The organism is Terrabacter tumescens, assembly GCF_014646815.1.
Taxonomy (GTDB): domain Bacteria; phylum Actinomycetota; class Actinomycetes; order Actinomycetales; family Dermatophilaceae; genus Terrabacter; species Terrabacter tumescens.
In genome coordinates, this window is the sequence record NZ_BMNZ01000003.1 from 112,579 (window position 1) to 170,249 (window position 57,671).

Consider the following 57,671-nt stretch of genomic DNA (forward strand, 5'->3'; position numbering starts at 1 on the left):
CGTGCTGCGGTGGGTGCTGGCTCGTCGGCGCTGACGTGTCTCACAGGGTGCAACACCGGGCGTCGTCGGCACATGCCCACGATGCACGGCTCCGGGCGTGTGCTGGCGCACACCTCTGCCAGTCTGGCAGGGACGGTCGTCATCCGGCGTTCCTGCGCAGGACCACGAGCTCCGACGTCGAGCCGACCGGGTGGTAGCCCGCCTCGACCCTGGCCCGCAGCGGGTCCGCAGCCGCTCCCCCGGCAGGTTCGGGGCCCCACCACCGGGTCGGGTGGACCACGCAGTCGGGGGTCACGCCCCGGGTGTCGAGCCACCGCACGACGTGCGAGGTGCTGGGGCCGAAGTCCCCGAGCCAGGTCACCGGGCTCGCGACGTGCACGTCACCGAGGAGGTATGCCGCGGGGTAGCCGATCGCGAGCACGCTCGACCCGGGTCGCGCGCAGGTCCGGAGGGCGGCCTGGGCGCTCGCGACCTCGTCAGCCCTTCGCTGGCTGGTCAGCAGGCCGGCGTACGCGCCCGCCGGCGCCGCCACGTCGAGGCGCGCCAGAGGTGCGTCCCGGAAGCTCGTGGCCGTGTGGGCGGCGACGAGGGAGCCGAGCACGAGCACCCCGACCGCACCTGCCATGGCCGCCGCGAACGGTCGTCGCGGCGTGGGCGCAGGCTCGGGAGAGTCTGGATGCCGGTTCAGGGATTGCAGCCGGACCAGGCCGAGGAGCGCGCAGGCCGTCACGGCGAGGACGGCCGGTGCGAGACACGCCCCGACCGCGCCCCACCGCGGTGACGAGGCGGTGAAGGCCGCGACGGTCGGCGCCCCGACGAGCGCGGGTGCCAGGCCGATCACGAGCAGCCGCGCGGGCATCCCCCGCAGGCGGAGTGCCGTGACGACGGCGGCGGGCAGCAGGACGAGGCACAGCACGAGGGCGAGGACCGGACTCAGCCACGACCCGATGGAGTAGGTCGCCGTGACCGCGTCACGGGTCAGGCCCTGCACGGCCGTGAGGACCACCGCCGCGAGCAGGAGGGGCGCGGCGAACCGACTGCGGCGGGCGAGCGCCACGGCCGCGACGACCGCGAGGACGAGGGCGAACGCGACGGCGGGCTGGGCCAGCTCTCCCCCGAGGTAGGCCAGCCACGCCCGCAGACGGCCGAGCCGGTCGACGCCGCCGCCCTGGTAGTCGCTGGTGAAGGCGAGGGTCTCCCGCACGTGGTCGATGCCCCAGACCGCAACCGCGAGACCGACGACGACCGCGGCGGCCCCGGCGGCCCCGGCGACGAGCCCGATGCGTACGCGTCCCCTGGCGCAGGCGAGGCCGACGAGCAGCACTGCGGCCGCGGCCGGTGTCGTCACCGGGTGGCTCACGGCCCCGAGGGCGGCGGCGGACCCGCCGAGCACCGCCCAGCCGAGCGAGCCACGGGCGATGGCACCCGCCGCGCTGCTCGCGCCGACGAGGTAGAGCAGCGCCGGCGTCGTGTTGTAGCCGACGAGCTGCAGGTTGTACGCCGTCGGCACGACGGCCGTGACGGCCGAGAACCCCGCGACCACCCGGCCGGTGAAGCCCCGGACGGCCCACCAGGTCAGGGCCGCGACCCCGATCGACAGCGCGACGAAGTAGATCCGGGACGCGAGGACGATGCCGTCGAGACCCACGAGGTGCGACCAGACCCAGACGAACGGCACCGCGGGCCAGGCCCCGAGCACCTGCAGGTTCATCTCGTCGCGGAACGGCAGGTCACCCCGGGCCAGCCGCAGGGCCAGCTCGACGGCGTGCGTGCCGTCGCCGAGGTCGAGCCCCAGACGGGCTCGCGCACCGAGGGCCAGGCCCACGGCCAGCATGAGAAGGGGCGTCGCGACACGACGAACGGGGAGGGCCGCAAGGGCACCTCCCCGTCGTCGGGTGAGACCGGTCATTCCGGCTGTGGCGTGGTCTCAGAGGTTCTTCTGGATGTCCGCCCACTGGCGCTCGACGTCGTCGAGGCCACCACACATGAAGAAGGCCTGCTCGGCGACGTGGTCGTACTCGCCGTCGGCGATCTTCGTGAACGCCTCGATCGTGTCGGACAGCGGCACGGTCGAGCCCTCGATGCCGGTGAACTGCTTGGCGACGTAGGTGTTCTGCGACAGGAAGCGCTGGATGCGACGGGCCCGGTTGACGAGGATCTTGTCCTCCTCCGAGAGCTCGTCGATACCGAGGATCGCGATGATGTCCTGCAGCTCCTTGTTGCGCTGGAGGATCGACCTGATGCGCACGGCCGTGCTGTAGTGGTCGGCTGCCACGTAGCGCGGGTCGAGGATGCGCGAGGTCGAGGACAGCGGGTCGACGGCCGGGTAGATACCCATCGACGCGATGTCACGCGAGAGCTCGGTCGTCGCGTCGAGGTGCGCGAACGTCGTGGCCGGAGCCGGGTCGGTGTAGTCGTCGGCCGGCACGTAGATCGCCTGCATCGAGGTGATGGAGTGACCGCGCGTGGACGTGATGCGCTCCTGGAGGGTGCCCATCTCGTCGGCCAGGGTGGGCTGGTAGCCCACGGCGGACGGCATACGGCCGAGGAGGGTCGAGACCTCCGAGCCGGCCTGCGTGAAGCGGAAGATGTTGTCGATGAAGAGGAGAACGTCCTGCTTCTGGACGTCGCGGAAGTACTCCGCCATCGTCAGGGCCGACAGGGCGACGCGAAGACGCGTGCCCGGCGGCTCATCCATCTGGCCGAACACGAGCGCGGTCTGGCCGAGGACGCCGGCCTCCTCCATCTCGACCATGAGGTCGTTGCCCTCACGGGTGCGCTCGCCGACGCCGGCGAACACCGACACACCGCCGTGGTCACGGGCGACACGCGCGATCATCTCCTGGATGAGCACGGTCTTGCCGACGCCGGCACCACCGAAGAGGCCGATCTTGCCGCCCTGGACGTACGGGGTCATCAGGTCGATGACCTTGATGCCCGTCTCGAACATCGTGGTCTTCGACTCGAGCTGGTCGAAGGCGGGGGCCTTGCGGTGGATCCCCCAGCGCTCCTTGACCTCGAGCCGCTCGCCCTCGGCGAGGTTCATGCACTCGCCGGTGGTGTTGAACACGTGGCCGAGCGTCACGTCGCCGACGGGGACCGTGATGGGACCGCCGGTGTCCTGGACCGCCGAGCCGCGCACGAGGCCGTCGGTCGGCTGGAGCGAGATCGCACGGACCATGTTGTCGCCGATGTGCTGGGCGACCTCGAGGTTGATGTTCTTGGTCTCACCGGCGAGGGTGACCTCGGTCGTGAGCAGGTTGTACTGCTCCGGCATCGCGTGGACGGGGAACTCCACGTCGACGACCGGGCCGATGATGCGGGAGATGCGTCCGACGCCGCCCGCGGGCGGGGCCGTCCACGTGGTGTCGCTGACAGTTGCAGTCATGGTGGTCTGCTTCCTTACCTGTGGGCGTTACTTCTGGGCGTCGGCGAGGGCGTTGGCGCCGCCCACGATTTCGCTGATCTCTTGGGTGATGCCGGCCTGACGGGCCTGGTTGGCGAGGCGCTGGTAGGTCTTGATCAGCTCCGTCGCGTTGTCGGTGGCCGACTTCATCGCCCGCTGGCGCGCGGCGAGCTCGGAGGCTGCCGAGCTGAGCAGCGCGGTGAAGATGCGGTTGCGGACGTACTTCGGCAGGAGCAGGTCGAGCACCTCGGAGGCGTTCGGCTCGAAGGAGTACTCCGGCGCGATCTGACCCTCCTCGTAGTGGTGCACGCTGAGGTCCAGGCTCTCGTCGTCGCGGGCCTCGTCGGCCTCGACGACCTCTAGGGGCAGCAGGCGCAGCACGTGCGGGTCCTGGCGGACCATCGAGCGGAAGCGGGTGAAGACGATGTGGATCTCGTCGTGGCCGCCCTCCTCGGTGTCCTTGAGGAAGTCGGCCGTGATGCGGTCGGCGATCTCCTTGGCGTTCTCGAACGTCGGCGCGTCCGAGAAGCCGGTCCACTCGGCGGCGTACTCGCGCTTGCGGAACTTGTAGTAGCTCACGGCCTTGCGACCCACGAGGTAGGGCACGACCTCCTTGCCCTCGGCGGTCAGCCGGGAGATGAGCTCCGCGCTCTCCTTGATCGCCGCGACGGAGTAGGCACCGGCAAGTCCGCGGTCCGCCGTGATGATGACGACACCGGCCCGCTTGGCGGTCTCCTTCGCCGTCGTCAACGGGTGGTCCTCGTTCGTGTTGGTCGCCACCGCCGACACGGCGCGCGTCAGCGCGGTCGTGTACGGCATCGCCTCGGTCGCCCGCTGGCGAGCCTTGACGACGCGTGCGGCCGCGATCAGCTCCATCGCGTTGGTGATCTTCTTGATGGAGTTGACGGACTTGATGCGCTGGCGGTAGATCCGCATCTGCGCTCCCATGTGCTCCGCCTCTCTTGGTCTCTAAAAGTCTGTGGTTGCCGGCAGGGTGGGCTCACGCCCGCTCCCGTGTGCCGCCCGGCTGGGCCGGGCGGCACACGGGACTGGTCACTTCTGCTTGACGATCTGCGCCTGGGTGATCTGGTCGTCGGCGATCTCGTCGAACTGCTCGTTGCCGGCCTCGAGGCCGTCCTTGCCGGTGCCCCGGAAGGTGAACTTGACCTCGTCCACGACCTTGGACAGAGCCGTCTCGGTGTCCTCGTCGAGCTTGAGCGTCTCGCGGATCGTCTGGAGGATCTTGCCGTCGCGGCGCAGCGCCTCGAGCAGCTCGGACTCGAAGTTCCGCACGTCCTCGACGGCGATGTCGTCGAGCTTGCCGGTCGTGCCGGTCCAGATCGAGACGACCTGCTCCTCGACGGGGTACGGCGAGCTCTGCGGCTGCTTGAGCAGCTCGACGAGTCGCGCACCACGGGCGAGCTGGGCTCGCGAGGCGGGGTCGAGGTCGGAGGCGAACATCGCGAAGGCCTCCATGGCACGGAACTGCGCGAGGTCGAGCTTGAGTCGACCGGCGACGGACTTCATCGCCTTGATCTGCGCGGCACCACCGACTCGCGAGACCGAGACACCCACGTCGATGGCCGGACGCACGTTGGCGTTGAAGAGGTCGGCCTGCAGGTAGATCTGGCCGTCGGTGATCGAGATGACGTTGGTCGGGATGTACGCCGAGACGTCACCGGCCTTGGTCTCGATGATCGGCAGGCCCGTCATGGAGCCGTGGCCGAGCTCGTCGGACAGCTTCGCGCAACGCTCGAGGAGCCGCGAGTGCAGGTAGAAGACGTCACCCGGGTAGGCCTCGCGGCCCGGCGGACGGCGCAGCAGCAGCGACACGGCGCGGTAGGCCTCGGCCTGCTTGCTCAGGTCGTCGAAGACGATGAGGACGTGCTTGCCCTGGTACATCCAGTGCTGGCCGATGGCCGAGCCGGTGTAGGGCGCGAGGTACTTGAAGCCCGCCGAGTCCGACGCGGGGGCCGCCACGATCGTGGTGTACTCGAGCGCGCCGGCCTCCTCGAGGGTGCCGCGGACCGACGCGATGGTCGAGCCCTTCTGGCCGATGGCGACGTAGATGCAGCGGACCTGGGCGTCGGGGTCACCGGACTCCCAGTTGCGCTTCTGGTTGATGATCGTGTCGATCGCGACCGTGGTCTTGCCGGTCTGGCGGTCGCCGATGATCAGCTGGCGCTGGCCGCGGCCGATCGGCGTCATGGCATCGATCGACTTGATGCCGGTCTGGAGGGGCTCGTGCACCGACTTGCGCTGCACGACGTTGGGGGCCTGCAGCTCGAGGGCGCGACGCTCCTCGGACTTGATGTCGCCGAGACCGTCGATCGGGTTGCCGAGCGGGTCGACGACACGGCCGAGGAAGTCGTCACCGACCGGGACCGAGAGGACCTCGCCCGTGCGCTTGACGGTCTGGCCCTCCTCGATGCCGGCGAAGTCACCGAGGACGACGACACCGATCTCGTGGACGTCGAGGTTCAGGGCGAGGCCGAGCGTGCCGTCCTCGAACTGGAGCAGCTCGTTGGTCATGGCCGAGGGAAGACCCTCGACGTGAGCGATGCCGTCACCGGCGTCGGTGACGCGGCCGACCTCTTCGCGGGAGGCCGCGCCGGGCTCGTAGGACTGGACGAACGAGTCCAGAGCGTCCCGGATCTCCTCCGGACGGATCGAAAGCTCCGTCATGTCAGATCTTCTCCTCGGTCTCGACCCGCAGGACGGGCCAATGGTTGTTCACAGCTGGTGGTGGGCGCCTCAGGCGCCCATGGCCCGGCGGGCCGCGTCGAGCTTGCGGATGACGGTGCCGTCGATGAGCTCGTCACCGATCTCGACCCTGATCCCGCCCATGACCCGAGGGTCGACGACGGTGTTGACGTGGACCGCGCCGCCGTAGATGGCGGCCAGGCCCGCGGCGAGGCGGGCCCGGTCCTCGTCGGTGAGCGGGACGGCCGAGGTGACGGTGGCCGTCTGCTGCTCGCGGCGGCTCGAGGCCGTCTCGAGGTAGTGCTCGACGACCCGGTCGAACCGACGGCCGCGCGGGGCGACGACGGCCTGGCGGGCCAGCACGAGGGTCTCCGGCGTGACCTTGTCCCGCAGGAGCGACGACACGAGGTCTGCGCGCTTGTCGGCGGGGGCCTGCGTGTCGGTCAGCGCCGCACGCAGTGCCGGGTCGGCGGCGACGATCCGCTCGAACCGGAACAGCTCGTCCTCGACCCGGTCGGCACGACCCTCGGTCTCGGCCTGCGCGATGACCGACTCGATGGCATACGCCTCGATGGCGTCGGTGAGGTCACGCTCGGAGCTCCAGCGCTGCCCGAAGGCACCCTTGAGCACGACGAGCGCCTCGGCGCTGACCTTGCCCGCGAAGAGGCGCTCGGCGAGCTGGGCCTTCTCCGCACCCTCGCGGGAGGGGTCGGCCACGGCACGGCGCAGGGTCGCGCTGCCGTCGATGACACCGACGACCGCGAAGAGCTCCTCGGCCAACCGCGAGCGGTCGGCGCCGGCAGCAAGGACGCCGGTGAACGCCTCGCGGCTCGCCGCCGCTGCTGCGCGTGAGGGTCCCTGCATCAGGCTTCTCCGCCCTGGCTGCCGGCGGCGCCGCCGACCTTCTCGCGCACGACGTCGCCGGACTCGAGCTCGGCGAGGAAACGCTCGACGATGCCCTTCTGGCGGGTCTCCTCGTGGAGGGACTCGCCGACGATGCGGCTCGCGAGGTCGGTCGAGATGCGGCCGACGTCCCCACGGAGCGAGACGACCGCCTGCTGGCGCTCGGCCTCGATCTGCTTGTGCGCCGTCTCGGTGATCCGGGACGCCTCGGACGCGGCGTGCTCGCGCATCTCGGCGATGATCTGCGCACCCTGGGCCTTCGCGTCCTCGCGGATGCGGGCGGCCTCGGAGCGAGCCTCGACGAGCTGCGCCTGGTACTGCTCGAGCGCGGCCTGGGCCTGGGCCTGGGCCTCCTCCGCCTTGTTCATGCCGCCCTCGATGGCAGCCGTGCGCTCGGCGTAGATCTGCTCGAGGCGCGGCACGACCTTCTTGGACACCACGACGTAGAGGATCGCGAAGCACACCAGGCCGAAGAAGAACTCCAGCGGGTGCGGGATGATCGGTGCCGCGGTGGCCCAGAAGCCCTCGCCGCCTTCGGCGGTCACGGTCACTGCTTGCATGAGCTTCTCCTAGAGAGAAAGACGGTCGGTGCTTCGAGCTGCCCCTGGAGGGGGCGTCAGCCCTTGAAGACGAACGCGAGCGCGATACCGAAGATGGCGAGCGCCTCGGTGATGGCCATGCCGAGGAAGGCGATCGGCTGGAGCATGCCGCGGGCCTCGGGCTGACGGGCGACGCCGTTGATGTAGGCGGCGAAGATCAGACCGACACCGATACCGGGGCCGATGGCGGAGAGGCCGTAACCGAGGATGGCGATGTTGCCAGTCATGTTTGTTCCATTCCTTCTTGTCTTGTCCGGCTGGCGGTTACCAGACGGGCTGGGGCGAAGCTGGTTCGTGGTGCTCGTGCGGTGGTGCAGTCTGAGGTGCGCGTCGGACGCGCGGGGTGGAGCGCGGTGGTGAGGCCTGGTGGGACGCTCAGTGCTCGTCGGCCACGGCGCCCGCGATGTAGAGCGCGGCGAGCAGCGTGAAGACGTAGGCCTGCAGGAACTCGACCAGCAGCTCGAAGAGCGTCATGACGAAGGCGAAGATCCACGTCACACCGCCGGCGACGACGAGGATGCCGCCGGAGGTGAGCATGTACCAGCCACCGGTGATGAACAGCACCATGAGGATGTGGCCGGCGAACATGTTGCCGAAGAGTCGCAGGGCGAGCGTGACCGGGCGGGTGAAGAGGTCGGTGATGAGCTCGAGGATGAAGATCGGGACGATCATGCCCTTGGGCAGGCCCGAGGGCACGAGCGACTTCCAGTAGCCGATGAAGCCGTGCTTCTTCATGCCGACGACGTGGAAGACGACCCACACGATGAGGGCCAGCGCGATCGGGAAGCCGATGCGGCTCATCGTCGGGTAGCTCATCGGGGGGATGACGCCGAAGAGGTTGTTGACGAGGATCAGCACGAACATCGAGAAGAGCAGCGGCACGAACTTCATGAACTCGTGGCTGCCGATGAGGTCCTTGGCGACCCCGTTGCGGACCAGGCCGTAGACGGCCTCGGTGCCCATCTGGCCCTTGCTCGGGACGAGGGCCTTCTTGCGCGTGGTGGCGAGCAGCCACCACGTGATCAGGATGATCGAGAAGGCCATCAGGAACATCGGGCGCGTGATCGCCCATGCGCCGTCTCCGATGAGGGGCTGCCAGAACTCCTCGACACCGGGGGCGGTGTAGTCCGTCGGGGCGGCGGCCACGATGCTCACGGGTTACTCCTTCGTAGGTTCTGGGCGCTTCGGCTGACGGAGGGCGTCAGCGGTGCAGGGGCGGTGCTCGGGTGCGAACTCCCGGCTGGGCCCCGGGTCTGCGGGCCGGCAGGCGACTCGCTGGCGGGCGGCACGGTGGCCGTCGGGCTCGTCTGCGGGCTCACTGGGTACCGTATCGGAACCAGATGAGGTAGAGCGACAGGGCCATTCCACCCACGATCCCGGCTCCGACGAGCCACGACGTGCCCAGCCAGTGGTCCGCCAGGGCACCGAGCCCGCCGTAGATCAGGGGTCCGGTCAGCAGGTAGGCGACAGCCCTCCAGGCGGAGTCCTGCTCGCGGATGTTGAACGACCGCAGCTCCTCGGCCTTGTCCTCCGCCGACGGCTCGTCGGGTGAGGTCGGCTCGGGCTGTGAGGGCGTGGACATGTGCACCTCCGTGGTCACTGCTCATCACGCGGCTCCCGGTCGCTCGGAACCTCGAGGGAGGCCGCGCCGTCCGGGTCGTAGGCGAAGATGCGCAGCCGCTTGTAGGCGCGCATCTCGAAGAAGAGCCAGACGACCGCGCAGATCGTGACGGTCAGCCCGATCGCGTAGCCGGAGGCCCAGGTGACGTCGCGCAGCGCGAACATGACGACGCCGAGCACCAGCACCTTGAAGGTGTAGGTGGCCATGACGATCATCATCGTCGTGGTCGGCGGCAGGTCGGCCGTGCGCTTCATGACGAGCAGCGTCAGGCTGAAGAAGAAGATGACGATGGCGGCGCCGAGCGCGGCCGACCAGGCGGCCTTGGGGCTCGAGAAGAGGCCGACGACGACGCACACGAGACCCGCGACGGCGGTCGGCAGCAGGGAGCCCCGGAGGAGCTGCGCGAAAGCATCGGACTGTGATGCGTCGCGGGCCGGTGTGGCGCTCAAGAAAACCTGCCTGGTGCGTCGAGAGGCGTAGTGCGGGCGGGGCTCGGGCTGATCCGGATCGTGCTCGGATCGGTCGTGCGGAGAAGCGGATCGGGCTCCTACGGCGGCCTTCTCAGACTGCCCTCAGGTGCTTGTGAATGCTATCACAAGCGTTCCGACGGCCTCCACCGCGGAAGCCAGACAGTGAGGACGACACCCATCGCGGCGGCGGCCCCCACGACCGCCAGCGGACGGGGCCCGTCCCAGATGACGAAGGACACCGAACCCAGGGCCACGATGGCGGCCCAGAGGTAGAGGATCAGCACGGCACGGCGGTGGCCGTGGCCGATGCGCAGCATGCGGTGGTGCAGGTGCATCGCGTCCGGCTGCCACGGGCGCTGGCCCGCTCGAGTGCGCCGGACGACGGCGAGGACCATGTCGAGGAACGGCAGCAGCAGGACGGCCAACGGCACGAGGATCGGCAGGAACGCCGCCGACACCTCGTTGGCGCTGACCTGCCCGGGGTCGACGTTGCCTGTCAGGGTGATGGTCGCCGCCGACAGCAGCAGCCCCAGCGTGAGCGCGCCCGAGTCGCCCATGAAGAGCCGAGCCGGGTGGAAGTTGTGGGGCAGGAAGCCGGCACAGCACCCGACGAGGGCCGCGCTGATGAAGGTGGCGGTCGAGAACACGTTGGCCGGGGCGAACGAGCGCGAGACGAGGTAGCTGTAGATGAAGAAGGCGAAGGCCGCGATGCCGACGACGCCGGCCGCGAGCCCGTCGAGGCCGTCGATGAAGTTGACGGCGTTCGTCGACGCGATGACGACGAGCACCGTGAAGAGCACGAGCACCGGCGTGGGCAGGATCGTCGTGCCGAAGATCGGGAGCGAGAGCAGCTGCACTCCCGTGTAGGCCATCAGCCCGGCGGCGAGCATCTGCCCGGCCAGCTTGGTCAGCCAGTCGAGCTCACGGATGTCGTCGAACGCCCCGAGCAGGCACACGATGCCGCCGGCGGCGATGACGCCGAGGATCCGACGGTCGGAGAAGAGCGTGCCGAGGTAGGGCAGCGCCCGCGCCACGAGGGCGGCCGCGACGAACCCGATGTAGATCCCCACTCCCCCGAGCCGTGGGATCGGCGTCTTGTGGACGTCCCGCTCACGGACCGCCGTGAAGGCGCCCGTCGCGACGGCGAGGCTCCGGACGAAGGGTGTGGCGAGGTACGTGACCGCAGCGGCCACGATGAGGACGAGGACGTACTCGTGCACCTACCGACCTTCGCTCGGACGCCGACGCTGGCGAGTGGGCTGACTCAGCGAGGGTATGCCGGGAAGCGCGTCACGAGGTCGGTGACCTCGGCACGCACCTGCTTGCTGACCGCGTGGTCGGGGTCGGCGTCGCCCTGCGTCACGGCCTGGTGGATGAGCGAGGCGATCTGCTTCATCTCCTCCAGGCCCATGCCCTGCGTCGTCACCGACGGCGTGCCCACGCGGATGCCCGAGGCGATGTTGGGCTTCTGCGGGTCGAACGGGATGGCGTTCTTGTTGAGCACGATGCCGGCGGCGTCGGCGCGCTCCTCGGCCTCCTTGCCCGTGACGCCGACACCCTGCAGGTCGAGGAGCGACAGGTGGGTGTCGGTGCCGCCGGTCGTCGGGCGGATGCCGAGCTCGAGCAGGCTCGCGGCGAGCTGCTGGCTGTTGGCGATGACGTCCGTGGCGTACTTGGCGTACTCCGGGGTGGCGGCCTCCTTGAAGTTGACCGCCTTGGCCGCGATGGTGTGCATCTGCGGGCCGCCCTGCATCATCGGAAAGATCGCCTTGTCCATGGCGGCCGCGTGCTCGGCCTTGCAGACGAGGGCGCCGGAGCGCGGGCCGCGCAGCACCTTGTGCGTCGTGAAGGTGACGACGTCGGCGTACGGGACGGGCGACGGGATCGCCTTGCCGGCGACGAGGCCGATGAAGTGGGCGGCGTCGACCCAGAGGATCGCGCCGACCTCGTCGGCGATCGCGCGGAAGCGGGCGAAGTCGATGAGGCGCGGGATCGCGGAGCCGCCGGCGCAGATGACCTTGGGGCGGTGCTCCTTGGCGAGCGCCTCGACCTGGTCGTAGTCGATGTCCTCGGTGGTGGCGTCGACGCCGTAGTGCACGGCGTTGAACCACTTGCCGGAGAAGGACACCTTGGTGCCGTGCGTCAGGTGGCCGCCCATCGGCAGCGCCATGGCGAGGATGGTGTCACCGGGAGACATGAAGGCGCCGTAGACCGCCTGGTTGGCGCTCGCACCGGAGTGGGCCTGGACGTTGGCGTGGTCGGCGCCGAAGAGCGCCTTGGCCCGCTCGATGGCGATGGTCTCGGCCTTGTCGACCTCGGAGCAGCCGCCGTAGTAGCGCCGGCCCGGGTAGCCCTCGGCGTACTTGTTCGACAGCGTCGACCCGAGGGCGGTCAGCACCGCGGGCGAGCTGATGTTCTCGCTCGCGATGAGCTGCAGGCCACTGCGGATGCGGTCGAGCTCGGACAGCAGCACCCCCGCGATGTCGGGGTCGAAGGACTGCAGGGCGCCGAAGTCGGAGCCGTAGAACGTGTCGTCAGCCATGGGAGTTCTCCGGGTGGGTCGGGAGTGGGGCGCGAGCGCGAGCCAACTCTATTGCGTCGCGCCGGAGCCGTCGGACGGGCCGTCGGCCGTGGACACGTCGGACGCCTCGTCGGACGCCTCGTCGGACGCCTCGTCGGACGCCTCGTCGGACGCCGCGTCGGAAGACTCGTCGGAAGACACGTCGTGCCACTCCCCCAGGGTGTCCGAGGTGCCCGCCGACGGGTCGGGCTCGGGCGCCTCGAGCTCGGGCTCCGGCTCGAGGGCCGCGTCGATGTCGACCTGCGAGAGCGCGCCGACGCGCAGGGTCACGGGGGTCTCACCGGTGCAGTCGACGATCGTCGAGGGCTGTCCCCCTCCGGCCGGTCCCCCGTCGAGGTAGACGCCGACCGACTCGCCGAGCATGCCGACCGCCTCGTCGACGGTGCGCGCCGCGGGGTCGCCGGTGGTGTTGGCGCTCGTGACGGCCATCGGCCCGATGTCGCCGAGCAGCTCGAGGGTGATCTCGTGGTCGGGTACGCGCAGGGCGACGGTGCCGTTGGTCTCGCCGAGGTCCCAGTGCAGCGAGGTCTGGGCCTTGAGCACGAGCGTCAGCGGCCCGGGCCAGAACTTCTCCATGAGGCGCTGCGCGTAGTCGGGCACCTGCGTGGCCAGGCCCTGGGCCGTGCGCGCCGTCGGGATGAGGACCGGGGGCGGCATGTCGCGCCCGCGGCCCTTGGCCGCGAGGACGGAGGCGACGGCGGTCGCGTCGAAGGCGTCGCAGCCGATGCCGTAGACCGTGTCGGTCGGCAGGACGACGATCTCGCCGCGTCGGACGGCCGATGCCGCGGCCGGGATGCCCTCGGCACGCCCCTCGGGGTCGGTGCAGTCGTAGCGCTCGCTCACCCGGCAGAGCCTACTGGGGAGCGCTGGACGGTCCCGGCCCAGGTCGGAGCGGCCGGATCGAGCCGTCCCACGTCGCTGCTGGAGCCGTTCGCCCGTTGGTTCCGGCCGCTCGGCCCGGATGGCGGGGACGGGCGGCGGGCGGGAGCACGGGTGAGGGGTGGCTCAGCGCGAGCGGCGCGCAGCCGTCACGCGGGGACGACCGGAGAGGTCACGGTGGTCCGCCACCTCGAGCCACTCCCCCGTGGCCGCGAGCCGGCGCGGCAGGCTCGCGCCCTGCGAGTCCGCGTGCTCGATGAGCACGAGGCCTCCGGGACGGAGCAGGCCGGCCGCCACCCGGGCCACCGCGAGCGGGATCGCCAGCCCGTCCTCGCTGCCGCCGTAGAGCGCGATGTCGGGGTCGTGGTCGCGTACCTCGGGGTCGACGGGCACGGCGCCGACGGGGATGTAGGGCGGGTTGATGGTCACGAGGTCGACGCCGCTGGCCCAGTCCTCGAAGCACGCCGCGGTCGCGTCGCCCTGCACGAGGTCCACCTCGAGACCCAGCCGGTCCCGGTTGGCGACGGCCCAGGCGTACGCGTCGGGTGACAGCTCGAGCGCCCGCACCTCGGCCTCGGGCCGCTCGTCCTTGACCGACAGCGCGATCGCGCCGGACCCGGAGCACAGGTCGACGACGCGCACCGGCTCGGGCCGGCCGAGCGAGTGCACCCGGTCGACCTCGGCGAGGGCCAGGTCGACGAGCACCTCGGTCTCGGGTCGGGGCACGAAGACCCCGGGCCCGACCGCGACGGTCAACCGTCGGAAGTGGGCTCGTCCGGTCAGGTGCTGGAGCGGGACCCGCGCGGCGCGCTCGTCGACGAGGACGGCATACGTGCTCGGGAGCGTGCGCCCACCGAGCACCATGAGGCGACGCACCTCGGAGGAGTCCACGCCGAGGACGTGGGCCGCGAGCTCGATGGCGTCGACGTCGGCCGAGACCACGCCGGCCTCACGCAGGCGCGCGGTCGCGGCTCGGACGCCGTCGCGCAGGTCCGTCACGCGTCGGACCCGTCAGCCCCAGCGGCGGCGAGGGCCGCGAGCTTGGCCGCCTCGTCGGCGTCGAGGGCCGACTGGACGACCGGGTCGAGGTCGCCGTCGAGGACCGCGTCGAGGTTGTAGGACTTGTAGCCCGTGCGGTGGTCGGAGATGCGGTTCTCCGGGAAGTTGTAGGTGCGGATGCGCTCGGAGCGGTCGACGGTGCGCACCTGCGACCGGCGGGCGGCGCTCGCCTCGGCGTCGGCCTCGTCCTTTGCCTGCTGGTGCAACCGGGCCCGGAGGACGCGCATCGCGGCCTCCTTGTTCTGCAGCTGCGACTTCTCGTTCTGGCACGAGACGACGAGACCGGTCGGCAGGTGCGTGATGCGCACGGCGGAGTCGGTCGTGTTGACGCTCTGTCCGCCGGGGCCGCTGCTGCGGTAGACGTCGATGCGCAGGTCGTTGGGGTCGATCGTCACCTCGACCTCCTCGGCCTCGGGCATGACGAGGACGCCGGCGGCCGAGGTGTGGATGCGACCCTGGCTCTCGGTGACGGGCACGCGCTGCACGCGGTGCACGCCGCCCTCGTACTTCAGGCGCGCCCACGGCCCCTCGCCGAGACCGGGAGTCCCCTTGGCGCGCACCGAGACCCGCACGTCCTTGTAGCCGCCGAGGTCGCTCTCGGTGGCGTCCTCGATGGCGGTGCGCCAGCCGCGCTGCTCGGCGTAGCGGAGGTACATCCGCAGCAGGTCGCCGGCGAAGAGCGCCGACTCGTCGCCGCCCTCGCCCGCCTTGACCTCGAGGATGACGTCGCGGTCGTCGTCGGGGTCGCGCGGCACGAGCATCCGGCGCAAATGCTCCTCGGCCTCGGCGAGGCGAGCCTCGAGCGAGGGCACCTCGGCGGCGAAGGACTCGTCGTCGGCCGCGAGCTCGCGGGCGGTGGTGAGGTCGTCACCGGCCGCCGTCCACTCCCGCGCGGCGGCGACGGTCGGGGCCAGGGCGGCATACCGCTTGTTCAGCGTGCGCACGAGGTCCTGGTCGCCGTGGACGGCCGGGTCGGCGAGCTGCTGCTCGAGCTCGGCGTACTCGTCGAGGATCGACTGGACGGATTCGAGCACGGTAGGCCCTTCGGCTCAGGAACTTGCAGGGACACGTACGTGGAGACGTCCGTGGGGACGGGCGGATACGACGAACGCCGGCCCCCGACGACCGAAGTCGTGGGAGCCGGCGTGCGGGAGACCTACTTGGCGGCCTTCTTGCCGTAACGGGCCTCGAACCGGGCCACGCGGCCACCGGTGTCGAGGATCTTCTGCTTGCCCGTGTAGAACGGGTGGCACTGCGAGCACACGTCGGCAGCGATCTTGCCGGAGGTCTCGGTGCTGCGGGTGGTGAACGTGTTGCCACAGGTGCAGGTGACCGTGGTCTCCACGTAGTCGGGGTGAAGGTCCTTCTTCAAGATTGTCTCCTCGAGGTAGTCGGCCGGGTCGGTGTCGTCGCTCGCCACCGTGGTGGGTCGCTCGGCCGTGAACCGGTCCAAAGGAAGAGTGTGCCAGAAAGGCGCACCTCCTCCCAAACGCGCGACGGCCCCGGCGCATTCCCCGCGTCAGGCGGGCACGACGGCGGGCTGGGCGACCGGCAGCACGACCTGCATCGTCGTCCCCTCCCCCTCGACCGAGGCGATGACGAGCTCCCCGCCGTGGCCCTCGACGATGGCGCGCACGATGGCGAGACCCAGCCCCGTGCCCGGGATCGCCGCGGCCGTCGCGTTGCCGGCCCGGAAGAAGCGTTCGGACAGGCGTGCCAGGTCGGCGGCCGGGATGCCGATGCCGGTGTCGTGCACCGAGATGATCGTCGAGTCACCCGACCGCTCCGCCGACAGCAGCACCTGCCCGCCCTTCCGGGTGAACTTCACGGCGTTGGACCCGAGGTTGATCAGGGCCCGCTCCACCTGGCCGCGGTCGACCCGGACGACGAGGTCGTCGGGCACGTCGGTGCAGACGAGCTCGACCCCGCCGTTGGCGGCGACGGGCTCCATCGTCTCGGTGACGGTGCGCAGCAGGTCGCGGACGGCGACCTCCTCGGAGACCGCCTGCAGGCCGCTGATCTCGATCTTGTTGAGGACGAGGAGGTCCTCGATGAGCCCGCGCAGCCGGGTCGCGTTGCGACCGATGATGTCGAGGGCGACGTGCTGGCCGTCGGACACCTCCCCGAAGTCGCCGTCGACGAGCAGCTCGAGGTAGCCGCTGATCGACGTCAGCGGCGTGCGCAGCTCGTGGCTGACCGTCGCCATGAAGTCGGTCTTCTGCCGGTCGAGCTCGGTGAGCCGTCGCACCTGCTCGTCCTGCATCTGCGAGAGCCGGAGGGCCACGATCGACTGGGCCGCGATGGCCGCGCACTGCTGCGCCGCCTGGATCTCGTGGCGGTGCCAGCGCCGCGGCGCGCCGACCATCATCACCGACAGGATGCCGAGGCCGCGCCCACCCGTGCCGACCGGGAGCATGAGCAGCGAGCGCGCGCCCGTGGCCCGGTGGAAGGCACGCGCCCGCTCGTCGTCGTAGGCCTGGTGGGCGAGCAGGTCGCCGAGGTCGAAGAAGCCGACGTCGCGGCGCAGCTCGTCGTTGACGGCGCCGACCTGCTGGGCGAGCGAGCGCGGCAGCGGCGGCAGGTCCGGCAGGTCGTCGGTGTGCCACTGGAGCCGGTCCTCGATGGTCTGCCCGTCGTCGCCCAGGGTGTAGAGCAGCAGCCGGTCGGCGCCGAGACCGGCACCGAGCTTGGTCGTGACGCGTTGGAGGGCCTCGTGCACGTCGACGGCGGAACGGACCGTGCGGCCCACGTCGAGGACGAGCTCCTGCATCTCGAGCACGGCGGCCTGCTGGTCGACGAGGCGGGCGTTGGCCCGGGTGAGGTCGTTGAAGTCGCGGGCGAGCATGCGCACCTCGAGAGCGCCCTCCTCCTGGTTCGCCATGGCGATGACGTCCTCCTCGGCCTGCCGGCGCACCACCTCGCGCAGCCGGGCGAGGGGGCGACCGACGGCACGGTGCATGCCGAAGCCCGCCGCGACGAGGACGAGCACCACGGCCGCGGCCACGGCGATGATGACGGCGGACGTGATGGCGGTGGCCTCGCGCGAGTCGATGCGCGCTGCGTCGCGCCGCGCCTGGATGCTCGCGCCGAGCGTCTCGTTGGCCGAACGGAAGCGGGCGTATGCCGTCTCTGCCGTGGCGCGGTCGGCCGGGGTCGCGCTGCGGCCGGGTGCCAGCCCCTGCAGCGAGGTGCCAGCCGCGGTGAACCAGGCCTCGACGGCCTCGCGCTCCTGACGCACCTGCCCGGCGAAACGCGCCCGGTCAGTCTGCGTCAGCTCGTCGCTCGCCGTCGCCGTCGCGACCCGGGCGAGCTCGGCCGCGACGGCCGGGCGCAGGCTCAGCGGGTCGACCGGCGTCGCGAGGCCACCGGCCTGCTGGCGCCAGGCCGCCTCGGCCCGGGTCATGTCGAGCAGCACCGCGCTGTTGGCCTCGCGGGCCGGCCCCAGGGCCAGGGTGAGGGCCCGGACCGCCGCGCCCTGGGAGTGGATCGTGGCGACCGAGATGATCGCGCCGAGGGGCACGAGGACGACAAGGATGGTGATGAGGACGCGGATCTGGCTGCCGACCGGACGCCGGGACACCACGGGGAGACCACTCGTCACGCGGGGTCCTCGTCGAAGCCGGTGCGGGTCATGACTCCCCAGACGTGCTTCTTCCCGCGCAGGCTCGACCACCACCCCTCGAGGCGCCACCACACGGTGGCCTGGCGGTAGCCGATGTTCTCGAGGACCGAGGCGGCGATGGTCTGCCAGATGGCGCGCCACCGGTCGTGCTTGTGGAAGGCCCACTCGTCGACGACCATCGCCGAGAGGGTCACGAGCACGGCATACCCGTAGGCGAGCACGAGGAAGAGGATCGCGAAGGGCACGTTGACGACGCCGAGGAGCAGGGCGAGCGGCACGATGAGGATGCCGAAGAACTCGAGGAGCGGCGCGATGAGCTCGAAGAGCCAGTAGTACGGCAGCGCCAGGAAGCCGATGCGGCCGTACTTCGGCCGGAAGAGCATGCTGCGGTAGGCCCACAACGTCTCCCACAGGCCGCGGTGCCAGCGCCGGCGCTGGTTGCGCAGGACCGTGGCGGTCACGGGGACCTCGGTCCAGGACACCGGCTCGGGCACGAACTCGACCTTGTAGTCGCGCCCCTCGTCGCGCATGCGCTTGTGGATGCGCATGACGAGCTCGAAGTCCTCGCCGATGCTGTCGGGGTCGAGACCGCCGACCTCGACCACGACGTCACGCCGGAAGAGCCCGAACGCGCCGCTGATGAGGATGAGCCCACCGACGCGCGACCAGCCGGTGCGGCCGAGCAGGAAGGCGCGGAGGTACTCGACGAGCTGGATCCGCGGGATCCACGTCTGGGGCATCTCGACGCGCACGATGCGGCCCGAGACGACGCGGCTGCCGTTGACGGGACGGATGGCGCCACCGGTCGCGACCATGCGGGTCGGGTCGTCGGCGAAGGGCCGCGTCACGTGGAGCAGTCCGTCGGGCTCGAGGATGGAGTCGCCGTCGATCATCGCGACGAGCGGCTCGCTGGCGGCGTTGATGGCGACGTTGATCGCCTCGGAGCGACCGGAGTTCTCCTTGCGCACCACGACGAGGCGGGTGCGCCCGTCGCGAGGCACCCAGATCCCGAGGACCCGGGCCCGGACGGGCACCTCGTGCGGGAGCTCGCGCGGCACCTGAACGAGGTCGAAGGCCTCCTCGAGGCGGGCGAAGGTCTGGTCGCTGCTGCCGTCGTCGACGACGACGACCTCGTGCCGGGGGTAGCGCAGGGTGAGGAAGGACTTGACGGCGGTGACGATGCCGGCCTCCTCGTTGTAGGCCGGCACGAGCAGCGACACGCCGGGCGCGAGGCCGGCGCCCTGCCACGTCAGGGCCGTGGCGCGACGTCGCTGCTGGGCCCGGAACTCCAGGTAGGCCAGACCGATGAGCACGAGCAGTGAGGTGTTGATGAGCAGGAAGTAGATGATGATCGGCACGCTCGAGACGTCCATGACCCACACGACGAAGGAGCGCAGCCCCTCGATCAGGCCGTCCCAGCTCATGCGCTCGCCCGCTGCAGGCTCGCCATGAGTCGCGCCGAGCGCACCGCAGCGTCGTCCTCGTGGCCGAGGAGCGCACTGCTGCCGTCGGGCCCCATCGTCAGCAGCGCCGAGGCGGCCAGCTCGGCCAGGCGCGGGTCGGCGTCGGCCAGCAGCGTGGCCAGGGCCGGGACCGCAGCCGGGTCGCCGAGCTCGCCCAGCGCGATGACGCAGGCACGCCGGAGCGCGAGCGGCTCCGAGTCGACGGTGTGGCGCACGAGGATGGCGACGTCCTCGCCGCGGCCGAGCCGGCCGATGGCCGTCGCACTCGTCTCGCGGACCGTGACGTCCGGGTCGTCGTCGAGCAGGCGACGCAGCTCCGGCAGGCCTCGGGTGAAGCTGCGCTCTCCGCTGAGGTGCGCGGCCACCATCCGCGTTCGGGCGTTGGGGTCCCCCATGCCATCGCGCAGCACCTCCGAGATGCCGACTCCCATCGACTGGAGGGCCTCGGCCGCGGTGGCGGCCGGCAGCCCGCGCTCGGGCGCGCCGATGGCTGCGAGCACCGGTCCTGCGGCCACGGGATCGCCGATGAGGCCGAGGGCGTACGCGGCGCTGTTGCGGACCTCCATCGCCTCGTCCCCGAGGGCGGTGACGAGCAGCGGGACGGTGTGCTCGGCCTTGGCGAGGCCCAACAGCTGGGCGGCCCGCGCCCGGCGGACCGTGGAGCGGCTCGTCAGGTCGGCCACTGCGGCGTCGACGGCACCGTGCACCTCGAGCACCCGGACCAGCTGGTCGGCGGGAACGCCGCGGATCTTGGTCAGCATCTCGACGATGTTGCGGTCGAGCACGGTCCGCGACACACCGGTCGCCCAGGTCAGCTCCTCCGTCGCGGCACCGTCGTCGTCCTCCCCCGACGCCACCGTGATGAGGGGCGGGCGCAGCGGGGACAGCAGCATCTCGTCGCGCTGGTTGCGGCTGTGCCGCCTCGCCCGGACGGCGACGACGAGGATGACGAGGAGCAGGCAGGCGCCCAGGATGACCACGGTGGCGCCGACGAGGAGCGCCGCCCCGACCATCACGAGACCCTGGCTCTCATCGCGCCCTGGCGAGCATGCCGTTGACGCGGTGCAGCAGCTCCCGCGGGCTGAACGGCTTGATGACGTAGTCGTCGGCGCCGACGGCGAAGCCGGTGTCGACGTCGGAGTCGCGCGACTTGGCACTGAGCAGGAGCACCGGGACCGAGGGGTGCCCGCTCTCGCGGATCTTGCGCAGCACGTCGATGCCGGAGAGCCCCGGCATCATGACGTCGAGCACCGCGAGCTGGGGCGGGTTGGCCTCGAAGGCCTCCCAGGCACTGACGCCGTCGGGAACGGCCTCGACGGCATATCCGGCCTGGGTCAGCTTGAACTCGACGAGGTCTCGGATGTCTGCGTCGTCGTCGGCCACGAGGACTCGGACGGGGCTGGCATCGGGGTCGCCGGCAGGCGCAGACATGTCACTCCATGGTGAGGATCGGGTGGTCTCCCCATTTTATGGACAATTCACACCAATGCCCCGTGAAACGCCGAAAGGGGACGACGCCAGCTGGCGCCGTCCCCTACCGGACGAGTGGGTCCCGCTCAGGAGCGAGTCGGTCAGGACTCGTCGTCGAGCCGTGAGCTGCTCGTCGCCTGCACCTGCGTGAGGAACTCGTAGTTGGTCCGCGTCTTCTTGAGCCGGTCGATGAGCAGCTCGATGGCCTGCTGCGCGTCGAGGCCGCCGAGGACCCGACGCAGCTTCCACATGATCTTCAGCTCCTCGCTCGCGAGCAGGATCTCCTCGCGGCGCGTGCCGGAGCTGTTGATGTCGACCGCGGGGAAGATGCGACGGTTGGCCAGGTCGCGGCTGAGGCGCAGCTCCATGTTGCCGGTGCCCTTGAACTCCTCGAAGATCACCTCGTCCATCTTCGAGCCGGTCTCGACGAGGGCGGTCGCGAGGATGGTGAGCGAGCCACCGTTCTCGATGTTGCGCGCCGCGCCGAAGAACTTCTTCGGCGGGTAGAGCGCGGCCGAGTCGACACCGCCCGAGAGGATGCGCCCGCTCGCCGGGGCAGCGAGGTTGTAGGCGCGACCGAGCTTGGTGATCGAGTCGAGCAGCACGACGACGTCGTGACCCAGCTCGACGAGACGCTTGGCCCGCTCGATGGCGAGCTCGGCGACCGTCGTGTGGTCCTCGGCCGGCCGGTCGAAGGTCGAGGAGATGACCTCGCCCTTGACGGCGCGCTGCATGTCGGTGACCTCCTCGGGGCGCTCGTCGACGAGGACGACCATGAGGTGGCACTCGGGGTTGTTCGTCGTGATCGCGTTGGCGAGGGTCTGCATGATCATCGTCTTGCCGGCCTTGGCCGGGGCGACGATGAGGCCGCGCTGGCCCTTGCCGATCGGGGCGACGAGGTCGATGATCCGCGTCGTCAGCACGTTGGGCTCGGTCTCGAGCCGCAGGCGCTGCTGCGGGTAGAGCGGCGTCAGCTTGCCGAACTCGACGCGCTTGGCAGCCTCCTCGGGCGTCTGCCCGTTGACCGTGTCGAGCCGGACGAGCGCGTTGAACTTCTGGCGCCCCACGCTGCCCGAGGGCTGCTCGCCGTCGCGCAGCGCCTTGACGGCACCGGTCACGGCGTCGCCCTTGCGCAGGCCGTTCTTCTTGACGATGCCGAGCGGAACGTAGACGTCGTTCGGGCCCGCGAGGTAGCCGGACGTGCGGACGAACGCGTAGTTGTCGAGCACGTCGAGGATGCCGCCGACGGGCACGAGCACGTCGTCGTCACCGACCTGGAGGTCCTGGTCGTTCCAGTCCTGACCGCCCTCGCGGCCACGGCCGCGCTTGCGGTCCCGGCTGCGCTGGCGGTTGCGGCTGCGACGGCTGCCGCCGTCGTCGTCGTAGCCCGACTGCTGGCCGCGGTTCTGGTCGTTGCCGTCACCCTGCTGGCGATCCTGCTGGCGATCCTGCTGGCGATCCTGCTGGCGGTCCTGCTGTCGCGGCTGCTGGCGGTCGTTCTGCTGGCGGTCGCCGCGGCCGCCCTGCTGGTCGCGGTCCGCGTGGCGCTCGGGCTGCTGGCTGCGGTCGTTGGCGCGGTCGGCCTGACGGTCGTTGGCGCGGTCGGCCTGACGGTCGTTCTGCTGGCGGTCGCCGCGGTTGCCCGGCTGACGCTCACCCTGCTGACGATCACCCTGCTGGCGACCGCCCTGCTGGGCACGATCGCGCTGCCGGCCCGAGCGGTCGCCCGCGTCGCCCGAGTCACCCGCGCCACCCGTCGACTCGTCGCCGCCCTCGACGCGCTGGCGCGAGGTGTCCTGCTCGTCGGCGCGGGCCGCACGCGAACCGCGCGTCGCGCGCTCGGAACGGGGAGCCCGCCCCTGCGCCGTCTCGTCGGCACGCTCGGCGGCCGGGGCGCTCTCGGCGCTCTCGGCGCTCGTGGTGGCCTGAGCCTCGGCGGGCGCCTCGGTCTGGGCCTCGGTCTGGGCCTCGGTCTGGGCCCCGGTCGTCGTCGCCGAACCGGCGGGACGGCTGACCCTGCGCGAGGCGCGAGCCGGGGCGGCCTGCGCAGGGGCGGCGGCGTCGGCCGCACCGGACGCAGGGGTCGAAGCGCTCGAGGCCGCCGGGGTCGCCGGGGCCGACGAACCGCCGGACTGTCGAGCCTTGATCGCCTCGACGAGGTCGCTCTTGCGCATCTTCGTCGTCCCGGTGATGCCCATCGACGACGCAATGCCCTTGAGCTCGTCCAGCTTCATGGCCGACAGGCCGGAGAGCGGACGGGTGGTTGTTTCTGACACGAAGGATCCTTCCCCCTCGTTTGCGGCCCGGGAGATTCCAGCGGGCCGGACTTGGACCAGGTGACCTGGCCGTCTGAGATCCACTTCGGCGCAGAACGCGCCCAGAGGCACAAGAATTCGCCTCAGTGTGGGGGTGATGCACCGGCCTGCGATGTCGCGGCGTGTGGTGCGGCGTCAGGATACCACCCAGCGACCTCCGACCGGGCTGTGACGACCGCAGGTGTCGTGGTTCAGCGGGCGTGCACGGTCGCGCCGTGCAGCGGGACCGACGGGCTGAGCCGCTCCCAGTGCGATGCGAGGTGGCCGGCCTGCACCGCGGCCGCCGCCTCGCGGGTCGTGAGCACGAGCACGCTCGGTCCCGCCCCCGAGACGACCGCCGCTCGCCCCTGCGAGCGGAGCAGGTCCACGAGCTCCATCGTGGCGGGGTAGGACGGTCGGCGGGCCTCCTGGTGGAGCCAGTCGCGGGTGGCCGCGTGCAGGTGCGAGGGGTCCGCGGTCAGGGCGTGGACGAGGAGCGCCGCACGTCCGGCGCCGGCCGCGGCCGCCGCGAGCGGCACCGTCTCGGGCAGCACGGCGCGGGCCGTCCGGGTCGCGAGCTGCGTCTCTGGGACGAAGACGACGACGTCGACGTCCGGGTGCAGGTCGATGTGTGCCGTGACCGTGCGGTCACCGCGGTCGAGACCCGAGCCGTCGGGCATCCAGCTGACGGTGAGGCCCCCCAGCACGCTGGCGGAGGCGTTGTCGGGATGACCCTCGAGCCGGCTCGACACATCGGTCGCCAGCCCCAGGTCGACGGGCACGGCCTCCCCGGCGGCCGGCCAGACGGCATACGACCCCTCGGCCACACCCAGCGAAAGGGCTTGTGCGGCAACGACACCCGCGACGATGGCGGTCGCCGAGGACCCGAGACCACGGCCGTGCGGGACGCCGTTGGCAGCCACGAGGCGCAGGCCCGGCGGCGGCTCGACACCCAGGATCCGCCACGTGTGCTGCATCGTCGCGTGCACGAGGTGCCGCTCGTCGGTGGGCACGTCGACGGCGCCCTCTCCGGTGACCTCGATGAGCAGCCCGGGAGTGTCCGACGTCGTCACGACGTAGTGGTCCCAGAGGCCCAGGGCCAGGCCGATCGAGTCGAAACCGGGGCCGAGGTTGGCGCTGCTCGCGGGCACCCGCACCTCGACGGAGCGGCCCGCAGGCACCCGGCTCACGCGCTCAGCCCTCGAGACCGAGCGCCTGCGCCGCGGAGAACGCATCGACCGACACGCGGGTCGGCACGACCTCTCCCCCGTCGGCCGTGCGCAGCGCCCACTGGGGGTCCTTGAGGCCGTGGCCGGTGACGGTGCAGACGATGCGCGCCCCGGAGGGCACGAGACCGGCCGCGTGGCTCGCGAGGAGTCCCGCGACGGAGGCCGCCGAGCCGGGCTCGACGAAGACGCCCTCCTTGGCCGCGAGATAGCGGTGCGCCTCGAGGATCTGCTCGTCGGTGACGGCGTCGATGCGCCCCCCCGACTCGTCGCGGGCCGCGATGGCCTGCTCCCAGGACGCGGGGTTGCCGATGCGGATGGCCGTCGCGATCGTCTCGGGGTGGTCGACGGGGTGCCCGAGGACGATCGGCGCCGCGCCGGCCGCCTGGAAGCCCCACATCTGCGGCAGGTGCGTCGCCGGGCCGGCCGGGGCGTCGGTCACCGGCTCGGCGAGGTACTCGCGGTAGCCGCGCCAGTACGCCGTGATGTTGCCGGCGTTGCCGACCGGCAGGCAGTGGATGTCGGGGGCGTCGCCGAGCGCGTCGACGACCTCGAAGCTCGCGGTCTTCTGACCCTCGATGCGGGCCGGGTTGACCGAGTTGACGAGCTCGACCGGGTAAGCCTCGGCGAGCTTGCGGGCGAGCGTGAGGCAGTCGTCGAAGTTGCCGTCGACCTGCAGCAGCGTCGCACCGTGCGCGATCGCCTGGCTCAGCTTGCCCATGGCGATCTTGCCGTCGGGGACGAGGACACCGCACGTCATTCCGCCCTTGGTGGCATAGGCCGCGGCCGACGCGCTCGTGTTGCCCGTGCTCGCGCAGATGACGGCCTTGGCACCCTTGCGCGCGGCCACGCTGATGGCCGTCGTCATGCCGCGGTCCTTGAAGGAGCCCGTCGGGTTGAGCCCCTCGAACTTGAGGTGCACCTCGGCGCCGACGAGGGCGGAGAGCTTCTCGGCGTGGATGAGCGGCGTGCCGCCCTCGTGGAGGGTGACGACGGGCGCGCCCTCGAGCATCGGGAGGCGGTCGGCGTACTCGCGGATCACTCCGCGCCACTGGTGGGCCATCACGAACCTTCCACGCGCATCACGGAGTTGACTCCACGGACGACGTCGAGCGTGCGCAGGCGCTCGACCGTGGACGACAGGGCGGCATCGCTCGCGGAGTGCGTGACGATGATGAGGTTGGCGCGGGCGCTCTCGCCGTTGCCGGCAGGGACGAGCTGCTGACGCACCGTCTCGATCGACACGTCGTGGTCGGCGAAGGCCGCCGCGACCTGGGCGAGCACGCCGGAGCGGTCCTCGACGTCGAGGCTGATGTGGTACCTCGTCTGGGCGTCGCCCATCGTCAGCACGGGCAGGTCGGCGTAGCTCGACTCCCCCGGCCCGAGACCGCCACCGACGCGGTGACGGGCGACGGCGACGAGGTCGCCCAGGACCGCCGAGGCCGTCGGGTCGCCGCCGGCGCCCTTGCCGTAGAACATCAGCTCGCCCGCGGCGTCGGCCTCGACGAAGACGGCGTTGAAGGCCTCGCGCACTCCCGCCAGCGGGTGCGAGCGCGGGATCATCGCCGGGTGCACGCGGACGCTCACGCCCTTGTCGCTGCGCTCGCAGATCGCCAGGAGCTTGACGACCGCGTCCATCTCACGGGCGGCCGCGACGTCGGTGGCCGTCACCTCCGTGATCCCCTCGCGGTAGACGTCGGCACCCGAGACGCGCGTGTGGAAGGCGAGAGAGGCGAGGATGGCGGCCTTGGCGGCGGCATCGAACCCCTCGACGTCGGCGGTCGGGTCGGCCTCGGCGTAGCCCAGTGCCTGGGCCTGCTCGACGGCGTCGTCGAAGCCCGCCCCGGTGGTGTCCATCTTGTCGAGGACGTAGTTGGTCGTGCCGTTGACGATGCCGAGGACCTTGCGCACCTCGTCGCCGGCGAGCGACTCGCGCAGCGGCCGCAGCAGCGGGATGGCCCCGGCGACGGCGGCCTCGTAGTAGAGGTCGACGCCGTAGGCGGCGGCCGCGTCGTAGAGGGCCGGACCGTCCTCCGCGAGCAGGGCCTTGTTGGCCGTGACGACGGACGCCCCGTGCTCCATGGCCCGAAGGATGAGGGACCGGGCCGGCTCGATGCCCCCGATGACCTCGACGACGACGTCGGCGCGGGTCACGAGCTCCTCGGCGTCGGTGGTGAACAGAGCAGGGTCGACGCCCAGCGCGGCGCGGTCGCGTCCGCCGCGGCGGACCGCGATGCCGACGATCTCGAGGGGTGCGCCGACGCGCGCGGCCATGTCGTCCGCGTGCTCCGTGAGCAGGCGTGCCACGGCTCCGCCCACCACGCCGGCCCCGAGCAGGGCGACGCGCAACGGCTTGGGGTCACTCACGGCGCTGTCCACGGCGGCAATCCTGCCGCCTGTCCGCCTGCTGGACGGTCATTGTTTCGCGATCCGGACATGCGCGGCGAAGGATCTGCACCGACATCGCCCGCCATCAGACGTCGAGGGCGAGCAGGTCGTCGATGGTCTCGCGCCGCACGATGACGCGGGCGACCCCGTCGCGCACCGCGACGACCGGCGGCCGTGGCGTGTGGTTGTACTGGCTCGACAGCGACCGGCAGTAGGCGCCCGTGCCGGGGACGGCGAGGAGGTCTCCGGCACCGATGTCGCCGGGGAGGAACTCGTCCTTGACGACGATGTCGCCGCTCTCGCAGTGCCGCCCCACGACGCGCCCGAGGACCGGCGGGGCGTCGGAGGCACGGCTCGCCAGCGTGCACGAGTAGTTCGCGTCGTAGAGGGCGGTGCGCACGTTGTCGCTCATGCCGCCGTCGACCGAGACGTAGACGCGCTGGGCGCCGCCGTCGAGGTCGACGGGCTTGACGGTGCCGACCTCGTAGAGGGTGAAGGTCGAGGGCCCGGCGATGGCGCGGCCCGGCTCGATGGAGATGCGGGGCACGGCGATCCCGTCGGCGCCGCACTCGCGCTCGATGATCTCGGCCATGCCGGACGCGAGACTCTTCGGCGGCAGCGGGTCGTGCTCGGTCGTGTAGGCGATGCCGAACCCGCCGCCGAGGTCGAGCTCGGGCAGCTCGGCGCCGAGCTCGCGCGCGATCTGCGTGTGCAGGCCGACGATGCGCCGGGCCGACACCTCGAAGCCTGCCGTGTCGAAGATCTGCGAGCCGATGTGGCTGTGCAGGCCGAGCAGGCGCAGCGACTCGGGCTTGCCGAGGATCCGCCGCGCTGCTTCGAAGGCATGCCCACCAGCCAGGGAGAGGCCGAACTTCTGGTCCTCGTGGGCCGTGGCGATGAACTCGTGGGTGTGGGCCTCGACGCCGACGGTGACGCGGACGAGGACCGGTGCGACGACGCCGAGCTCGGTCGCCACCGCGGCGACGCGCTCGATCTCGTCGAAGGAGTCGATGACGATCCGGCTCACGCCGTAGTCGAGCGCGTCACGGATCTCGGCGACGCTCTTGTTGTTGCCGTGCAGACCGATGCGCTCGCCGGGCACGCCGGCCCGCTTCGCCACCGCGAGCTCACCGCCGGTGCACACGTCGAGGTGCAGTCCCTCGTCGTGCACCCACCGGGCCACTTCGGTGCAGAGGAAGGCCTTGCCGGCGTAGAAGACGTCCGCGCCGCCCGACACGCTGTCGAACACCTCGGCGTACGTCTGCTTGAAATCCCTTGCGCGCGAACGGAAGTCGTCCTCGTCGATGATGTATGCCGGTGTGCCGAACTCGCGCGCCAGCTCGGTCACGCTCACCCCACCGACCGTGAGGACGCCGTCGCTCCCCCGGCCCACGGACGTCGCCCAGAGGGACGGGACGAGGGCGTTGACGTCGGCCGGGGTCTGGAGCCACGCGGGGCCGCGATAGCCCTCCGCGTGCAGCGCTCCAGCTTCGTGTGCGCGCATGCCTACATCCTCTCCGGGGCCGCCGCGCCGAGGCGGCTCAGTCCATTGCGCAAGACGATCCGCGCGGCGTCGGCGAGCAGCAGCCGGGCGCCGTGGATCGAGGCCGGGTGGACCCCCACCGTCATGGGCCGGACGGGGTGGTCCCACGCGTCGGCCAGTGCCGCGAGGTCGGTCACGGCGCGCCGCTGCTGGTCCTCGTCGCCGACGTGCCGGTCGAGTCGCTGCGGCAGGTCGGCGAGCGCCACCAGCAGGTGCCGCTCGGCGACGTGGGTCAGCTCGCCGAGCCGGGCCGACGGCCGTCGCTCCACCCCAGCGGCCTCGGCATTGCGGATGATCCGGCACAGGCGGGCATGCGCGAGCTGGGCGGGGCGCAGGAAGTCGTCAGGGCCCCGACTGCCGGGGGCCTCGACGACATCGTCGCGCGGTCGGTCGGGGACGAGGGCGTAGTGGTCCTGCTCGTCGATGACGCGCGGGACGATCGCGGAGCGCGCCGAGTCCTCCAAGGTCAGGGCGATGAGCCCGCTCGGTGCGACCTCGACGGCCGCGACGGGCTTCTGGCGCGTCAGCCCCAGGGCGAGGACGCGGGCCAGGTCACGGGGGGCGAGGTCGAGGACCGGCGCCCAGCGCTGCGAGACGGGTGTCACCCAGTCGGCGACGACGCCGGCGGCTCGGGTGTCGGCAGGCCGGAAGACCGGGCCGGCCGGAGGGCCACCCTCCGCCTCGTCGGGCAGGTCGCCGGTGCGGGCCGCCTGCGCGGCGACCTCCTCGAGGAGGGCGCGCAGCTGCTCCGGCGTCATGCGGCGAGTCTACGAGGGTGGGCCGCCCAGCCTGGTTCGTGGAGCTCTCCCGGCGCCTGGTGCCGGACGGGCTCCACGAGGGCGGGGGCGCATTCAGCGTTCGCCGCCCGGTGCTGCTAATCTCACCGGGCGCACGAAAGTGCGAGCCGCCCCCGTAGCTCAGGGGATAGAGCACCGCCCTCCGGAGGCGGGAGCGCAGGTTCGAATCCTGCCGGGGGCACAGACGAACGAAGGCCGACCTGATGGCGCGAAGCGCCCTTCAGGTCGGCCTTCGTTCGTCTGTGCCCGCGAGGGGTTCGGGGAGGTTCCTTCCGAGGAACGAGGAAGGAACCGGAGTCCTGCCTGGGGCATCGGGACCGCCACCTCGGGCATGAAGAGCGGTTTCCCACCCAGCACCTCCCCGGTGGCCAAGCCTTCTGCCACAGTGGACGGCGTGCTCATCTCGAAGCCTGTCGCCGAGGCCATCCGGGCCGGCACCGTCACCCAGGCCTTCCGCCGATGGGACGCGCCGCGGGTCAAGGTCGGCGGCCTCCAGCTGACTCCCGCCGGCCTCGTGCGCTTCGACGCCGTCAGCAGGGTGCGTGACCCCGAACGCCTCACCGAGCGCGACGCGAGAAAGGCAGGCGTCAAGGACCTGGCGACGCTCCAGAGGTTCCTGGCACCGCGGGAGCGCAAGCCGTCGCCGCGCGGTGGCCGCGGCGGCGACACCGTCTATCGCATCACGCTCAGCTGGGCCGGCGAGGACCCACGGATCGCCTTGCGCGACAGCCTTCCCGACGACGAGGCACTGCGTGACATCGCGGCCCGGCTCGCGCGTCTGGACGCCCGCCCGACGGGGCCGTGGACGCGCGAGATCCTCGAGTGGATCCGCGACAACCCGCGGGTCGTGTCCAAGGAGCTCGCCGCTGTGCGCGGAGTGGAGCTGCTGCCGATGAAGGTCGACATCCGCAAGCTCAAGACGCTCGGCCTGACGATCAGCCACGACGTCGGCTACGAGCTGTCACCCCGCGGCGCGGCGTACCTCGGCTGGGTCCAACGCGACGGCTGACCCCGACCACACGGCATATCCCAGACAACGGGACGGATGACGGACCTTCGCGGCTGTCTCGCCGCTCCGCGTGCTCGGCCCGAGGCCCTGCTCGGACGAAGGTCCGTCAACGCTCCCCCAGGCATCCCGCCTCAGCGCTGGGTGGTGTCGGTGACCTCGCCGACGAGCTCCTCGAGGACGTCCTCGAGGAAGACGACGCCGGTCACGGCCGCGTCGGCGTCGATGACGCGCGCGAGGTGGGCGCCGGTCAGCTGCATGGTGGCCAGCACGTCCTCGATGTCGTCGTCCTCGCGCACCGTGGCGAGACGGCGGACCCGCTTGGGCGGGATGGGCTGCTCGTGCCGTTCGTCGTCGGCGTAGAGGATGTCCTTGAGGTGCAGGTAGCCGGCGATCTCACCGGCGGCGTCGCGCACCGGGTAGCGCGAGAAGCCCTGTTTGGCGACGAGACGCTCGATGTCGGCCGGCGTCGCGCCGAGCTCGACGGTCGTCAGCGAGCTCACGTCGACGGCTACCTCGCGGGCCCGCTTGTCGGAGAACTCGAGCGTCTTGGCGACGAGGCCGTGGCGCTCCTCCTCGATGAGGCCCTCGCGCCGGGACTCGCCGACGATGTGGGCCACCTCCTCGACCGTGAACGCCGAGGTGATCTCGTCCTTGGGCTCGACCTTGAAGAGCCGGACGAGCGCCTTCGCGACGGTTTCCATCGCATGGATGATCGGCCGCAGGGCGCTCGCGATGAAGAAGAGCGGCGGCACGAGCACGAGAGCAGCCCGGTCTGGACCGGCGATGGCGAGGTTCTTGGGGATCATCTCGCCGACGACGACGTGCAGGTAGGAGACGATGAGCAGCGCGAGCGCCAGCGCCACCCCGCTCGCCCACGCGTCGGACAGCCCCCAGGCGTGGAAGACCGGCTCGAGCAGGTGGTGCAGGGCCGCCTCGGCGAGCGCACCCAGCCCGACCGAGCACACGGTGATGCCGAGCTGCGCGGTCGCGAGCATCGACCCGAGCCGCTCGAGGGCGAGCAGGCACGACTGCGCGCGCTTGCTCCCGGCGTCGGCGAGCGGCTCGAGCGTCGAGCGGCGCACCGCCATCGCCGCGAACTCGGCGCCGACGAAGAAGGCGTTGCCGAGCAGGAGGAAGACCGAGACGACGTAGACCCAGGGACCGCTCACGACGCGTCCCCCGATCGACCGGCTGACGGCATACGTCCGTCGTGCCCGTCGCCTGCCGGCTCGTCCGCTGCGTGGTCCGCGTCCTGCGGGAGCGACTCCGGGTCGGGCACGAAGCGCAGCCGGTCGACCCGGCGGCCCTCCATGCCGACGACGTTGATGCGCCAGCCCGGCAGGCGCACGACGTCGCCGACGACCGGCACCCGCCCGAGGCTCGTCATGACGAAGCCGCCCATCGTCTCGTAGGTCGAGCCGTCGGGGACGTCGGCGTCGAAGGCGTCGCGCACCTCGTCGGGGCGCCACAGCCCGGGCACCGTCCACGAGCCGTCGATGAGCTCGCGACCACCCTGGCGGCTGCGGTCGTGCTCGTCGGACACCTCGCCGACGATCTCCTCCACGACGTCCTCGAGCGTGACGATGCCCGACGTGCCGCCGTACTCGTCGACGACGACGGCCATCTGGAAGCCGCCCTCGCGCAGCTCGCGCAGCAGCGGGTCGAGCCGGATCGTCTCGGGCACGACGAGGCGGTCGGACATGAGCGCCGAGACCGGCACGTCCTTGCGCCGATCGTGCGGGACCGCCATCGCCTTCTTGACGTGGACGACGCCGTCGATGTCGTCCCAGTCCTCGCCGAGGACGGGGAAGCGCGAGTGCCCGGTGCGTCGCGACAGGCGCAGCACGTCGTCGGCGGACTCGTCGCGGTGGATGCCGGTGCAGCGCACGCGCGGGGTCATGACGTCGTCGGCGGTGCGCTCGCCGAAGCCGAGCGAGCGGGTCAGCATGCGCGCCGTCGTCACGTCGAGCGTGCCGGCCTCGGCCGAGCGCTGGACGAGGCTCGCGAGCTCCTGGGGCGTGCGCGCGCCCGACAGCTCCTCCTGCGGCTCGATGCCGAGCGCCCGCAGGAAGGCGTTGGCCGAGCCGTTGAGCACGACGATGAGCGGCTTGGCGACCACGGCGAAGACGCGGACCGGGAGCGCCACGACCTTGGCCGTCGCGAGCGGTGCAGAGATGCCGAGGAACTGCGGGAGCAGCTCGCCGAAGACCATCGAGAAGACCGTCGCGATCAGCAGGGCGAGCGCGCTCGAGACTGCCTCGACGGCGCCGGCCCCCAGCCCGAGGGAGGTGAGCGGCCCCGCCACGAGGACACCGATGGACGGTTGGGCGAGGTAGCCGACGACGAGGGTCGTGATCGTGATCCCGACCTGGGCCGCGGACAGCTGCGTCGAGAGCTGCTTGAGCGACTGCAGCACGACGCGCGCCCGCGAGTCCCCCTCGTCGATGGCGCGCTGGACCGTCGGCCGGTCGATGGCCACGAGGGAGAACTCGGCGGCGACGAAGAGCGCGGTGCCCGCGGTGAGCAGGACGGCGCCGAGGACGAGGAGCCACTCGGTCACTCGGGGACCGCCCGTCGGGCCGGGACCGGGTCGCAAGGCTTGGTCATGGTGCGCCCACTATATGGAGGAGAGGGTGCGCAGGGACGCGCGGACCGCTCGGCCCACCTCCGCGTGGAGGGCGTATGCCGTGTGGTTGAGTTGGGCGCATCACGGCGGGCCCGCGACTCGCGCGCAGGGCGACGGAGGGAGCACGGGTGGTGCACGGACGACCGGAGTTCACCGGGCACATCGAGGTGCGGGGGCTGACGAAGCGCTTCGGCTCGTTCACGGCCGTCGACCACCTCGACTTCGACGTCGAACCGGGCCGGGTCACCGGCTTCCTCGGGCCCAACGGCAGCGGCAAGACGACGACCCTGCGCATGCTCCTCGGCCTCGTTCGCGCCACCGACGGCACCGCGACGATCGACGGCCACCGCTACGCCGACATCGGCAACCCGCTCACCGTCGTCGGGTCAGCGCTCGAGGCGACGAACTTCCACCCCGGTCGCACCGGTCGCAACCACCTCCGGGTGCAGGCCGCCGTGGCCGGCGTGCCGGACACGCGCGTCGACGAGCTGCTCGAGCTCGTCGGCATCCCCGCCGCCGCCCGCAAGCGCGCCGGTGGCTACTCGATGGGCATGCGCCAGCGGCTCGGCCTCGCCGCCGCCCTGCTCGGCGACCCCCGCGTCATCATCCTCGACGAGCCCGCCAACGGCCTCGACCCCGAGGGCATCCGCTGGCTGCGCGGCTTCCTGCGCCAGCTCGCCGACGAGGGCCGCACGCTCCTCATCTCCAGCCACATGCTCTCCGAGGTCGAGCAGACCGTCGACGACGTCGTCATCATCGCCAACGGCCAACGGGTCGCCCAGGGCACCGTCGCCGAGCTGCGCGGCGAGCCCACGGCATACGTCCGCACGTCCGACCCCGACCGCCTCAGCCAGGCGCTGCGCGACCGTGGTCTCGCCGTCGCCCCGAGCGGGCGGGGGCTGCGGGTCACGACCGAGGACCTCGCGGTCGTCGGCGACGTGGCCCACGCCAGCGACGTCGCGATCCACGAGCTGCGCAGCGAGCAGACCCACCTCGAGGAGCTGTTCTTCAACCTCACCGAGAGCGAGGAGCACCGCAACCGCAACCTCGCCCGGCCGCCGGGCGGTGCCCCCGTCGACCTCCCACCGCCGAGCGGGCCACCCATCGACCCCGCCCTGCTCGCCGAGCCCGCGCAGGCCGCCCAGCGCGCCCAGTCCGCCCAGCCCTCGGGCGCACCCGACCACGACGGAGACCTCCGATGACCGCTGCGGTGCGGGCCGAGCTCCGCAAGCTCTTCACGACCCGCCTCTGGTGGGGCATGGCGATCGCCGTGCTGCTGAGCGGCGCCGCGTTCGCCGTGCTGTTCGCCTTCGTCTTCACGAGCGACGCGGTCCGGGGCCCGCAGGCCGCTGCGGCGCCGCGCACCGACGCGGCCCTCGCCAAGGCCGTCTTCACCGGCGGCCTGCAGGTCGGCTACCTGCTCACCCTGTCGATCGGGGTGCTGACGATCGGCTCGGAGTACCGCCACCAGACCATCACCGCGACCTTCCTCGCGATCCCCCGGCGCGGCCGCGTCATGGCGGCCAAGGTCGTCTCGCTGCTCGCCGTGGGAGCCCTCTACGGCCTGCTCTCCCTCGCCGGCGCCGTCGGCGCGGGCACGCTCGTGCTGACCTCCAAGGGCGTCGCGCCGTTCGCCGACACCTCGATCTGGCGCACGCTCGCGCTGTCCCTGCTCGTCCTGGGCCTGTGGGCGCTCATCGGGCTCGGGACCGGCATCCTCATCCCCAACCAGGTCGCGGCCCTGCTCATCTCCGTGGCCGTCGCCTGGATCGTGGAGCCGCTCCTCGGCCTCGTCCTCGCCCTGACCGACTGGGGCAAGAGCATCTCCCCCTACCTGCCGAGCCGCGCCACGAGCGCGATGCTCGAGTCCACGAGCGGGGGTTTCGACGGCCGCCCCATCACCCAGCTCTCCTGGTGGGCCGGCGCGCTCGTGCTCATCGGGTACGCCGCCGTGATGGCCGGTCTCGGCACGTGGCGCACGCTCCGCGCCGACATCAGCTGACCGACCGGGGCAGCGAGCCGTCCCGACGTGACCAACGCCTCGCCGACGGTCCGTCTCGACCACCGTGCCCGGACCGGGTATCCGGGGCATCGGGTCTAGGCTTGACCCCTGTATAGGCAAAGACGCACCCAAGCCAAATGAAAGAGGCGCATTCGTCGTGTCCGATCAGTCCACGTCCGGTGACCCGATTGCAGCGTTCGGGCCGAACGAATGGCTCGTCGACGAGCTCTACCAGCAGTTCCTGACCGACCGGACGTCGGTGGACAAGGCCTGGTGGGGGTTCTTCGAGGACTACCGACCGGGCGAGGGCGACGCGAGCGCCGCCCCGGCCCGCACGACGACCGCGACCAGGCAGGACACGGCTCCGCCGGCGACAGCGCCGGCCAACGGGTCGGCGAACGGAGCCAGCAACGGGTCCGCCACGACGCGGCCCGCGCCGGCAAGTGCTCCCGCTCCAGCAGCCCCGGCCCCGCAGGCCGCCGCCCCCGCCGCGAAGGCAGCGGCCGCCAAGGCGCCCGAGGCCAAGGCCGAGCCGAAGAGCGAGCCGAAGAGCGAGCCGAAGAGCGAGCCGAAGGCCGAGCCCAAGCCCGAGCCCACGGCCGAGGCCCCGAAGCCGCGCGACATGCCCGCCGTCAAGGGCACCGGCCCGGTCAACGAGGACGTCGTGACCCCGCTGCGCGGAGCTCCCTCGCGCGTCGTGGCCAACATGGAGGTCTCGCTCACCGTCCCGACCGCGACGAGCGTGCGTGCCGTCCCGGCCAAGCTGCTCATCGACAACCGCGTCGTCATCAACAACCACCTCGCCCGCTCGCGCGGCGGCAAGGTCAGCTTCACCCACCTCATCGGCTACGCCATGGTCAAGGCCCTGGCCCTCATGCCGGAGATGAACAACGGCTTCACCGAGGTCGGCGGCAAGCCGGCCCTCGTGCGGCCCGCCCACGTCAACTTCGGCCTCGCCATCGACCTGCAGAAGGACGACGGCACCCGCACCCTCGTGGTCCCCTCGATCAAGTCGGCCGAGGAGATGGACTTCGTCCACTTCTGGACCGCGTACGAGGACATCGTCCGCAAGGCCCGCGCCAACAAGCTGACGGTCGAGGACTTCCAGGGCACGACGATCTCGCTGACCAACCCCGGCGGCATCGGCACCGTGCACTCGGTCCCGCGCCTCATGAAGGGCCAGGGCGCCATCATCGGCGTCGGCGCCCTCGACTACCCCGCCGAGTGGCAGGGCGCGAGCAACGAGACGCTCAACAAGAACGCCGTGAGCAAGATCCTCACGCTCACCTCGACCTACGACCACCGGATCATCCAGGGCGCCCAGAGCGGCGACTACCTGCGGATCATCCACCAGCTGCTCCTCGGCGACAACCGCTTCTACGACGAGATCTTCGAGTCGCTGCGCATCCCCTACGAGCCGGTCCGCTGGATCCAGGACATCGACTCCTCGCACGACGACGACATCAACAAGGTCGCCCGCGTCCAGGAGCTCATCCACGCCTACCGCGTGCGCGGCCACCTCATGGCCGACACCGACCCGCTGGAGTACAAGCAGCGCCGCCACCACGACCTCGACGTCACGACGCACGGCTTGACGCTGTGGGACCTCGACCGCACCTTCGCCACCGGCGGGTTCGGCGGCTACCCCTTCCTCAAGCTGCGCAAGATCCTCGGCATCCTGCGTGACTCGTACTGCCGCACCGTCGGCATCGAGTACATGCACATCCAGGACCCCGAGCAGCGCAAGTGGATCCAGAACAAGGTCGAGCGTCCCTACGAGAAGGCCAACCGCGACGAGCAGATGCGCATCATGCGCCGGCTCAACGCCGCCGAGGCCTTCGAGACCTTCCTCCAGACGAAGTTCGTCGGCCAGAAGCGCTTCTCCCTCGAGGGTGGCGAGTCGGTCATCGCGCTGCTCGACCGCATCCTGTGCCGCGCCGCGAGCGAGAAGCTCGACGAGGTCTGCATCGGCATGCCGCACCGCGGCCGGCTCAACGTGCTGGCCAACATCGCCGGCAAGTCCTACGGCCAGATCTTCCGCGAGTTCGAGGGCACCCAGGACCCAAAGTCGGTCCAGGGCTCCGGCGACGTGAAGTACCACCTCGGCACCGAGGGCGAGTTCGTCTCCGAGGACGGCAGCAAGACCAAGGTCTACCTCGCCGCCAACCCCAGCCACCTCGAGGCCGTCAACCCCGTGCTCGAGGGCATCGTCCGCGCCAAGCAGGACCGCCTCAACCTCGCGGGCGAGTCGTTCACCGTGCTGCCGGTGCTCATGCACGGCGACGCGGCCTTCGCCGGCCAGGGCGTCGTGGCCGAGACGCTCAACCTCTCGCAGCTGCGGGGCTACCGCACCGGCGGCACGATCCACGTCGTCATCAACAACCAGGTCGGCTTCACGACCTCGCCGAGCAGCTCGCGCTCCTCGGTGTACTCCACCGACGTCGCGCGGATGATCCAGGCGCCGATCTTCCACGTCAACGGCGACGACCCCGAGGCCTGCGTCCGCGTGGCCGAGCTGGCCTACGAGTTTCGCCAGGAGTTCAACAAGGACGTCGTCATCGACATGGTGTGCTACCGCCGCCGCGGTCACAACGAGGGCGACGACCCGTCGATGACGCAGCCGCTCATGTACAACCTCATCGAGGCCAAGCGCTCGGTCCGCAAGCTCTACACCGAGTCGCTCATCGGTCGCGGTGACATCAGCGTCGAGGACGCCGAGGCCGCGCTGCGCGACTACCAGCAGCAGCTGGAGCGGGTCTTCGTCGAGACGCGCGAGGCCAAGAAGGCCCAAGCGGCCGGCGCCTCGGCCCCGACCGGCGACCGCGACTCCGACGCTCCCGACAACGCCGGTCTCGAGCGGCCGACGGCGCAGGTGCAGGACGACGTCGCACCGGTGCGCTCGGCCACCGAGACGGGCGTCCCGGCGAGCGAGATCGTCCACATCGGCGAGACGTTCGCGAGCCCGCCCGAGGGCTTCACGATCCACCCGAAGCTCAAGCAGCTCATGGACAAGCGCGCCCAGATGGTCCACGAGGGCGGCATCGACTGGCCGATGGCCGAGCTGCTCGCCTTCGGCACTCTGCTCAAGGAGGGCACGCCGATCCGGCTCGCCGGGCAGGACAGCCGGCGCGGCACGTTCGTCCAGCGCCACGCGGTGCTCATCGACAAGAACAACGCGGAGGAGTGGACGCCGCTGCTCTACCTCGGTGAGGGCCAGGCCCGCTTCTGGGTCTACGACTCGCTGCTGTCCGAGTACGCCGCCATGGGCTTCGAGTACGGCTACTCCGTCGAGCGTCCCGACGCCCTCGTGCTCTGGGAGGCCCAGTTCGGCGACTTCGGCAACGGCGCCCAGACCATCGTCGACGAGTTCATCAGCAGCTCGGAGCAGAAGTGGGGCCAGCGCAGCTCGGTCGTCCTGCTGCTGCCGCACGGCTACGAGGGCCAGGGGCCGGACCACAGCTCGGCGCGCATCGAGCGCTACCTGCAGCTGTGCGCCGAGAACAACGTGACCGTCGCCTACCCCTCGACCGCGGCGAGCTACTTCCACCTGCTGCGCCGTCAGGCCTACGCCCGTCCGCGCACGCCGCTCGTCGTCTTCACCCCGAAGTCGATGCTGCGCAGCAAGGCGGCGGCGAGCTCCGTCGAGGCCTTCACCTCGGGCGGCTTCCAGCCCGTCCTGGCCGACCACGAGGGCGTCACCCAGGACGTCACCCGCGTGCTCTTCGCGAGCGGCAAGATCGTCCACGAGCTCGACGCCGAGCGCGAGAAGCGCGGCGACACCTCGACCGCGATCATCCGCGTCGAGCAGCTCTACCCGATCCCCGAGCAGGAGATCGTCGACGCCGCAGCGAGGTACCCCGGTGCCGAGCTGGTGTGGGTCCAGGACGAGCCGCGCAACCAGGGTGCGTGGCCGCTCATGGCCCAATGGCTGCACGAGGACCTCTGCGAGCTCGGCGAGACCCGCCCGTGGCGCGTCGTGTCCCGCAAGGCCGCTGCGTCCCCGGCGACCGGATCGTCCAAGAAGCACGCGGTCGAGCAGGCCGAGCTGATGGACCGCGCCTTCGGCCGCTGATCCACCTGACATCCAGCGAGGGACCCCGCCACGACGGCGGGGTCCCTCGCTGCATCTCCGGGCGACACGGCATACGCCATCGGGCCCTTTGCCGGGCTACGGAGAGGCCCGGAGACCGAGATCGGGCCGCCCTCCTCGGCCCGCCTCCGCAAGGCCCACCCCGGCACGCGATAACCTCCCTTCGTGTACTTCACCGACAGGGGCATCGAGGAGCTGGCGGCCCGGCGCGGCGAGGAGGAGGTCACCTTCGAGTGGCTCGCCGAGCAGCTGCGCACATTCGTCGACCTCAACCCCGAGTTCGAGGTGCCGGTCGAGCGACTCGCGACGTGGCTCGCCCGACTCGACGACGACGAGGACTGAGCACGTGAGCGACCGCAGCGACCGAGCCGAGCACCACGACGCCCCGAGGGAGCCCTACGGCGTGGGCCCGGCCTACCCCTCGTCCCACACCCGCTTCACCACCGACGCCCCGAGCCGGTATGCCGCTGCGTCCGCTCCCGAGGCCGCCGCCACCGACGGTGCCGCCCCCGCTGCCTCACCGGCCCCGCCGGCCGCGACGGCCCCGTCGGAGGACCCGTACTACGCGCCCAGCGCCGAGTTCACCGTCGCCGAGGGCCTGCGGGACGTCGGCATGGTCTTCGTCGGCGCCTCCATGACGGCCGGCTACGGCGACCCGAAGGGCCTGGGCTGGGTGGGCCGCGTGGTCGCACGCACGCAGCACCCCGACCTCGACCTCACGGCCTACAACCTCGGCGTGCGCGGCAACACCTCCGCCGACGTCGTGGCCCGCTGGGGCGCCGAGTGCCACCCGCGCTGGAAGGGCCGCTCGGAGCGGCGCCTCGTGCTGTCGGTAGGCACCGGAGACGTCCTGTCCGGCATGACGATGGCCCGCTCGCGGCTCAACCTCGCCAACATCCTCGACGAGGCGACCAACGCCGGCATCGGGGTCTTCGTCGTGGGCCTGGCCCCCACTCTCGACGACGAGATGAACCGCAAGATCGAGGCCCTCGCCGAGGCGCAGGCCGACGTCTGCTCGCGGCGCGGCATCACCTACGTCGACTGCTTCCGGCCGCTCGCCACCCACGACCAGTGGATGGCCGACCTCGCCGCGAGCCCCGACCGGGCGCACCCGGGTCAGGCGGGCTACGGCCTCATCGCGTGGCTCGTGCTGCACAACGGCTGGAACGACTGGCTCTCGCTCAGCTGACGTCGCCCCGGCCGTCGCTCGCCCCGTCGCTCGCGTCGGGCTCGCGGCGCCCGGGCGCCGACACCGCGGCCGCGATGCTCGCGACCGCCACGACGCCCACGGCGAGCGCGACAGGGGTGCGTCCGGACTCGTGCAGCGACCACGCGACGGGCAGCAGGAGCGCGTTCCAGAGCACCGTGGGGGTGCGCGGCCAGTCCGCGGCACGCGACCAGCCCCGGGCCAGGGCCAGCAGACCCAGGCCGAACACGAGGATGAGCGCCCCGGAGGTCGCCGCCCGCGTCAGATCCTCTGTGGCGCCCGTCACCATCTCGTAGACGTAGAAGCCGGCGAAGCCGAGGACCGCGACGGCCTCGAGGAGCGTGAGCAGCCCTGCGGCACGGTGGGATCCGCGCACCTCGCGCGTCGGGGACGGTGATTCGGTCACGCCGCCAGCCTATCGATCCCGTCGCGCCGGCCGGCCGGGCACCGTCCCGGAGGGCCTTCGGGCCCGGCTCGTGGCCCAGAGGTATGGAACTGGGAGCCGACTGCCGATAGACTCAATCCTTGGTGTGATCGGCCCCCTAGGCGTTGAACACGGACATGGTTGCTGGTCACACTGGATCATGGCCCTCGACGCGTACGGAACAACTTCGTGCGCGTTTCCGTTGGTCAGGGGGTCATCCCCCGTGGCACGACGACACCATGACTTGGCTCCGACAACGACGCTGGCGCCCCGAGCACATGCACCGCGACCGACACCCGGCGTCGGTGCCGAACCGACATACATGAAGGAGCACGATCCACATGGATTGGCGCGACCGCGCTGCCTGCCTGGAGGCCGATCCGGAGCTGTTCTTCCCCATCGGGAACACCGGCCCGGCCATCCTGCAGATCGAGGAGGCGAAGGCTGTGTGCCGGACCTGTCCGGTCATCGACACATGCCTCAAGTGGGCCCTCGAGACCGGCCAGGACGCCGGCGTGTGGGGCGGCCTCTCCGAGGACGAGCGCCGCGCCCTGAAGCGTCGCAACGCCCGGGCCCGTCGAGCAGGCTGAACCCTCAGACCACCCTCTGCAACCGTCCGCGAGCCCGGTGACCGTCAGGTCGCCGGGCTTTTGGCTGCCCGCGCCGCCCTCCGGTCATATGCCGTATGCCGTGTGCCTCGGCCTCGCCGTCCGCCCGGTCGTGCGCCCGGCCGGCGGTACGGCGCCATCGTGCGGTCGTGCGGTCGGTCAGGTGATCGGGCGCAGGCGCGCGGTGAAGCGGGCGCGGGTGCCGTGCGGCACGATCGGCTCCCACGTGATGCGGCCCTGGAGGTCGCTGACGAGGGACTGGACGATCTGCGTGCCGAGACCCGAGCCCGGCCGTCGGGCCGGGTCGATGCCCTTGCCGTCGTCCTCGATGGAGACGACGACCGTCGACTGGCCGCGCTCGTCGTCCTGCCTCTCGATGCCGATGCGCACCTCTCCCCCGGCGTCGCCGAGACCGTGCTCGATGGCGTTCTGGACGAGCTCGCTCATGATCATCGCGAGGGAGGTCGCGTCCTCGGCCCGCAGGCGCCCGAAGGAGCCCTCGGTGACCGTGTGGACCGGGACGCCGTTGGCCGAGACCTCGACCACCGCGTTCAGGCCCCGCTGTGCGATGGAGTCGAAGTCGACCGTCTCGTCGAAGCCCTGGCTCAGCTGGTCGTGGACCATGGCGATCGTGCCGACGCGCCGCTCGGCCTCGGCGAGCGCGATCTTGGCCTCGCCGTCGGGCAGGCGTCGGGACTGGAGCCGCAGCAGGGCGGCGACGGACTGGAGGTTGTTCTTGACTCGGTGGTGGATCTCGCGGATCGTCGCGTCCTTGGTCATCAGCTCGCGCTCCCGGCGCCGCAGCTCGCCGACGTCGCGCATCAGCACGATGGCGCCGAAGCGCTGTCCGGCCTCGGTGAGCGGGATCGCCCGCATCGACACCGTCGTGCCGCCCGCGACCACCTCGGTGCGCCAGGGCTGGCGTCCGGTGACGACGAGCGGCAGCCCCTCGTCGACGGGGTAGGACTCGCGCACGTTGTCGGTGACGATCTGGGCCAGGCTTGCGCCCACGACCTCCCCGAGGTGCCCCAGACGGTGAAGCGCCGAGACGGCATTCGGGCTCGCGTAGGTGACGACGCCGTCGACGTCGAGGCGGATGACGCCGTCGCCGACGCGCGGCGCGCCGCGGCGCAGCCCGGTGGGTGCCCCGCTGTGCGGGAACTCTCCCCCGGTGACCATGCGGCAGAGCGCGTCGGCCGTGGCGAGGTAGGTCAGCTCGAGACGGCTGGGGGTGCGGGTCGTCCAGAGGTTGGTGTGACGGGTCATCACCGCCACGACGTGACCGCCGCGGACGACGGGGATGTACTCCTCGCGGACCGACTGGTCCGGCCCCTGCTCGTGCGGCACGACGACGTGGCGCACGCGCAGGATGCGCTGCTCCGAGGCGGCCTCGTCGAGCAGGTCGCGGGTGCGGCCGGGGTCGGCGACCCTGCCGACCTGGTCGTCGACGAAGACGAGCTGGCCGGTCGTCGGTCGCACGTGCGCCACCGCCTCCCAGCGCTCGCTCGTCGACCGGACCCAGAGCACGAGGTCGGCGAACGACAGGTCGGCGACGAGCTGCCAGTCGCCGACGAGCAGCTGCAGCCACTCGACGTCGTGGTCGGGCAGGTTCGTCCGGCCGCGCAGGAGCTCGCTCAGGGTTGCCACACCCCGAGCCTAGTGAGCCTCAGGGAGAGCCCTGGCCCGGCTCCCCTCGGGTGGCTCCGCAGCCCCACCTGACCGGATCCGGTACGCGTGGGGCTGCGTGGCCACTCGAGCGGGCTGCTAGGCCGTGGCCGCCTTCTTGCCGGCAGCCTTCTTGCTCGCTGCCTTCTTGCTCACTGCCTTCTTGCTCGGTGTCGCCTTCTCGGCTGCGGTCGGAGCCGTGGCCTTCTTGGCCATCGCCTTCTTGGCCGTCGCCTTCTTCGCGGTCGCCGTCGTGGCGGTCGCCTGCTTCGCGGTCACCTGCTTCGCAGGGGCCTTCTTCGCCGGCGCCGACGAGGCGGACTCGACGGCGACGGGGGTCGGCTGCCCGGAGGCGGCCGGCTTCATCACCGTGCGCAGGGTGCGCAGGGCGACCGACAGGGCCGCGATCCCCGCGTGGCTCATCCGCTCGATGCCGCCGAGCGCCGCCCGCGCCCGGCCCAGGGCGTCGGCGTTGAGCTCGGACCACTCGGCGAGCCGGGTGGCGGCCTCGTGCCGCGGATCGCTGACGTCGAGCACCGAGCGCGTCAGGCTCTCGAGCACGGCGTAGAGGTCGTCGCGCAGGGCGCCTCGGGCCATGGCGTCCCAGCGGTCGTCGCGCGGCAGCATCGTGACCCGCGTCAGCATGGCGTCGATCGAGAACGTCTCGGAGGTCAGGAAGTAGACCCCGACGACGTCGTCGAGCTTCTCGCCCGTGTCCTCGGCGACCTCGATGCAGTCGAGCAGCGAGTAGAGGTCGAGCAGCGAGGCTGCGCCGAGGGCGAGGTCCTCGGGGACACCCTTGCCCTCGAGCTCACGGGCCCGTCGCTGCAGTCGGGTGCGCTCGCTGCCCTGGAGCAGCTCACCGATGCGGCCGGAGAACGCCTCGATGCCGGGGCGGAAACGCGCCACCTCCGCCGCGATGTCGAGCGAGGCCGGACGCGAGGTGAGGAACCACCGCACGGACCGGTCGATGAGCCGGCGGAACTCGAGGTAGAGCGCCGTCTGCGCGCCGGTGCTGACGACGTTGTCCGTGGCCTCGACCTGCCGCACGAAGCCCGCGAGGTCGAAGATCTCACGGCAGACGACGTAGGCACGGGCGACCTGCTCGGGGCTCGCGCCGGTCTCCTCGCCCGCACGGTAGGCGAAGGTGATGCCGCCCCGGTTGACCATCGAGTTGGCCACGGAGTTGGTGATGATCTCGCGACGCAGCGGGTGGGCGGCGATCTGCTCGGCGTACTTGCCGCGCAACGGCTTCGGGAAGTACTCGGCCAGGGTCGACTCGAACCACGGGTCGTCGGGCAGCGAGGTGGTGATGAGCTGGTTCTTCAGGTAGAGCTTGGCGTACGCGACGAGCACCGAGAACTCCGGCGACGTCAGGCCGAGACCGTCCTTCTGGCGGCGCGCGATGGCCGCGTCGCTCGGGAGGAACTCGAGCGAGCGGTCGAGGTCGCCGTCGGCCTCGAGGAACTGGATGAGGCGCTCGTGCACGCCGAGCATCGCGTGCTGCTGCGCCCGGGCGTTGCCGAGCAGGACGTTCTGCTCGTAGTTGTCGCGCAGCACCTGCTCCGCGACCTCGTCCGTCATCGAGGCGAGCAGGGTGTTGCGTCGCTTCGTCGTCAGCTCGCCCGAGCGGGTCAGCTCGGTGAGCAGGATCTTGATGTTGACCTCGTGGTCGGAGGTGTCGACGCCCGCACTGTTGTCGATGGCGTCGGTGTTGACGCGCACGCCCGCGAGCGCCGCCTCGATGCGGCCGAGCTGACTCGCCCCGAGGTTGCCGCCCTCGCCGACGACCTTGCAGCGCAGGTCGGCGCCGTTGACACGGATGGCGTCGTTGGCGCGGTCACCGATCTCACCGTTGCTCTCGGAGGTGGCCTTGACGTAGGTGCCGATGCCGCCGTTCCACAGCAGGTCGACCGGTGCGAGGAGGATCGCCTTCATCAGCTCGGCGGGCGTCATGCTCTTGGTGCCCGCACGCAGGCCGAGCGCCGCCACCATCTGCGGGCTGACCGGCACCGACTTGGCCGACCGCGGGAAGATGCCGCCGCCCTTGCTGATGAGCTTCTCGTCGTAGTCCGCCCACGACGATCCCGGCAGGTCGAACATCCGCCGGCGCTCGGCGTAGGAGCTCGCCGCGTCGGGGTCGGGGTCGACGAAGATGTGCCGGTGGTCGAAGGCGGCCAGCAGGCGGATGTGCTCCGAGAGGAGCATGCCGTTGCCGAAGACGTCGCCGCTCATGTCGCCGACGCCGACGACGGTGAACTCCTGCGTCTGGGTGTCGACGCCGAGCTCGCGGAAGTGGCGCTTGACCGACTCCCACGCGCCGCGCGCGGTGATGCCCATGCCCTTGTGGTCGTAGCCCGCCGACCCGCCGGAGGCGAAGGCGTCGTCGAGCCAGAAGCCGTAGTCGGCCGAGAGCCCGTTGGCGATGTCGGAGAACTTGGCCGTGCCCTTGTCGGCGGCGACGACGAGGTAGGTGTCGTCCTCGTCGTGGCGCACGACGCGGTGCGGCGGCACGGCCTGACCCGACACGAGGTTGTCGGTGAGGTCGAGCAGCCCGGAGATGAAGAGCTTGTAGGACGAGATGCCCTCGTCCATCCAGGCGGCGCGGTCGACCGCCGGGTCGGGCAGCTGCTTGGCGTAGAAGCCACCCTTGCTGCCGGTCGGCACGATGACGGCGTTCTTGACCATCTGGGCCTTGACGAGGCCGAGCACCTCGGTGCGGAAGTCCTCGCGCCGGTCGGACCAGCGGAGGCCTCCACGGGCGACCTTGCCGAAGCGCAGGTGCACGCCCTCGACGCGGGGGCTGTAGACCCAGATCTCGAACATCGGCCGAGGCGCCGGCAGGTCGGGGACCTTCTTGGGGTTGAGCTTGAGCGAGACGTAGGACTTGTCGCGGCCGGTCTCGTCGGGCTGGTAGAAGTTGGTGCGCAGGCTCGCCTGGATGACCCCGAGCAAGGCGCGGACGATGCGGTCGTGGTCGAGGCTCGCGACGTCGTCGAGCGCCTCCTTGACGCCCGCCACGACGTGCTTCTGGCGCGAGGCGCGCTTGTCGCGGCCGGCCTCGTTGTCCGGGAAGGCGTCGGGGTCGAACCGCGCCTCGAAGAGCTCGACGAGGCTGCGCGCGATGCCGGTGTTGGCGGCGAGGGCCGACTCGACGTAGTCCTGCGAGAACGTCGAGCCGGTCTGGCGGAGGTACTTCGCGACGGTGCGCAGGATGACGACCTGGCGCCACGTCAGCCCGGCGGCCAGCACGAGCGCGTTGAAGCCGTCGGACTCGGCCCGGCCGTCCCACACCGCCCGGAAGGCCTCCTCGAAGCGCTCGCGGACGTCGCTCGCGAGGGCGGCGTCGCCCGAGCCCCACGTGCGGGCGTCGGCGCACAGGCCGAAGTCGAAGATGTGGAGCGTGCGGCCGTCGGGTCCCGGCACCTCGTAGGGCCGCTCGTCGGTGACCTCGACACCGAGGTGCGTGAAGAGCGGCAGCACCTGGGTCAGAGAGAGGTCGGCGCGCCGGTAGAGCTTGAAGCGCCGCTCGCGCGGGTCGTCGGACGCGGGGTCGTCGTAGAGGTGCAGCCCGGTCGTGCGGTCGCCGTCGCCGAGCGCGTCGATGCGGTCGAGGTCGTCGACGGCCGTGGCGACGTCGAAGTCCTCCTTGTACGCCTCGGGCAGCGCCTTGGCGTACGCCGCCATCGTGCGCGCCGCACCCTCGAGCCCGCGGGCCTCGCCGAGTGCCTCGGCGAGGTCCTCGTCCCAGGTGCGGGTCGCGTCGATGACGCGCTGCTCGAGGGCCGCCTCGTCGACGTCGGGGATGTCGGTGCCCGACGGCATGCGCACGACGAAGTGCAGGCGCGCGAGGGTGGACTCGCTGACGCGCGTCGTGTTGTCGATGTTCGCGCCGCCGAAGGCCTCGAGCAGGATCGACTCGATGCGCAGGCGCACCGTCGTGTTGTAGCGGTCGCGCGGCAGGTAGACGAGGCAGGAGACGAAGCGCCCGAACTCGTCGCGGCGCAGGAAGAGCTTGGTTTTGCGTCGCTCCTGCAGGTGCAGCACGCTCGTCGCGATCTCGGCCAGCTGCGACGGGCTCGTCTGGAAGAGCTCGTCCCGCGGGTAGGTCTCGAGGATCTGCAGGATGTCCTTGCCGGAGTGGCTGTCGGCGCTGAGGCCGGTCAGGCGCAGCACCTCCTGCGCCCGCACGTCGAGCAGCGGGATGTCGTGGATCGTGTCGTTGTAGGCGGCCGACGCGTAGAGGCCGAGGAAGCGCTGCTCGCCGACGCACTCGCCGCGGGCGTCGAAGCGCTTGATCGAGATGTAGTCCAGGTAGACGTCGCGGTGGACCGTCGCGCGGGAGTTGGCCTTGGTGATGATGAGGATGCTCGAGTCGCGGGCGGCCCGGCTTGCGGCCGGCGTCAGCACGAGTCCCTCTCCGGCAGAGGGCCGGTCGTAGCGCAGCAGGCCCAGACCCGTGCCCGGGACCTGGCGCGAGACGTCCTTGCCGTTCTCGTGCGCGAGGGAGTACTCGCGGTAGCCGAGGAAGGTGAAGTTGTTGTGCGCGAGCCACTCGAGGAAGCGGCCGGCCTCGCGCGCGTGGTGCGGGTCGGTGCCGGGCGGCGTCGCCGAGCGGAGCTCGCTCGCGATGGTGAGCGCGTGGGCGCGCATCTTCGGCCAGTCCTCGACGGAGTCGCGGACGTTCTCGAGGACGTGGCGCAGCCGGGCCTCGACGTCGGGCAGCGCGTCGGCCGGCAGCCGGTCGATCTCGAGGTGCATCCACGACTCGCGGACGAGGCCCTCCGAGGTCGAGCGGACCGTCGTGGACCCGTCGGTGACGACCGACTTGAGCTCGCCGGTGATGTCGCGCGACACCGTCATCTGCGGGTGGACGATCAGGTGAACGCCGCGGTCGAAGCCACCGAGCGCCGACACGACGGAGTCGACGAGGAAGGGCATGTCGTCGACGACCACCTGCACGACGGAGTGGCTCGTCGACCACCCCTCGTCCTCGGACGACGGGTTGAAGGCCCGCACGTTGAAGGTGCCGACCGCGCGCTGCTGGGCGAAGGCGCGGTGCTCGGTGGCGATGGTCGCCAGCTCACGCGCCGGGCGGGCGAGCAGGTCCTCGGTCGCCACGAGGCGGTAGTAGGCGCGGAGGAACTCCTCGAGGTCGCCCGGAGCGGCCCCACCGGAGCGGCCTCGCCCCCGGCGAGGGACGGGCGCCACGGCCGCGGCAGCGGCCTTGATGACGTCGATTCGAGACTGTTCGAGTGACGCTGACATGCGGTTGTCGGATTCCTCACCGTGCGGCCGTTGCGGCGGCACGTCGTTGTGCCGCGCATCTCACCATGTGAGCCTATCCCCGTCCGGGCGCGCGCCCGAACCGGCCCGCCGGACGCACGTCGAGACATCGGCCGACCATCCCGCGGCGCCGGTGGAGAACTCCGGGGCGGCTCGCTCGGCAGTCCCTAGAGTGGTGCCATGACCGACGGGAGCCCGGGGGCGGGTGCTGCGGACCCAGCCGTCCTCCGAGCCCTCACGACGGGCCGCTCCGCGACGCGGGCGATGTCCGACGAGCTGCTGACGCACCTGCCCGACCTCGGCGACCTGCCGACGCAACGCGCCCTCGACGGGTGGGTCGAGCAGGCCGCCGACACCCTGCGTGCCCTGTCGGAGGCGTTGGAGGAGCGGCTGCTCGACCTCGGCTCGGCGCGGGTCGGCACCGAGGTGCCGGACGGCGGATCGCTCTCGCGCACCACGGGATCCGCACCGTGGGACGGTGGCCGTCGATGAGCCTCTCCACCGGTGACCCCGGCTCCACCTCGGCCCTGGGCGGCGCCCTGCGGACGCAGGCCGGGCGGTTGGCCGATCTCGTCGTCGACCTCGATGCGGGCGCGCGACGGTCCGGGCGCACCGGCTCACCCGACGTGACCGGTCGGGAGCGCGACCTCGTCACCCGGACCGCGACCGAGCTCGACCGGGTCGGCGGACTGCTCCAGTCGTGGACCACGACCGCCGTCGAGTCGGCCGCGCGGGTGCGCGTCCTCGAGCCGGCGCTGACGCGCTGCGACCTCGTCATCGACGGGCACCTCGTCGTCGAACGCTCGGGCCCCAGCAGGGTCGAGCCCGCCGAGCGGCTGGCCGAGCGCGAGCGCCTGCAGGAGCTGCTCAACCGCGTGACGGCGGTGCGCTCGCGCGAGCAGGCCCGCCTGCGCCGCGACCTCGAGACCTCGGTCACGACGCTCGCCGCGCTGTCCGACCGGGCCCGCTCGGGCTCGTGACCGTCGGCGACGCGGTGGACGTGGCGGGCCGCGGACGGCACCGGCGACGCGGAGCCGGGCCCACGGCATACGTCCTCGGGGCGCAGGGCGCCGTGCAATAGCGTGTCGGCCATGAAGATCTCCGAGACGATCACGTATGCCGCGCCGCCCGAGACCGTCTACGCCATGGTCACCGACCCGGCCTTCCAGGAGCGCAAGTGCGTCGAGGCCCACGCCCAGCGGCACGAGGCCGCGGTGAGCCCGGCCGGGGACGGCGCCCGCGTCGTCACCAAGCGCGACCTGCCGGCCGACGACCTCCCCGACTTCGCGAAGTCCATCGTCGGGCCGACCCTGTCGGTGACGGAGACCTACGAGTGGGGCGCCGCAGCGGCCGACGGCTCGCGCTCGGGCACCCTGACCGTCGAGGTCGCCGGCGCGCCGGTCGCCATGCGCTCGAACGTGCGGCTCGTCCCGTCGGGCGGCGGCACGAAGATCACCATCGAGGGCGACCTCAAGGCCTCGATCCCGCTCTTCGGCGGCAAGGTCGAGAAGGCCGCGGCGCCGGCCGTCATCGACGCCATCCACAGCGAGCAGCGGACCGGCACGGCCTGGCTCGCCGAGCGCGCCTGACCGGCCCGCTCACGTACGCCGCACCACACGCCGCTGGGCCCGCCTCCTGAGGAGACGGGCCCAGCGGCCTACGCGCTCAGGTGGTCAGCCGCAGCTCACCCCATGTGCGGGTAGGCGTGGTTCGTCGGCGGGACGAACGTCTCCTTGATCGAGCGGACGCTCGTCCAGCGCAGCAGGTTCTGCGCGGCGCCCGCCTTGTCGTTGGTGCCCGAGGCTCGGCCGCCGCCGAACGGCTGCTGGCCGACGACGGCGCCGGTCGGCTTGTCGTTGACGTAGAAGTTGCCCGCGGCGAAGCGCAGGCGCTTCGTGGCGTCGGCGATGACGCGGCGGTCCTGGGCGATGATCGAGCCGGTCAGGCCGTAGGGCGCGAAGCGCTCCATCTGGTCGAGGACCGTGTCGTACTGCGCGTCGGGGAAGACGTGCACCGACAGGATCGGGCCGAAGTACTCGGTGCGGAAGGACTCGTCGGCCGAGTCCTTGATCTCGAGGACTGTCGGGCGCACGAAGTAGCCGACCGAGTCGTCGTACGTGCCGCCCGCGACGACGTCGATGCCCTTGGTGGCGTAAGCGCGGTCGATGGCGTCCTTGTGCTTGGCGAAGGCCCGGTCGTCGATGACGGCGCCCATGAAGTTGGACAGGTCGGTGACGTCGCCCTGGGTCAGGCCGTTGGTGATGTCGACGAGGTCGCCCTTGATCTGCTTCCAGACCGAGGCCGGGACGTAGGCGCGCGAGGCGGCCGAGCACTTCTGGCCCTGGAACTCGAAGGCACCGCGGATCATCGCGGTGCGCAGCACGGCCGGGTCGGCGCTCGGGTGGGCGAGGATGAAGTCCTTGCCGCCGGTCTCCCCGACGAGCCGGGGGTAGGTGCGGTAGCGGTCGAGGTTGGTGCCGACCTCGTGCCACAGGTGCTTGAACGTCGGCGTCGAGCCGGTGAAGTGGATGCCGGCGAGGTCCTCGTCCGCGAGGGCGGCCTTGCTGACGTTGATGCCGTCGCCGGTCACCATGTTGATGACGCCGGGCGGCATGCCGGCCTCCTCGAGCAGCTCCATCGTCAGCTGGGCCGCGAGCTGCTGCGTCGGGCTCGGCTTCCATACGACGGTGTTGCCCATGAGCGCCGGCGCGGTCGGCAGGTTGCCGGCGATGGCCGTGAAGTTGAACGGCGTGATCGCGTAGACGAAGCCCTCGAGGGAGCGGTAGTCCGAGCGGTTCCAGATGCCCTTGGCGTTGAGCGGCGGCTGCTGCTCGAGGATCTGCCGGGCGAAGTGGACGTTGATGCGCCAGAAGTCGATGAGCTCGCACGCCGCGTCGATCTCGGCCTGGTAGGCCGTCTTGCTCTGGCCGAGCATCGTCGCGGCGTTGAGCCGCGCACGCCACGGGCCGGAGAGCAGCTCGGCGGCCTTGAGCAGGATGGCCGCCCGGTCGTCGAAGGACAGCTCGCGCCACATCGGGGCGGCGGCCTTGGCGGCGTCGACGGCTGCCTGGCCCTCCTTGACGGTGGCGTTGCGCAGGGTGCCGAGCACCTTGCGGTGCGCGTGCGGCTGGCGCACGGCGATCTTGCGGCCCGTGCCGACCACGCGCTCACCGTTGATCGTGTGGGGCAGCTCGGTCTGGGTCGACCCCAGCTCGGCGAGGGCCACCTCGAGCGCGGCTCGCTCGGGCGAGCCCGGTGCGTAGTCGAGCACCGGCTCGTTGGCCGGTGCGGGCACGTGGGTCACGGCGTCCATCAAGTTCTCCTGCGGGTCGGCACGGGGTCTCGCCGGTCAGGGCGAGCGGGGTGGCCCGCCTCGTGGGCGGGCCACCCCATCGTTCCATGCCTGCCGCAGCGGCCGTCAGTGCAGGACGGGGATGCTCCACGGGTAGCGGAAGGACTCACCGCGGTTGGCGGCCATCGCGGCGCGCACGTGGTACCAGATGCCGGCGAGGACGGCGACGATCCAGACGATGATCGCGACCGGGATGAGGATCACGGTGAAGAACATGACCCAGCCGGCGATGATCGCGACCCACACGGCGAGGTTGAAGTTGAAGGACCCGGCCGCCGCCTGGCGCACGAAGGCGCTGCGGTCCTTGTAGATGGCCCAGATGACGAGGGGTCCGACGAAGCTGAGCCAGCCCACGGAGATGACGGCGGCGACGAGTGCGGCGAGGTGGCCGAGGACGGCCCACGTGCGCTCCTCGCTCGTCGGCGTGAGCGACTGGCCGGACGACGGGTTCGGGATCGGATGTGTCATGACCCCATCGTCGCGCGAGCAGGGCCGGTTCCGCTGCTGGGGAGAGCCCTGAGCCGACCCTGAGCGGTCCCCGACCCCGCCCTGTGCCGATCGGGGTGCCGATCGGGGTGCCGATCGGGGTGTCGGTCGGGGTGCGGGTCGGGGTGCCGGTGGGGGTGCCGGTCGGGGTGTCGCCGGGCTGTTGGCCGCTGCGCCTTCGGTCTCGTATGCCGTGTGGTCAGGCCGAGGCGCCCACCGTGTCCTCGACGTCGAGCGAGCAGACGGTGCTGGCCGGGTCCGAGATGCCGATGGTCGACAGGAGCGTGAGCGTCAGCTCGTGGTGCCCGCGCGCACCGGGGTGGAACGTGTCGTCGAGCCATCCCTCCGGGGCGACGTCGTCGCCGGCGTCGGCCGCAGCGGCCGCCCAGGCACCGGCGTGGTCGACGACGAGCACCCCGAGGTCGCGCGCCACCTCGCGCACCGCTTCGGAGTAGAGGGCGATGAGGCCGGGCCCCCGGCCGCCGTCCTCGAGCACGGGAGGGGGCGTCTGCAGCACGACGGTGGCGCCGACGTCGCGGGAGCGCTGGACGATCTGGTCGAGGCGGTAGCGGAACCCGCGCACGCCGTCCTCGCCCGCGAGGATGTCGTTGGTCCCGAACATGACGAAGACGACGTCGGGCGCGAACCGCCCTGCCCGCCAGTGGAACTCGGGCAGCAGGTCCTCGGTCGTGGCGCCGGACACTCCGGAGTTGATGACCGCGTCACCGCGCCGACCGAGCTCGCCGCGGACCCGCTCGGCGAAGTGCTCGACGTAGCCACGCCGCCCGTGCGTGTGCGTGACGCCCTGGGTGATGCTGTCGCCGAGGAACACCCAGGTCACGGGTGGCCCGGAGAGGATCTCGCGCAGTCGGTCGGCATCGCGGCGGGCGTACTCGTCAGCGGTGAAGTCCATCCGCGCAAGGTAACAAGGGATCGAGCGCCCGCGACTCCCCCGGACCAGCACGTGGGACGGTCAGGCGGCCCCGGCACGACGGTGGCCGACGGCGTTCGCGGCCTCGGTCTCCGCCGCCGGTGTGAGGGGCTGCGGCCGGTCCTCACCGTGCAGGCTGGCATCGACCGGCAGCCGGTCGACGAACCGCGCCACCGCTCCCCCGACCGCAGCGTCCGCGAGGAGGCGTCGGTGGCCGAGCCCCGCCGTCGAGAGCAGCTGCCCGTCGGGCCAGGACCGCACGAGACGGGTCGACGGCTCGTGCGGCACCTCTCGGTCGAGCAGGTCGTGGACGACGAGCAGCTCGGGTCGCCCGGCCGCCGGGAGGCCGCCGGAGATCGTGACGAGGTCGAGCTCGTCCGGCCCGTAGCCGGTGCGCAGCCGCACGCGGTCGACGAGTCTTCGGGTCGTCCGCTCCCCGAGGCCCAGCTCGGCCCGCAGCACGGCGAGCAGGTCGGGTATGCCGCTCGGCGGGGCGAGGAGCACGAGACGCTCTGCTGCAAGCCAGCCGTCGCGGATGGCGAGGAGCGAGCTGAGCGCTCCCATCGAGTGGGCGACCACGGCGCGGGCCGGACCGAAGCGCGCGGCGACGGCATCGAGGGAGCGACCGAGCTCGACGGCGTCGCTCGAGGAGGCGCCGTGGACGCCGGCGTCGGAGCGGCCGTGGCTGAGGCCGTCGAAGGCGACGACCCGCAGGCCGCGGTCGAGGAGCGGCGCGACGAGCGGCACCAGCTGCTCGAGACTCCCGCCCCAGCCGTGCACGAGGTAGACGACCGGGCCCTTGCCCCAGACCCACCCCCGGACCGCCCGACCCCGCAGGCGCACCTCGAAGGGGGCCGCGAGCAGCTCCCGGATCGGCACGCTGGTGCCCGACACCGGGGCCGGCGTGCGTGGCGCCGGGAGCCGGAACCACACGTCCTCGGCCAGCCGCGCCACGAGACCGGGCCAGGTTGGTTCGAGGACGCGGAAGACGCTTCGCGTAATAGACCGAACGATCGTGCTTTTCTGAACCGATGAGAAAGCCATGTCTGCTCCTGATGAGATCGGTGGACGTCGTGCGTGACGGGCGAGAGGAAGGGGCGGCCGAGGTCATGCCGTCCGGGCGGCGGCGCGGCAGCTGTCGACGAGGCGGTCGAAGGCGCGGCGCGCGCGCTCCTCGGCCCGGCCGTCGCGCATGAGCCGGCGGGCGTGGTGGTGGGCGAGGATGATGCCCTCGAGCTCGTAGGCGAACTGCTCGGGGTCCACGTCGTCGCGGAAGTGCCCCTCGCTCACGGCCGTGCCGACGATGAGGGTGAGGGACTCGAGCTTGTCGCGCTCCGCGCGCACGAGCTCGTCCCGGACGGGGCCCTCCTGGTCGTCGAACTCGCTTGCGGCATCGACGAAGATGCACCCGCCGTCGAAGGCGGTGGACTGCCAGGTGATCCAGCGCTCGAAGAACTCCCGCACACGCGGCTCGCCACGAGGCGCGGCGACCGTCGGTCGCAGGACGACGTCGGTGAAGCGGTCCCGGGCATACTGGAGGACCTGGACCTGGAGCGCCTCCTTCGAGGCGAAGTGGGCATAGAGCCCGCTCTTGCTCAGCCGGGTCGCCGCGGCGAGGGTGCCGATGGTGAGGCCGCCCAGCCCGACGAGCGAGGCCAGCTCGGTCGCCTCCTCGAGGATGGCGGCCTTCGTGCTCTCACCCTTGCCCATGCGCTCCATAAAAGCACGATCGTTCGGCCCTGACAAGGGTGGTGGCGAGGTCCGTCCGGTCAGCCGGCATCGGCGAGCCAGGAGCGCACGATCGCCGCCCAGACCGCGACGCTGTCGGGCACGATGCTCCGGGCGTCGTCGTCGAGGCGCCGCACGAGCTCCTCGACCGTGACCCACTCACCCCACGACACCTCCTCGGGCTGCCACCGGATGGGACCGTCCCACGTCGCCACGAACCGGAAGGCCCGGTAGCGGGTGTGCTCGTCGGCGTAGTCCGCGACACCGAGGGCCTCGAGCGGCACCCCCGTGACCCCGAGCTCCTCCTCGACCTCCCGGACCGCGCCCAGGCCCGGATCCTCCCCCGCCAGGACGACCCCGCCGGCCGCGAAGTCGAGCAGGCCGGGGTAGACGTCCTTGGTCGTGGTGCGCCGGTGCAGGTAGACCCGACCGATCGGGTCGCGCACGACGATGGAGGATGCCGCGTGGCGCAGGTTGCGCGCCCGCATCACCGAGCGCGGCGCCGACCCGACGACCTCGCCAGCGTCGTCGTAGAGCGCGACCACCTCGTCGGCTATGTCCGCCGCCCTCAGCCGGGAAAGAACGAGCGCACGTCGTCGAGCTCGGTGACGTCGTACCAGAGCAGCTCGTCGGCCTCCTCGTCGACGCCGACCGTGACCTCGTCGTCGACGTGGAAGGACGCGACCCGCGACAGCGGGAGGGGCGCCGTGACCACGACCTTCGACACGGGCGCGCCGTCACGCGGTGACACCCAGGTCGGGTCGGCGTCGGCGGCCGCGACGACCCGGCGGTCCGCACGCGAGGACCGCAGCCGGGCGGCGGCCTCGACGGCGTCGCTGAAGGCGGCGTACTCGAGGTCCTCCACGTCGAGACCCGGCGCCGCCGCCTCGAGACCCGAGGTCACGGCATACGCCGTCCGTGGGGTGCCCGGTCCGGCCGCGAGCGCGCCCGTCGACGCGAGCTCCTCGAGACCCGCGCGACCCAGCGGCACGTAGATGCGCACGACGGGCATCAGGACTCCCTCCCGCTCGTCAGCTCGGCGAGCGACTCGACGATGGACTGGCCGAGCACGTCGACGTCGGGCATGGCGTCGCGGTCGGCGTTGAGGCCGAAGTAGACGCCGCCGTTGTAGGACGTGACGCCGATGGACAGGGCCTGGCCCTTGGCGAGCGGCGTGACCGGGTAGGTCGAAAGCATCTCGGCGTCGCCGGCGTAGAGCGGGCTCTGCGGGCCCGGCACGTTGGTGATCATGACGTTGTAGAGCCGGCGCGACATCGCCGAGCCGAGGCGCGCGCCGAGCGCGTGCAGCGTGGGCGGCGCGAACCCGGCGAGGTTGGCGAGCGAGGTGGCCCCGACGGCCTGGCCGCCCTCCATCTGCTGGCGCATCGCGAACGCGATCTGGTGCAGCCGCATCGAGGCGCCGGGCTCGCCCACCGGCAGGTTGACGACGCACGCCATCACCTGGTTGGCGTACATCCCGGCCGGGTCGTCGCCGTAGATGCTGACCGGCACCATGGCGCGCACCGACGTGTGGGGGCTGACCGCCTCGCCCCGGCCGAGCAGCCAGGCGCGGAAGCCGCCCGCGATCGTGGCGAGCACGACGTCGTTGATCGTCACGTCCTCGGCGTAGGCACCGCGCGCGAGGCGCTTGCGCACGAGCCGGTAGTCCTCGAGGTCGGTCGCGATCATGACCCACCGGCGGGCCGAGCCGATCTCGGCGTTGAGCGGCGAGTCGGGGGCCGGTCGCGCCGCCGTGCGCGCGACGGTCGAGAGCACCTGCCCCGCGGACTCGACGGCGCGCATCCCGACGTTGAGGGCGTCGTTGAGGCCCCCGCGGACGAGGTCGACGACCTGGGTCGGGCGGCGCACGGCGTCGATGACCGCACCGGTCACGAGCTCGACCGACGACGGCGGCCGGCTCGGCTCCCACGGCACCACGAGGTCGTCCTCGTCCTCGCCCTTGACGGAGTCGACGATGACGTGGGCGATGTCGAGGGCGTTGACGCCGTCGATGAGGGCGTGGTGGGTCTTGGTGACGATGGCGAACCGGCCGTCGTGCAGCCCCTCTACGAGGTAGACCTCCCACAGCGGGCGGGTGCGGTCGAGCTTGCGCGGCTGGACGCGGGCGACGAAGTCCTGCAGCTGGCGGTCGCTGCCCGGCCGCGGCAGGCCCGCGCGGCGCACGTGGTAGCCCAGGTCGAACGCCTCGTCGTCGACCCACACCGGGTTGGCGATGCGTCCCGGGACGTCGAGGACCTTCTGACGGAAGCGGGGGATCGCGCCGATGCGGCTCTCGATGATCCGCACGAGCTGGTCGTAGTCGAAGCCCTCGCGCGGGGGCTGGAAGACCATGACCGACCCGACGTGCATCGACGTGGTGGACTCCTCGAGGTAGAGGAACGACGCGTCGAGCGAGGTCAGGCGGTCAGACATGGTCACACTCTGCCAGACCGCCCTGCCTAGGATCGTGGCCATGCGAGCGTTTCGAGCCCTTCCGTATGCCGTGTGCGTCCTCGCCCTCGCCGGCGCAGGCGCCTGCTCCTCCGCCAGCCCCGAGCCCGGGGCCGGCGGGGCCACCGGCGTCGTGTCGACCGGCAGCGTCAAGCGCCTCGCGGTGACGATCAGCGGCACCACGGTGACGCCGGCGCCGGCGCAGGTCGACCTGCCGATCGGTTCGACCCTCGAGCTCGTCGTGACGAGCGACCACGACGACGAGCTGCACGCCCACGGCTTCGACGTCGAGGCGCAGCTCAAGGCGGGCGCGCCGACGACGCTGCGGCTCACCGCCACCGAGGCCGGCGCCTACGAGGTCGAGACGCACGACCCGGCCCTGACGCTGCTCACCGTCGCCGTCCGCTGACCGTGGCGCTCCTCGCTCCCCTGGTGGCTCCTGCGCTCGCTCCGGCCCACGGGGTCGGCAGCCGCGGCGACCTGCCGCTGCCGTTCACGGCGCTCGTCATCGCGGCCGTCGCGGCGCTCGTCATCTCGTTCGTCGCCATCGGCACGCTATGGCGCGAGCCCCGCCTGCGCGACACCGACGGCCTGCTGCTGCCGGGTCCGATGGCCGCGCTACTCGACTCGAGGTGGCTGCGCGTCGTCGCCCGGGTCCTCGCGGCAGCCCTGACGCTGTGGACCCTGACCGCCCTCGTCCTCGGCCCCGACTCGGCGCGCAACCCCGTGCCGCACGTCGTCTACGTCTGGCTGTGGGTCGGCCTCGCCTTCGCCTCCATGCT

At 71.5% G+C, this 57,671-nt stretch carries 51 protein-coding genes and 1 tRNA gene (1 of these 52 running past the window's edge); 13 read left to right on the forward strand and 39 right to left on the reverse strand.

Annotation, left to right across the window (positions count from 1 at the left end; all coding sequences use genetic code 11):
• Positions 1 to 139 precede the first annotated feature (139 nt).
• The 26 genes from IEY30_RS07915 to IEY30_RS08040 all read right to left on the reverse strand — a co-directional run bounded on the left by IEY30_RS07915 (position 140) and on the right by IEY30_RS08040 (position 28,985).
• A complete protein-coding gene (locus tag IEY30_RS07915) occupies positions 140 to 1,825 on the reverse strand; it encodes a hypothetical protein (RefSeq protein ID WP_156035134.1) in 1,686 nt (561 codons plus the stop codon).
• A gap of 102 nt (positions 1,826 to 1,927) precedes the next feature.
• Positions 1,928 to 3,388, reverse strand: a complete 1,461-nt coding sequence (gene atpD, locus IEY30_RS07920) for a F0F1 ATP synthase subunit beta (RefSeq protein ID WP_030194939.1) — start codon at positions 3,386 to 3,388, stop codon at positions 1,928 to 1,930.
• 27 nt (positions 3,389 to 3,415) lie between these two features.
• Positions 3,416 to 4,354, reverse strand: coding sequence for a F0F1 ATP synthase subunit gamma (locus tag IEY30_RS07925; RefSeq protein ID WP_030194938.1), 939 nt, complete (start codon positions 4,352 to 4,354; stop codon positions 3,416 to 3,418).
• Between the two features lie 105 nt (positions 4,355 to 4,459).
• Positions 4,460 to 6,091, reverse strand: a complete 1,632-nt coding sequence (atpA, locus tag IEY30_RS07930; protein WP_030194937.1) for a F0F1 ATP synthase subunit alpha — start codon at positions 6,089 to 6,091, stop codon at positions 4,460 to 4,462.
• Between the two features lie 69 nt (positions 6,092 to 6,160).
• Positions 6,161 to 6,973, reverse strand: coding sequence for a F0F1 ATP synthase subunit delta (locus tag IEY30_RS07935; protein ID WP_030194936.1), 813 nt, complete (start codon positions 6,971 to 6,973; stop codon positions 6,161 to 6,163).
• Positions 6,973 to 7,572: a F0F1 ATP synthase subunit B gene (locus IEY30_RS07940; protein ID WP_030194934.1), complete on the reverse strand. Its 600-nt coding sequence runs from the start codon at positions 7,570 to 7,572 to the stop codon at positions 6,973 to 6,975. Before IEY30_RS07940 ends, IEY30_RS07935 begins: the two co-directional genes overlap by 1 nt.
• Positions 7,573 to 7,628: 56 nt before the next feature.
• Entirely contained in the window at positions 7,629 to 7,838 is a 210-nt protein-coding gene (gene atpE / locus IEY30_RS07945) for an ATP synthase F0 subunit C (RefSeq protein WP_020142944.1), read from the reverse strand.
• A gap of 148 nt (positions 7,839 to 7,986) precedes the next feature.
• Entirely contained in the window at positions 7,987 to 8,766 is a 780-nt protein-coding gene (atpB, locus tag IEY30_RS07950) for a F0F1 ATP synthase subunit A (protein ID WP_030194930.1), read from the reverse strand.
• A gap of 160 nt (positions 8,767 to 8,926) precedes the next feature.
• Complete coding sequence (locus IEY30_RS07955) at positions 8,927 to 9,193, reverse strand: AtpZ/AtpI family protein (RefSeq protein WP_229674903.1); 267 nt, start codon at positions 9,191 to 9,193, stop codon at positions 8,927 to 8,929.
• A gap of 14 nt (positions 9,194 to 9,207) precedes the next feature.
• A complete protein-coding gene (locus IEY30_RS07960) occupies positions 9,208 to 9,681 on the reverse strand; it encodes a Cg1360 family ATP-synthase-associated protein (RefSeq protein ID WP_030194925.1) in 474 nt (157 codons plus the stop codon).
• Between the two features lie 143 nt (positions 9,682 to 9,824).
• Positions 9,825 to 10,922: a glycosyltransferase family 4 protein gene (locus tag IEY30_RS07965; RefSeq protein ID WP_030194923.1), complete on the reverse strand. Its 1,098-nt coding sequence runs from the start codon at positions 10,920 to 10,922 to the stop codon at positions 9,825 to 9,827.
• A 44-nt stretch (positions 10,923 to 10,966) separates the two neighbouring features.
• A complete protein-coding gene (gene glyA / locus IEY30_RS07970) occupies positions 10,967 to 12,244 on the reverse strand; it encodes a serine hydroxymethyltransferase (RefSeq protein ID WP_030194921.1) in 1,278 nt (425 codons plus the stop codon).
• 48 nt (positions 12,245 to 12,292) lie between these two features.
• Positions 12,293 to 13,126 (reverse strand): L-threonylcarbamoyladenylate synthase, encoded by an 834-nt coding sequence (locus IEY30_RS07975; protein ID WP_030194910.1) that lies wholly within the window; start codon positions 13,124 to 13,126, stop codon positions 12,293 to 12,295.
• A 162-nt stretch (positions 13,127 to 13,288) separates the two neighbouring features.
• Positions 13,289 to 14,161 (reverse strand): peptide chain release factor N(5)-glutamine methyltransferase, encoded by an 873-nt coding sequence (gene prmC, locus IEY30_RS07980; RefSeq protein WP_030194907.1) that lies wholly within the window; start codon positions 14,159 to 14,161, stop codon positions 13,289 to 13,291.
• Positions 14,158 to 15,255, reverse strand: a complete 1,098-nt coding sequence (gene prfA, locus IEY30_RS07985) for a peptide chain release factor 1 (protein WP_030194904.1) — start codon at positions 15,253 to 15,255, stop codon at positions 14,158 to 14,160. Before prfA ends, prmC begins: the two co-directional genes overlap by 4 nt.
• A gap of 122 nt (positions 15,256 to 15,377) precedes the next feature.
• The gene (gene rpmE / locus IEY30_RS07990; protein ID WP_030194901.1) at positions 15,378 to 15,593 is read right to left on the reverse strand and encodes a 50S ribosomal protein L31; all 216 of its coding nucleotides are present in this window, start codon (positions 15,591 to 15,593) and stop codon (positions 15,378 to 15,380) included.
• 147 nt (positions 15,594 to 15,740) lie between these two features.
• On the reverse strand, positions 15,741 to 17,822 hold the full coding sequence (locus IEY30_RS07995) for a sensor histidine kinase (protein ID WP_156035132.1): 2,082 nt from the start codon (positions 17,820 to 17,822) through the stop codon (positions 15,741 to 15,743).
• Positions 17,819 to 19,267: a glycosyltransferase family 2 protein gene (locus tag IEY30_RS08000; RefSeq protein WP_030194896.1), complete on the reverse strand. Its 1,449-nt coding sequence runs from the start codon at positions 19,265 to 19,267 to the stop codon at positions 17,819 to 17,821. Before IEY30_RS08000 ends, IEY30_RS07995 begins: the two co-directional genes overlap by 4 nt.
• Positions 19,264 to 20,319: a HEAT repeat domain-containing protein gene (locus IEY30_RS08005; RefSeq protein ID WP_052358348.1), complete on the reverse strand. Its 1,056-nt coding sequence runs from the start codon at positions 20,317 to 20,319 to the stop codon at positions 19,264 to 19,266. Before IEY30_RS08005 ends, IEY30_RS08000 begins: the two co-directional genes overlap by 4 nt.
• Before the next feature lie 16 nt (positions 20,320 to 20,335).
• Entirely contained in the window at positions 20,336 to 20,737 is a 402-nt protein-coding gene (locus IEY30_RS08010) for a response regulator transcription factor (RefSeq protein ID WP_052358347.1), read from the reverse strand.
• A 140-nt stretch (positions 20,738 to 20,877) separates the two neighbouring features.
• Positions 20,878 to 23,052: a transcription termination factor Rho gene (rho, locus tag IEY30_RS08015; protein WP_030194887.1), complete on the reverse strand. Its 2,175-nt coding sequence runs from the start codon at positions 23,050 to 23,052 to the stop codon at positions 20,878 to 20,880.
• Between the two features lie 230 nt (positions 23,053 to 23,282).
• Positions 23,283 to 24,260 carry a homoserine kinase gene (gene thrB, locus IEY30_RS08020; protein WP_052358346.1) on the reverse strand — a complete coding sequence of 326 codons (978 nt, stop codon included), beginning with the start codon at positions 24,258 to 24,260 and terminating at the stop codon, positions 23,283 to 23,285.
• A gap of 4 nt (positions 24,261 to 24,264) precedes the next feature.
• Positions 24,265 to 25,359, reverse strand: a complete 1,095-nt coding sequence (gene thrC, locus IEY30_RS08025; protein ID WP_030194881.1) for a threonine synthase — start codon at positions 25,357 to 25,359, stop codon at positions 24,265 to 24,267.
• Entirely contained in the window at positions 25,359 to 26,675 is a 1,317-nt protein-coding gene (locus IEY30_RS08030; RefSeq protein WP_030194878.1) for a homoserine dehydrogenase, read from the reverse strand. Before IEY30_RS08030 ends, thrC begins: the two co-directional genes overlap by 1 nt.
• A 94-nt stretch (positions 26,676 to 26,769) precedes the next feature.
• Positions 26,770 to 28,188, reverse strand: a complete 1,419-nt coding sequence (gene lysA / locus IEY30_RS08035; protein ID WP_030194875.1) for a diaminopimelate decarboxylase — start codon at positions 28,186 to 28,188, stop codon at positions 26,770 to 26,772.
• A 2-nt stretch (positions 28,189 to 28,190) separates the two neighbouring features.
• Positions 28,191 to 28,985: a DALR anticodon-binding domain-containing protein gene (locus IEY30_RS08040; RefSeq protein WP_030194872.1), complete on the reverse strand. Its 795-nt coding sequence runs from the start codon at positions 28,983 to 28,985 to the stop codon at positions 28,191 to 28,193.
• A 148-nt stretch (positions 28,986 to 29,133) separates the two neighbouring features.
• Here IEY30_RS08040 and IEY30_RS08045 point away from each other — a divergent pair.
• Both IEY30_RS08045 and IEY30_RS08050 read left to right on the forward strand, forming a co-directional pair.
• Positions 29,134 to 29,205: transfer RNA gene (locus IEY30_RS08045), tRNA-Arg, on the forward strand.
• Positions 29,206 to 29,418: 213 nt separating this feature from the next.
• Positions 29,419 to 30,033, forward strand: coding sequence for a hypothetical protein (locus IEY30_RS08050; protein ID WP_030194869.1), 615 nt, complete (start codon positions 29,419 to 29,421; stop codon positions 30,031 to 30,033).
• Between the two features lie 131 nt (positions 30,034 to 30,164).
• Here the strand turns inward: IEY30_RS08050 and IEY30_RS08055 are convergent, their stop codons facing one another.
• Together IEY30_RS08055 and IEY30_RS08060 are read right to left on the reverse strand one after the other, a co-directional pair.
• Entirely contained in the window at positions 30,165 to 31,202 is a 1,038-nt protein-coding gene (locus tag IEY30_RS08055) for a hemolysin family protein (RefSeq protein ID WP_030194865.1), read from the reverse strand.
• A complete protein-coding gene (locus IEY30_RS08060; protein WP_030194862.1) occupies positions 31,199 to 32,593 on the reverse strand; it encodes a hemolysin family protein in 1,395 nt (464 codons plus the stop codon). Before IEY30_RS08060 ends, IEY30_RS08055 begins: the two co-directional genes overlap by 4 nt.
• A gap of 194 nt (positions 32,594 to 32,787) precedes the next feature.
• Here IEY30_RS08060 and IEY30_RS08065 point away from each other — a divergent pair, with 194 nt between their 5' ends.
• The 5 genes from IEY30_RS08065 (at position 32,788) to IEY30_RS08085 (ending at position 39,940) form a co-directional block, all read left to right on the forward strand.
• Entirely contained in the window at positions 32,788 to 33,861 is a 1,074-nt protein-coding gene (locus tag IEY30_RS08065) for an ABC transporter ATP-binding protein (RefSeq protein WP_229674904.1), read from the forward strand.
• Positions 33,858 to 34,661 carry an ABC transporter permease gene (locus tag IEY30_RS08070; protein WP_030194851.1) on the forward strand — a complete coding sequence of 268 codons (804 nt, stop codon included), beginning with the start codon at positions 33,858 to 33,860 and terminating at the stop codon, positions 34,659 to 34,661. Before IEY30_RS08065 ends, IEY30_RS08070 begins: the two co-directional genes overlap by 4 nt.
• 157 nt (positions 34,662 to 34,818) lie before the next feature.
• On the forward strand, positions 34,819 to 38,733 hold the full coding sequence (locus IEY30_RS08075) for a multifunctional oxoglutarate decarboxylase/oxoglutarate dehydrogenase thiamine pyrophosphate-binding subunit/dihydrolipoyllysine-residue succinyltransferase subunit (protein WP_030194849.1): 3,915 nt from the start codon (positions 34,819 to 34,821) through the stop codon (positions 38,731 to 38,733).
• Positions 38,734 to 38,916: 183 nt separating this feature from the next.
• Entirely contained in the window at positions 38,917 to 39,093 is a 177-nt protein-coding gene (locus IEY30_RS08080; RefSeq protein ID WP_142184561.1) for a DUF6104 family protein, read from the forward strand.
• A gap of 4 nt (positions 39,094 to 39,097) precedes the next feature.
• Positions 39,098 to 39,940: a GDSL-type esterase/lipase family protein gene (locus IEY30_RS08085; RefSeq protein ID WP_030194847.1), complete on the forward strand. Its 843-nt coding sequence runs from the start codon at positions 39,098 to 39,100 to the stop codon at positions 39,938 to 39,940.
• Here IEY30_RS08085 and IEY30_RS08090 read toward each other — a convergent pair.
• Entirely contained in the window at positions 39,933 to 40,364 is a 432-nt protein-coding gene (locus IEY30_RS08090; protein ID WP_229674905.1) for a hypothetical protein, read from the reverse strand. The genes IEY30_RS08085 and IEY30_RS08090 overlap by 8 nt on opposite strands.
• A 359-nt stretch (positions 40,365 to 40,723) precedes the next feature.
• Here IEY30_RS08090 and IEY30_RS08095 point away from each other — a divergent pair, with 359 nt between their 5' ends.
• Positions 40,724 to 40,972 (forward strand): WhiB family transcriptional regulator, encoded by a 249-nt coding sequence (locus tag IEY30_RS08095; RefSeq protein WP_030194844.1) that lies wholly within the window; start codon positions 40,724 to 40,726, stop codon positions 40,970 to 40,972.
• Positions 40,973 to 41,149: 177 nt separating this feature from the next.
• Here IEY30_RS08095 and IEY30_RS08100 read toward each other — a convergent pair whose 3' ends face one another.
• Positions 41,150 to 42,637 carry a sensor histidine kinase gene (locus tag IEY30_RS08100; RefSeq protein WP_030194841.1) on the reverse strand — a complete coding sequence of 496 codons (1,488 nt, stop codon included), beginning with the start codon at positions 42,635 to 42,637 and terminating at the stop codon, positions 41,150 to 41,152.
• A 117-nt stretch (positions 42,638 to 42,754) separates the two neighbouring features.
• On the reverse strand, positions 42,755 to 47,923 hold the full coding sequence (locus IEY30_RS08105; protein WP_052358345.1) for an NAD-glutamate dehydrogenase: 5,169 nt from the start codon (positions 47,921 to 47,923) through the stop codon (positions 42,755 to 42,757).
• Positions 47,924 to 48,121: 198 nt separating this feature from the next.
• Between IEY30_RS08105 and IEY30_RS08110 the strand changes: the two genes are divergently transcribed.
• The 3 genes from IEY30_RS08110 to IEY30_RS08120 all read left to right on the forward strand — a co-directional run bounded on the left by IEY30_RS08110 (position 48,122) and on the right by IEY30_RS08120 (position 49,530).
• Positions 48,122 to 48,433, forward strand: coding sequence for a hypothetical protein (locus IEY30_RS08110; protein WP_156035130.1), 312 nt, complete (start codon positions 48,122 to 48,124; stop codon positions 48,431 to 48,433).
• Positions 48,430 to 48,921 carry a hypothetical protein gene (locus tag IEY30_RS08115; RefSeq protein ID WP_030194832.1) on the forward strand — a complete coding sequence of 164 codons (492 nt, stop codon included), beginning with the start codon at positions 48,430 to 48,432 and terminating at the stop codon, positions 48,919 to 48,921. Before IEY30_RS08110 ends, IEY30_RS08115 begins: the two co-directional genes overlap by 4 nt.
• A 111-nt stretch (positions 48,922 to 49,032) precedes the next feature.
• Positions 49,033 to 49,530 carry a DUF2505 domain-containing protein gene (locus IEY30_RS08120; RefSeq protein ID WP_030194829.1) on the forward strand — a complete coding sequence of 166 codons (498 nt, stop codon included), beginning with the start codon at positions 49,033 to 49,035 and terminating at the stop codon, positions 49,528 to 49,530.
• A gap of 95 nt (positions 49,531 to 49,625) precedes the next feature.
• Here IEY30_RS08120 and pruA read toward each other — a convergent pair whose 3' ends face one another.
• The 8 genes from pruA to IEY30_RS08160 all read right to left on the reverse strand — a co-directional run bounded on the left by pruA (position 49,626) and on the right by IEY30_RS08160 (position 56,871).
• Entirely contained in the window at positions 49,626 to 51,254 is a 1,629-nt protein-coding gene (pruA, locus tag IEY30_RS08125) for an L-glutamate gamma-semialdehyde dehydrogenase (protein WP_030194826.1), read from the reverse strand.
• Positions 51,255 to 51,359: 105 nt separating this feature from the next.
• On the reverse strand, positions 51,360 to 51,761 hold the full coding sequence (locus IEY30_RS08130) for a DUF4870 domain-containing protein (protein ID WP_030194823.1): 402 nt from the start codon (positions 51,759 to 51,761) through the stop codon (positions 51,360 to 51,362).
• 217 nt (positions 51,762 to 51,978) lie between these two features.
• On the reverse strand, positions 51,979 to 52,692 hold the full coding sequence (locus IEY30_RS08135) for an SGNH/GDSL hydrolase family protein (protein WP_030194820.1): 714 nt from the start codon (positions 52,690 to 52,692) through the stop codon (positions 51,979 to 51,981).
• A gap of 60 nt (positions 52,693 to 52,752) precedes the next feature.
• Positions 52,753 to 53,604: an alpha/beta hydrolase gene (locus tag IEY30_RS08140; protein WP_162180984.1), complete on the reverse strand. Its 852-nt coding sequence runs from the start codon at positions 53,602 to 53,604 to the stop codon at positions 52,753 to 52,755.
• 213 nt (positions 53,605 to 53,817) lie between these two features.
• The gene (locus IEY30_RS08145) at positions 53,818 to 54,429 is read right to left on the reverse strand and encodes a TetR/AcrR family transcriptional regulator (RefSeq protein ID WP_229674906.1); all 612 of its coding nucleotides are present in this window, start codon (positions 54,427 to 54,429) and stop codon (positions 53,818 to 53,820) included.
• A 50-nt stretch (positions 54,430 to 54,479) separates the two neighbouring features.
• Positions 54,480 to 54,983, reverse strand: coding sequence for an NUDIX hydrolase (locus IEY30_RS08150; protein WP_030194809.1), 504 nt, complete (start codon positions 54,981 to 54,983; stop codon positions 54,480 to 54,482).
• A gap of 23 nt (positions 54,984 to 55,006) precedes the next feature.
• The gene (locus IEY30_RS08155; RefSeq protein ID WP_030194806.1) at positions 55,007 to 55,450 is read right to left on the reverse strand and encodes a DUF6912 family protein; all 444 of its coding nucleotides are present in this window, start codon (positions 55,448 to 55,450) and stop codon (positions 55,007 to 55,009) included.
• Positions 55,450 to 56,871 carry a WS/DGAT/MGAT family O-acyltransferase gene (locus IEY30_RS08160; RefSeq protein ID WP_030194803.1) on the reverse strand — a complete coding sequence of 474 codons (1,422 nt, stop codon included), beginning with the start codon at positions 56,869 to 56,871 and terminating at the stop codon, positions 55,450 to 55,452. The genes IEY30_RS08155 and IEY30_RS08160 overlap by 1 nt, the downstream gene beginning before the upstream one ends.
• Positions 56,872 to 56,911: 40 nt before the next feature.
• Here IEY30_RS08160 and IEY30_RS08165 point away from each other — a divergent pair, with 40 nt between their 5' ends.
• Both IEY30_RS08165 and IEY30_RS08170 read left to right on the forward strand, forming a co-directional pair.
• Positions 56,912 to 57,298 carry a hypothetical protein gene (locus IEY30_RS08165; protein ID WP_030194801.1) on the forward strand — a complete coding sequence of 129 codons (387 nt, stop codon included), beginning with the start codon at positions 56,912 to 56,914 and terminating at the stop codon, positions 57,296 to 57,298.
• Positions 57,299 to 57,321: 23 nt separating this feature from the next.
• Positions 57,322 to 57,671: the beginning of a hypothetical protein gene (locus IEY30_RS08170; RefSeq protein WP_043416339.1), read on the forward strand. It continues 976 nt past the right edge of the window; the window shows 350 of its 1,326 coding nt (coding positions 1–350); it begins with the start codon at positions 57,322 to 57,324; the stop codon falls past the right edge of the window.

Bases quoted from the DNA above. Each gene is read 5' to 3' on its own strand.
- atpD (WP_030194939.1), bottom strand. From the start codon at position 3,388: ATGACTGCAACTGTCAGCGACACCACGTGGACGGCCCCGCCCGCGGGC.
- IEY30_RS07925 (WP_030194938.1), bottom strand. From the start codon at position 4,354: ATGGGAGCGCAGATGCGGATCTACCGCCAGCGCATCAAGTCCGTCAAC.
- atpA (WP_030194937.1), bottom strand. From the start codon at position 6,091: ATGACGGAGCTTTCGATCCGTCCGGAGGAGATCCGGGACGCTCTGGAC.
- IEY30_RS07935 (WP_030194936.1), bottom strand. From the start codon at position 6,973: ATGCAGGGACCCTCACGCGCAGCAGCGGCGGCGAGCCGCGAGGCGTTC.
- IEY30_RS07940 (WP_030194934.1), bottom strand. From the start codon at position 7,572: ATGCAAGCAGTGACCGTGACCGCCGAAGGCGGCGAGGGCTTCTGGGCC.
- atpE (WP_020142944.1), bottom strand. From the start codon at position 7,838: ATGACTGGCAACATCGCCATCCTCGGTTACGGCCTCTCCGCCATCGGC.
- IEY30_RS07955 (WP_229674903.1), bottom strand. From the start codon at position 9,193: ATGTCCACGCCCTCACAGCCCGAGCCGACCTCACCCGACGAGCCGTCG.
- glyA (WP_030194921.1), bottom strand. From the start codon at position 12,244: ATGGCTGACGACACGTTCTACGGCTCCGACTTCGGCGCCCTGCAGTCC.
- IEY30_RS08000 (WP_030194896.1), bottom strand. From the start codon at position 19,267: ATGAGCTGGGACGGCCTGATCGAGGGGCTGCGCTCCTTCGTCGTGTGG.
- IEY30_RS08005 (WP_052358348.1), bottom strand. From the start codon at position 20,319: ATGGTCGGGGCGGCGCTCCTCGTCGGCGCCACCGTGGTCATCCTGGGC.
- IEY30_RS08010 (WP_052358347.1), bottom strand. From the start codon at position 20,737: ATGTCTGCGCCTGCCGGCGACCCCGATGCCAGCCCCGTCCGAGTCCTC.
- thrC (WP_030194881.1), bottom strand. From the start codon at position 25,359: ATGGCCCACCAGTGGCGCGGAGTGATCCGCGAGTACGCCGACCGCCTC.
- lysA (WP_030194875.1), bottom strand. From the start codon at position 28,188: ATGCGCGCACACGAAGCTGGAGCGCTGCACGCGGAGGGCTATCGCGGC.
- IEY30_RS08040 (WP_030194872.1), bottom strand. From the start codon at position 28,985: ATGACGCCGGAGCAGCTGCGCGCCCTCCTCGAGGAGGTCGCCGCGCAG.
- IEY30_RS08070 (WP_030194851.1), top strand. From the start codon at position 33,858: ATGACCGCTGCGGTGCGGGCCGAGCTCCGCAAGCTCTTCACGACCCGC.
- IEY30_RS08095 (WP_030194844.1), top strand. From the start codon at position 40,724: ATGGATTGGCGCGACCGCGCTGCCTGCCTGGAGGCCGATCCGGAGCTG.
- IEY30_RS08105 (WP_052358345.1), bottom strand. From the start codon at position 47,923: ATGTCAGCGTCACTCGAACAGTCTCGAATCGACGTCATCAAGGCCGCT.
- IEY30_RS08110 (WP_156035130.1), top strand. From the start codon at position 48,122: ATGACCGACGGGAGCCCGGGGGCGGGTGCTGCGGACCCAGCCGTCCTC.
- IEY30_RS08115 (WP_030194832.1), top strand. From the start codon at position 48,430: ATGAGCCTCTCCACCGGTGACCCCGGCTCCACCTCGGCCCTGGGCGGC.
- IEY30_RS08120 (WP_030194829.1), top strand. From the start codon at position 49,033: ATGAAGATCTCCGAGACGATCACGTATGCCGCGCCGCCCGAGACCGTC.
- pruA (WP_030194826.1), bottom strand. From the start codon at position 51,254: ATGGACGCCGTGACCCACGTGCCCGCACCGGCCAACGAGCCGGTGCTC.
- IEY30_RS08130 (WP_030194823.1), bottom strand. From the start codon at position 51,761: ATGACACATCCGATCCCGAACCCGTCGTCCGGCCAGTCGCTCACGCCG.
- IEY30_RS08135 (WP_030194820.1), bottom strand. From the start codon at position 52,692: ATGGACTTCACCGCTGACGAGTACGCCCGCCGCGATGCCGACCGACTG.
- IEY30_RS08145 (WP_229674906.1), bottom strand. From the start codon at position 54,429: ATGGAGCGCATGGGCAAGGGTGAGAGCACGAAGGCCGCCATCCTCGAG.
- IEY30_RS08155 (WP_030194806.1), bottom strand. From the start codon at position 55,450: ATGCCCGTCGTGCGCATCTACGTGCCGCTGGGTCGCGCGGGTCTCGAG.
- IEY30_RS08160 (WP_030194803.1), bottom strand. From the start codon at position 56,871: ATGTCTGACCGCCTGACCTCGCTCGACGCGTCGTTCCTCTACCTCGAG.
- IEY30_RS08165 (WP_030194801.1), top strand. From the start codon at position 56,912: ATGCGAGCGTTTCGAGCCCTTCCGTATGCCGTGTGCGTCCTCGCCCTC.